This window comes from Psychrobacter sp. 1Y4, assembly GCF_051847555.1.
The window spans coordinates 1-57,671 of the sequence record NZ_JBPYDE010000001.1 but is presented as its reverse complement, the minus strand read 5'-3'; the positions used below and the strand labels follow the sequence as shown (position 1 = coordinate 57,671).

The window sequence follows — 57,671 nt, the reverse complement described above, 5'->3', positions numbered from 1 at the left end:
GAGCTGGCCTTGCAAAAAATCCTCGAGCTACTCGAGCAGTACCATTTTGTCGCAGTCGGTCATCGCGTGGTTCATGGTGGCCGCGAGTACTCAGAGGCCGTTCGCGTAAACGAGCATGTGCTATCAGAAGTAAAACGCCTAAAAGTATTAGCGCCGCTACATAATCCTGCCAATGCGCTTGGCATCGAAGCTGTGCAAGCTATCTATCCTGAAATTCCGCAAGTCGTCGTCTTTGATACTGCTTTTCATCAGACCATGCCGCCAGTTGCTTTTCTTTATCCGCTGCCAAAATCACTGTATGCAGATCACAAAATCCGTCGCTATGGCTTCCACGGCACTTCGCACGCCTACGTCTCAGAACGTGCTAGCCAAATCACAGATGCCAAAGGCCCTCATGGTTGGTTAACCGCGCACTTAGGCAATGGCTGCTCGGCGACCGCCGTCTATGATGGCAAGAGCTTAGATACCAGTATGGGACTCACACCGCTTGAAGGTCTTATGATGGGTACGCGTAGTGGTGATGTCGACCCAAGCTTACATATTCATCTAAAGCGTCAGCTTGGTTTGAGCTTAGAGGAGATCGACAAGATGCTCAATAGCGAAAGCGGTCTGCTTGGCATCTCAGGGTTATCTAACGATCTGCGCACCATCGAAGAAGCGGCCAATGAAGGCCACAAAGATGCGCAGCTCGCCATTGAAATGTTCTGTTATCGCGTTGGCAAGTATCTGGCCAGCTTGAGCTGTGCGCTGCCCGAATTTACTGGTATCGTATTCACTGGTGGTATTGGAGAGAACTCAAAGACGACTCGTGCGCGCATCTTAGATGTCATGCGTCATTTTGGTATTAAGTTTGATGCGGACAAAAATGCCAGCCTAGTCGGCGGTAGCGAAGGCAGCTTCCATAGCGACGATAGCAGTATTGAGCTGTGGGTTGTGCCAACCGATGAAGAGTGCCGTATTGCGCAAGAGACCCGCCAAGCCCTAGGACTCGCTTAAAAAGACGTTTACTTCTATGAGAAGTAAGACCTTTTTATGACTTCCTCGATATGATAACTTTCCTTAGGGATATAATAAATAAACAGTAGGATACGCTATGCAAACCATATTACTTGTTCCTATCAGCCGCGGTATCGGTGTGACGTCAGCGGCATTAGGCCTGATTCGCGCATTAGATTATAACGGTATCAAAGCGGGCTTTATGAAGCCGTTTTTGCAAGATGATACGCTCGACAAACAAAACAGCTTGGACAGCTCAAGCGCATTAACCATGCACGCTTTTGGTCTAACCCCGCCCAAGTCCATCAACCGTCAGCGCGTTGAGCGTATGATTGGAGATGGCAACCTTGATGACTTGATGGAAGAAGTGGTTATTAATTACCACACCATCGAAGGTGATCAAGATGTGATCATTTGCGAAGGCTTGGTTTCGACAACTGAAGCTTCTTATGCAGCCCAGGTCAACCGCGCTATCGCTCACGCACTTGATGCAAGAGTTATCTTTGTCAGTACGGCTGATACCCAAAACCCCGCCCATCTTGCTGATAAGCTCGATATGCATGCGCGTGAGTTTGGCGGCATTGCAAGTGAGCGTACGTTAGGCTGCATCTTGATGCGAGTTGATGTGCCCAATACCTTTGAGAACCAGCCAGTTGCCCCTGGTGAAGCTGTCTTTGAGCTTGACAAGAGCTTCATTCAAGAAGTGCAACGCTTGTCACCGCATTTTGATACTGAGCAATTTCGCTTAATCGGTGTCGTACCTTTTAGCGACTCGTTGTCTGTCCCTCGTACTTGGGATATCGCTGCCGAGCTTGATGCCACTTGGTTAAACGTTGGCGAAGCAAAAACGCGCCGAATCAATCATATCAGTTTAACGGCTCGCTCGATTGCACGTATCGATGAAGTTTTTAATCGTGGTACTTTGATTGTCGTACCAGGTGACCGTGATGATTTATTATTGGCCACAGCTTTGGCTTGTATCAATGGTATTCCTTTGGCAGGCCTAGTATTAACAGGCGGCGTCATGCCAAATGAGACCGTCGCTGAGCTATGGCAATCTGCGATCAAAACTGGCATTCCTGTCATGAGTGTCGAGACTGATAGCTATGAGACCGTGCAAAACCTTATGCACATGAGCGCTGAGATTCCAAGTGATGATACCGAGCGCGCGCTAGATGTTACCCGTTATGTGGCGGCGCATTTAGACTTAAGCTGGATCAAAGAGCAGTTCAGCGGCGATCACAAACCGCGCTTATCGCCAGCCGCTTTTCGTCATCAAGTCGTCGTAAAAGCACAAAATGCCAAAAAGCGTGTGGTGTTGCCAGAAGGCTCTGAACCACGCACGGTAGAAGCTGCTTGTATCTGTCAAAGCCGCGGTATTGCTAACTGTGTGCTGCTCGCTAAGCGCGAAGATGTCGAGCAAGTCGCCAAAAACCGCGATTTAATCTTGCCAGAAGGGCTTGAGATCATTGACCCTGATACGCTTGATATGAATAAATATATCGCGGCAGTCGTTGAGCGCCGTAAAGGTAAAACGACAGAAGAGATGGCGGCTGAATATCTGCAAGATACGGTTTATCTAGGCACTATCATGCTACAAATGGATGAGGTCGATGGTCTGGTGTCAGGTGCAATTCATACCACAGCCAATACTGTACGCCCTGCATTTCAGCTGATTAAGACCGCCCCGCAGTACTCGTTAGTATCGTCAGTCTTTTTTATGTTATTGCCTGAGCAAGTGGTCGTGTATGGCGACTGCGCTATTAACCCCGATCCAACGGCAGAAGAGTTGGCTGAAATTGCTATTCAATCAGCACAATCTGCTGCCGCGTTTGGCATTGAGCCAAAAGTCGCTATGATCAGCTATTCAACAGGTGCTTCAGGTACTGGTGCTGACGTTGAAAAAGTCACACGCGCCACAGAGATCGTTCGCGAGCGCGCACCTGAGCTGGCAGTTGATGGTCCATTACAATATGACGCCGCCTCGGTCATGAGTGTGGGCAAACAAAAAGCGCCGGACTCCAAGGTTGCTGGCCAAGCCAATGTGTTTATTTTCCCTGATCTAAACACGGGTAACACCACTTATAAAGCGGTGCAGCGTAGCGCCAATGTCATCAGTGTCGGCCCGATGCTACAAGGCTTGAATAAACCAGTGAACGATCTATCGCGCGGCGCACTGGTTGATGATATCGTTTATACCATCGCTTTGACCGCCATTCAGGCTTATAGTGATTTGATTTAAGCATTTATTATCTGCTAGAAACCTAGAGCCGACTATCTATATGATAGTCGGCTCTTTTGTGGTTATTAATGACAGCAGCGTCCTTGTCCTCTACAATGAGGCCAACCTGTTTTATTATATTTTATCTATGTATGTCAGTTTCCAACCTTCATAAAGACGATAACTTAATACCGTCTCCCGCTATCCGCGCTTATCTTGGTGGCTCGTTTGACCCTGTGCATAAAGGTCATTTGCAAATGGCCATGTATGTCTATCAGGTTTTATTACCCATCGCTGAGCGACAACAGCGCGAACTGCACGTGTCATTACTACCCAATGCGCGCTCTCCATTTAAAAACGAGAGTACAGACCCTAAGCATCGTCTGGCGATGTTAAAGCTTGTGACAACCAACATACCGCTACAAATTTGCGAGCTTGAGCTGTGGCAGACGCCGCCTGTATATACGATCGATAGTGTGCAGACACTACGTGAACGTCATCCAAACGACAGCTTAATATTTATTATGGGTATGGACAGCGCCCGTAGTTTAAATAAATGGAAAGACGGGCTTCGGCTCACCGATTATGTAAATCTTTGGATTTTTAACCGTACAGATAGCTCCGATTTATCAACACCAAGAGTAGTCGCTCATATAGACGATGACCCATGCTCGCTATCTTTGCAAAATATCGATGCTCTGTATAGCGAACTTCCTAAGCAGCTACAAGCCCAAACCACCAAAACCGTGCAAGACTTAGTGCAGCCGTTCAATGACTCGGTACACAACCGCGCATCCTTGAAAAACACTGACCAAGGACACATTTATATTGACCAACTTCAAGTCAGTGCCATATCGAGTACTGAGATTCGCAAACAGTTAAAAATAAGTGCTGCTAAGGCAGATACTGCACCAAATACTGTGACTCAGCTAATAAATCCTACTGTTTATCAATATATTATCGCCCATCGGCTATATTCTGCGGCGCAATTCCGTTAAAATCATCCTATCTTTGTCATTTTGCATACCTCGCCTTTATTTACAACTGACTATATATGAGCAGTTGGCGGCTGCAAACTGACGACTTACTATTTTATTTTTAATATTTACGTTTCAAGAGATTAAAATTTATGATTAATACTATGAACGACAAACGCTTAAAAGAGTGCTTAACTGTCGTTGAAAACACGTTAGAAGATATGAAAGCCAAGAACATTACCGTGATCAATGTCGAAGATTTGACGGATGTCATGGAGCGAATTGTCATTGCTGAAGGCACCTCTAAGCGCCATGTACGTGCGATGGCAGATAGCGTCGGTGCTGAAGCTAAGCAAGCTGACTTTATGCCTCTTGGCCGTGAAGGCGGTACAGACTCTGATTGGACGTTGATCGATTTGGGCTCTGTCGTTGTGCATATGATGACTCCGCAAGCGCGTGAGTTCTATGACTTAGAAGGTCTATGGTCATCACCTGATCAATTGGCTGAACTGGTAGCTACGCCACGTGAAAAGAAAACAGCCGGTCGCCGCAATAAAAATAAATAAGATTGTTAATTGCGATAATCGTCAAACATTAAAAAAACTACCATTAAAAAGACCAGAATAGATATCTGGTCTTTTTTTTGTTTAAATTTTGAGGTGTTGATAAATTTTAAAATGCTAAGACCGTATAATGATAAATGATTAAGCTAAGATAATATCCATCATTAATACCCAGCATTAATGACAGCAATGATATAGCCAATCGCCTAATAAATCCCTATAAATTAGGAAAATTCATGAGCATACAATCGATAGAATCTTCTACCCAACACAACAAAGCTGACTTTAATCAAACCCTACCTCTACGCATTGCAACCTTGGTTGAAGTACGAGCGGGCAAAGCCATGCCATTCGCACGCGAGCAGATGAGCGCCATCGATAAAGCACCGGTCAAAGCTCCCGTCGCTGTCAACTTTATGGGTCTCACTACTGATGAGCAAGCCGATCGTCGGCATCATGGCGGCCCGCTAAAAGCAGTACATCAACTGCCAACCGCGACTTATGACAAGATTAATGCAGAATTTGACTTAAAGGTACGCATCGGCACATTGGGAGAAAATTTGATTACCACAGCCATAGATGGTTTGTCTGAGATGAATGAAGCTACCGTCTGTATTGGTGACGTTTTTCAGTACGGGGATATCGATACTAATGATAGCGTACAGCTACGCATCGTTCAGCCGCGCCGCCCTTGCTACAAGATTAATGACCAAATCGGACAATTTACCAAAGTGCCTAATATCGCTGCATGGGTGAGCAAACAAGGTATCGCTGGTTGGTACTTTGAGGTCGTGCGTGACGGTATGATTGCTGCTAACTTACCTGTCTATTTAATCGAACGTCCTTACCCATTTGCGACGCTCTCAAGGCTGTGGCAGCTGTCGAACTCAAAAGAAAAATTTGCAATAGACATCATAGAACCTTGGTTAGCCATCGAATGCTTGGAGGAGAGTTGGAAAACCGTTTTGGCTAAGAAGATTCGGAAGGACTAAACAGATTTTCTAAGAAAAAACCTTTAATATCATCTCTTAAATTAATTAAACTTGAAATTTGATTAATTCATCAACGTTTATAATAGTGATTTCAAACAAGTTATAACAATAGTTAAAGGTTTTTTTGCGTAAAACTGACTGCATAGTGAGTATGCTTGCGCATTAAATATTTGGCTCTCAAAGAGGATTGTATGAGCGAAAAAACTGAGAGCATCAGCTACCTGCAAGCGATAGCGATTAGCGTAGGAGCAATTATAGGATGGGGTGCTTATGTGATGCCAGGCGATTTATTTTTACCGCAGTCGCAGCTATTGGGCTCTTCTGTCGCCATCATCATTGGCACTTTAGCTATCTATATGGTCGCCCAAGCCTATATTAATTTACTAACCCAAACGCCAGAAAACGAATCGGGCGGTATCTATTGGATCGAAAAATACATCAGTAGAAAACACGCGTATGTTTATGGTTGGGGCGTGGCGATAGGTTATATCTCTATTGTGGCGCTCAATATATCAGCCGTCGCATTGCTATTAAGGTATTTATTGCCTAGTAGCTTACAAATAGGCTATTTGTACACGATTGCTGGTTGGGAAGTTTACGCCAGTGAAGTATTCTTATGTAGTGCTGCCATCATTTTATTTAGCTATATCAATTTGCGCGGCGTACAAGTCGGCGCCAAGATTCAACTGTATATTGCGCTGTTTATGATTGTATCAGTCACTGCCCTATTTTTTGGTTCACTATGGGCGACGCCAACCACGCAACCTTTTTTGCCCACAGATATGCAAAGCAGCTCCATCACAAGCTTAGCGTGGTTACCTATCCTCGCCGTCATGCCTTGGGCGTATGTTGGTTTTGAGACCACACCGCAAATATCCAAATCTATTAGTGATTCGAAAAATAAGACCAGAAGTATTATCTTAATCTCGCTTATCGCCGGTATTTTATTTTATTCTTTGATCAACTATTTTACCGCTTTAAATATGAACTTTGATTACCAAGCGATTAAAGATAGCAATTGGGCGACTGGTGAGGGAATAGATAACCGTATTGGTAGCATCGGCATTTGGCTATTGTCCATCGCCATGATTGGCTCTATCCTTAGCGGCATCAATGGCTTTATATTATCGTCAGTCAAACTGTTAGAGTCTATGGGCGACTCGTCTTTACTGCCTAGTATATTTACCGATAAAAACCATCACTTTAGTAAGAAAAAAACCGTCATATTAATATGTTTGGTTTGCCTGTTCTCTCCTTGGCTTGGCAGAAACTATCTACTTGATATCGTCAGTATGGCGTCTCTAGGGATTACCGTCGGCTTCGCTTATGTGACGTCCGCAGATCTCATCAACGAGCGCAGAAAAAATCAGGCAGGCTTATTAAATTATCTTGCAGTCTTGGTCAGCCTCATCTTTATATCGCTGCTGCTACTGCCCTTCTCGCCTGCTGCATTATCGTTGAACGCTTATATATTATTGGCAGTATTTATCATTCTAGGTGCGATTGGTTATAAAAGGATAATTCCAATGTCCAGTGCTAGTGTGAGTTACAAATAGTAGCCGTTGTAATTGATTTACTTTAGAAACCATATATTAGAGAGAAGTTTGCAGCATCAATCTGTATAAAACGTAACCAAAAAGTAACGGTAAGCACTAGGTATAATTCAATACTATATGCCTATCTCAAACAGGCTCATAACCTGCCTCAGCACTGTCTATGCAGATTTTGCATATATAGATGTTTGTCCACCGCATCCGCACTCCATCAGGAATAAAGGTTATATCCGTGTTGTCGTCCATTTGAGTGCGAAAAATCACGCCTCTACTTGCCCTCAGCTGCTTTATTAAAGGCTGAGGGCGGCAAACCATTTATCCCTTTATACCTATTATCGGTTTGCCTTCAAGAATGAAATACTATGACCAATCACAACGCTTCAACCAGACACTCATCAGCAAACAAGTCTTCTCTTATTTTAACGGCACTATTTGCGGGCGCACTCGCCACCGTTATCTTTGATTTCTGGGGTCCATCGCTGTCTCCCATTCTCGGTTTTGCTGAGCTTTCGACCATTAAGCTACCTACCACGATGATCGAGGTTTTGTTCGGTTCAGCGCCAACGGGCACGCCTGAGCTGATTCATTACATCACAGGCTTAATCATCTATCCGTTAGGCTGGTTTATCGTCGTACGTCCTCTGTGGAAGGCTATCATGCCATCGCTTCATTGGACGCTCACGGCTGTGGCTTATGGCATCGTGCTCTGGGTATTTGCACTCTATGTCGTCGCATACCTCATTACTGGGTTGCCACCGTTTCTTGGTTTTACAGAAGTGACTTGGATCGCGCTCGTCGGTCACGTTCTTTACGCTTTAGTATTTGCGTGGGGTGCAGAAACACGTCTATTTAGTTAAACATGGCGCTGCCAGCGCTCATCTCTGCTGTTTTGTATTCAAACAAGTCTTAATTGTCTCAATTTTTTCACTAACAAAATAGGCTAATCAATTCAACCTGTGCATTACGATAATATTTGTGATGCGCTAATATTGACTCGTTGTCTCGAATTTGCGGTAACGACTCATTGATATCATTGATATCCTATCCAAAATCAGAAACAATAGTAGGCTTAGTACCACCCCTCTTATGACTCTCCTTTTATACAGAGCATTTCATGGCAAAAAACATCACCTCTTTAGCACTCGCATCAGTATTAACATCGTTCATGACATTGCCACTCATTGGCTGCGTCGCCACCTCAGAACCACGCTACATTATCGACAGTGAAACCTATCAAGCTCAAGGTAAAAGCGAGCGTATCAAAACCATTGTCCTGCACTATACGGTCTCAGATAATGACAGATCTATAAAAACCTTGACCACTGGCAATGTGAGCGCGCACTATCTGATTTTAAATCAGGGCGATGATAAGATTTATAACTTAGTGCCAGAGTCTGAGCGCGCATGGCATGCCGGTGATAGCGGCTTTGCTGGACGCACCATCTTGAATGACACCTCTATCGGCATCGAAATTGTCAATGCTGGCATTAAACCTGAATATCGAGACGCGCTTAGAAATGGCGAGCTGGAATATCGTCCTTATGAGCACTACGTGGCGTTTGATGAATTGCAGATTAAAAAGGTCGCCACGCTGGTGCAAAACATTGCCACGCGCTATGACATCTCACCAAAAAATATCGTTGGTCACTCTGATATAGCGCCGTCACGCAAAATCGACCCTGGTGCCAAGTTCCCTTGGGAGCGACTGTATAAAGAGTACAGCATTGGCGCTTGGTATGATGAATTTGATAAGCAGTTTTTTATGCATCCAGACGCGTTTGCAGCAGCTACGATACATGAAATTAAGCAAGAATTTCGCAATTACGGTTATCAAATTAATAATAGCGATGAATGGGATAAAGCCAGCCGTGATGTGATTTATGCGTTTCAACTGCATTTCAGATTGCAGCAGCCTACGGGTGAGATGGATTTGGAGACTTACGCGATACTACGCGCACTCAATAAGAAGTATGCTGGTCGTGATAACTTTTATTGAGATTGGGTTCTATAACAAACCCTAGTTTTAAAACCTTAGCAAAACGATGTTCTTTAATTGATATTTGCTAATCAAACTTGCTAATCCATGCTTGTTAATCAATGCTTGCTAATGAGGTATCTTATGACGCTACGCATCCATGCTCTATTTCACACTGATTATGAAGACTTTAACTTTATCAAGCAGTGGGCAAACAGTCACAATCATACTCTTAATGTCAGTCGCTCTTACGATAATGATTCATTGCCTGAGCCCGATAGCTTTGATTGGCTGATTGTCATGGGTGGGCCGATGAGCGTCCATGATGAGGAAAAACACCCTTGGCTCATCAAAGAAAAACGCCTGATAAAACAAACGATTGACGCAGGCAAAACGGTCATCGGTATTTGCTTAGGGGCGCAGCTGATTGCTCATTGTTTGGGCGCTAACGTCCAGTCATCTGGGGTAAAAGAGATCGGTTGGTTGCCGATTCGTTTGACGCCCGCAGGTCAGGCGCATCCTTTATTACAAGATTTACCCAAGCAAGACTTTACCGTGTTTCACTGGCACGGTGAGGGCTTTGACTGTCCAACAGGTGCGAGCATCATTGCGGAAACGGACGCTTGGGCGAATCAAGGTTTTGTTTATCAAACCCCGCTGCATAAAGAACTGGGCACTTGGGTACTAGCTTGGCAATGTCATTTTGAAGTGACTAAAGAGAGCCTTGCCAAGATGGTAATCAATGGTAATAATTCCATTCAAAGTGGGCTGAAAGAATATCCAAACACCGTACAATCACCCGCTGAAATAATCGCGCTGGGTGATAAATATATCGAAGCAAATAACGCAAGGCTATCTGCGATGCTAAATCGGATGGCGGCAAGCGTAAATAAATAATATAAGGAGTCAATCATGAGCAATTCACAACAAGATGAACAACAAGCGCTTGAGAAATATTTAGAAGAAAAAGCTGAGCAAGAGCAGGAAAAACAACAAGAGCCTGAGCAACTCTCTGCGTATGATGCTTGTGTACTAAAAGAGAGTGCTAAGATTCATGAGTTGATTGCTGAAGCTAAAAAGAAGACTAATGAACATTTAGAGGATGAATAATTGGATGATTACTATAGAGTAGGTTGATTTTGACAAACCTTTATACAGAATGAAGGCAAGACATAGCCTACTGTTTGGTATGCTAAACAAGTATTTAAAAAACTCAACGATTAAGTACATCTGTGATATTACGATTGATTGATTTAATACAATCAATAGCTCCATCAAGTAAGAAATCTAAAGCTTTACCATACCCATTGCTGACTGTAGATGTATCAAACCCTAGCTTTTCAAGCACCTCTATAGCTTCCTTTACAGATTCACTAGTTTCATGAGACTCGGCGTTTCTTAAATCATTGTTGACGAATAAGGGTGCCATGGCAAGATTATCTTTTTTCCAATTTGTCATATTTGCTGAACCAGCTAACGCACTTTTATCTTCAAATTGCTCATTCAAATGTTCTAGAATATTTAAAATCCCCTGAAGTATTTTTAGTCCTTTCAAACCAGTTAGCTCACCTTTATCTACGCCTAATGTTCGTAGAACTCTTCTTAAAATCCCTACTTTTAATCTAACTATAATCTCGTTTAGAGTTTTACAGCGTGATAAAAAATCCTGCTGATACATATCTAACGGGGCAACCTGAGCCATACGCTTGATAATTGGAAAATTTTCAAATCCTTCATCGTTATAAGATTCCCGGTCAAACTCACTAAACTGACTAGGGAAAATAATTTCACCGTCAACCGCTTTAACAAGCTTTGGTAAGTTTTCACTTAACTCTATTAACTGTAGTAATAATCTATCTACTTTAGAAACAATATGCTCTTCTGCACTATCTCTTGCTAAAAACTCTTTTTCTGACATCGCATATTGATATGCATGACAAACCTCTTGATCAGGTATACTTTTATATAGCTCATAAAAGGGGATTTTTATTATATTTCTTCCTACTCGTTTACAATCTGTAAATGACCACTGACCTTTATAAGAAGGGCAACTGGAGAAATAATTATAACCTTTGAAAGGTACGGTAACGAATACGTTATTTTTCTCATACTTTTCTAAAAACCTATCATCTAAATAGGCATACTCATTGCTACGAATATCTCTAACTCGCTTGCGCGTAATAGGTTGTGAATCACCAGGCCATACCAACGAATAAATATCCTGCTCACTGCATAACACTGGCGAGATTGCTACAACCGACGCCCATAACTGTAACAGTAGCTTTCCATCAACTTCACGTATATCTAATTTACCCCAGCCATTTCCAATAGTTTTATTATAACGACTACTACCATTCAGTAATTGTCGTACTTCAGGACCATCATCTATATATGCTTCATAGAAGAAAATTCGCACACCATAGCAACCTGTCATCCATAAGTATTTTCTTAGATAATCATTTCGCATTGTCCAATAAACATCTCGCTTGAGTTTAAACTCAAACTCGGAAGCGATATCTCCTTCGGTCACCCCTATGATTGGTCGTGATAAATCATCATAAATTATTTTTTGTTCATCGTTACCTACAACCCTTGGTGACAATCCTAAAGTCATCCACACTTTTTCAGCTAAGTTATAGGAATAACGTGCCCCATCGCCCCATGACGCGACAATATAGTCGTATCCTGACACAGTTGTTTTAATTGGATAAATGCCACCTACTTCATCACAGATTGGCGTAGATGATTTGACTGTACCTTCTGCACTTTCTGATAGCACTTTGAGAAATTGAATATCTTTCTCAGGAACACAAGCCATGAGCATATGTAGATGTTCATATCCATTCTTATACTGATTCTTTTCAAATTGAGTAGTTACATTTATTTTACTATCTGGTATATCGACGCTCTCTTGTGAAAGAAGCGACTTTAAATTTAGCGGTACACAGCTCATTGGTAGAGGGAATTCATTTGTGTAGTCGATTATTTTTGTCATCCAAATAGTATCCATAACGTAAATTCAATAAAGTAAAAATCGCGTCTGTACAAGATTAAATTTCTTAGCAACAATAGATAGTAGCAAGAACACGATGTCACCGCTAGCCCCGTCTGTAGCGGTATCCTGCTTGTTTGGGCGAGTTGCGATGGGTAGGTTTTGGGGTGGCGACGCGGAGCAAGCGACGACCCAAACCGTAGCCAGTGCCTCGCCCAGACTGGCAGATACAAGCGGAAGGCGGGAAATGCTCTCACACAAAACCAAACCCTAAACACAAAAAAGGTGAGCCAAAGCCCACCTTTGCTATATGAAAAACAGTTATCTAAAATAATAATCTAAACCAACTTAGCCTATATCTTAACAAACCCACGCCCGCGCATTACGGAACATCCGCATCCACGCGCCGTCCTCAATCCCAACCCACAGCTTGCCCGTCTGTATATGAGCTAAACAACCCTATATAGTTTTGAAGAAATAGCCCTATCCACCAGCTATTTGAGCTAGTTATTGCAATGGGCTAATGATAAAATCACCGCTTACGGAGTTATAGATAGTATCGCTGCTCGTAGCATATTGTTGGCTTCCCACATCGTTGGTTTGATTGAAGCTTAGGATGATGTGCGACTTTAATAATTTGGTTTTATTAGCAGTTTTCATATCTACATTATCAAGTGGGCTCCCATAATATCAAAAAAGGAATCTTTATGTATCAGGCCTTTCAAAAGCATCTACAGCAAGAAATCAGCGATATACGTGCAGCAGGACTATATAAAACTGAGCGCGTCATCACCTCCCCGCAAGATGCGCTAATCAAGATCGCCGATGGTCGTGAGGTGCTGAACTTCTGTGCCAATAATTACCTTGGATTGTCCGACCACCCTGAGATTAAAAAGGCGGCGATCAAAGCCATCGAAGATTCAGGCTATGGTATGTCATCGGTGCGTTTTATTTGTGGTACGCAAGATTTGCATAAGAAATTAGAGGCGTCGATTTCTAAGTTTTTTAATACCGAAGATACGATTCTTTATGCAGCCTGTTTTGATGCCAATGGCGGTGCATTTGAGCCACTATTGACCAGCGAAGATGCCATTATTTCTGATTCGTTAAATCATGCCTCCATCATCGATGGGGTGCGCCTATGTAAAGCAGCGCGTTATCGCTACGCCAATGCAGATATGCAAGATTTAGAAACGCAATTGCAAGCGGCGCAAGCACAGCGTTTTCGTTTGATTGTCACCGACGGTGTGTTTTCGATGGATGGTAACGTGGCACCGATGGATGAGATTTATGCGTTGGCACAAAAATATGACGCCATGGTAATGATTGATGAGTCGCATTCAGCAGGCGTGGTCGGTCGCACTGGTGGCGGCGTGACTGAATTGTTTGATCTACGCGGTGATATTGAGCTTATCACTGGTACTTTAGGTAAGGCGTTTGGCGGTGCTATCGGCGGCTTTACGACCGGTAAAAAAGAAATTATTGAGATGTTACGTCAACGCTCACGCCCGTATCTGTTTTCAAACTCTATTCCTCCTATGGTGGCGGCGGCTGGGGTTAAAGCATTTGATATGCTGTCTCAAGACAATACCCTACAAGATAAATTGCATGAAAATACGGCCTATTTTGTGAAGCAAATGCAAGATGCCGGCTTCGATATCAAGCCTACCGAATCAGCCATTTGTGCAGTGATGCTTTATGACGCCAATGTCTCCCAGCAAATGGCAAATGCGCTACTTGAAGAAGGTATTTATGTAATTGGCTTCTTCTACCCTGTCGTACCCAAAGACGAGGCGCGCATTCGTGTTCAGCTCTCTGCTGCCCATACTACGGAGCAGCTAGACCAGTGTATCGCTGCGTTTATCAAAGTCGCTAAGCAAATGAAAGTGATTGATTAGAGCGTATTCAACACGCCCTACAAGTAGTTCGGTATTTGCCTACTGAATTCAACAATGAAATGTAATGCAATTAAATAAGAGAGAAGTATGAAAGCACTGGTTAAAGCCCATGATAAAAAAGGCATCTGGATGCAAGATGTGCCAGAACCAAAGGTTGGCATCAATGACGTTAAAATAAAAGTTAAAAAAACCGCCATTTGTGGTACAGATTTGCACATTTATAAATGGGATGAGTGGTCACAAAAAACCATCAAGACGCCGATGATTATCGGACATGAATATGTCGGTATTATTAGTGAAGTGGGTGATGGTGTGAAGCATTTTGAAGTGGGTGACCGAGTCACTGGAGAGGGGCATATCGCTTGCGGACATTGCCGTAACTGTCGCCGTGGTAAGCTACACGTGTGCGAAAACACTATCGGCGTAGGCGTTGACCGCGATGGCGCGTTTGCCGAATATCTGGTAATACCTGCCGATAACGCCATCAAACTTGATGAGCGTATCAGCGACGATATGGCAGCCATTATGGACCCCTTTGGCAACGCCACGCATACCGCTTTATCATTTCCTGTACTTGGGGAGGATGTGCTGATTACGGGTGCAGGGCTGATTGGTTCAATGGCAGCGGCAATTTGCCGCTTTGCAGGAGCGCGTAATATCGTGGCAAGTGATATCAGTGATTATCGCTTGGAGCTTGCCAAAAAAATGGGCGCTACTATGACCGTAAACCCAGCCAAAGGTGAGACCATCGAAGGCGCCATCGATGAGTTAAACATGCACGGCTTTGATGTTGGGCTTGAGATGTCAGGCTCGCCTCAGGCTTTTAATTCGATGATTAATAACATGTATAACGGCTCTAAAATCTCTCTTTTAGGCATTTTACCTAATACCACCACGGTGGATTGGAGCAAGATTATTTTCAAGGCATTAACCCTAAAGGGTATTTATGGCCGTGAGATGTGGGAAACGTGGTATCAGATGGAGCAAATGCTGATTAGCGGTATTGATTTGTCGCCAATCATTACCCATCGCATGCACATTGATGACTTTCAAGAAGGCTTTGATATCATGGAAAGTGGGCAATGCGGTAAGGTGATTTTAAGCTGGGATTGATTTTGGTGGGTTTTGAGAGTCACAAATGTAAGTGACTGAGTCGTGGTTTAGCGCTAACTATAGCGGAACTAACATTACAGTATAACTTTTAACGATTCTCAGAAATCAGCTGCCAAAAGAACTTAACCCCAAACACAAAAAAGGTGAGCCGAAGCTCACCTTTTTTATTATCTAAGATTAATTCAAATTAGCCTAACGCAACCAAGCCCGCGCATTACGGAACATACGCATCCACGCGCCGTCTTCATCCCACTCCTCTGGTTTCCAGCTGTGATTGTAGGCACGTAGCGTCCGCTCAGGATGCGGCATCATGAGGGTGACGCGACCATCGGTGCTACATAGACCCGTGACACCGCCGAGCGAACCGTTTGGATTGAGTGGATAGGTCTCGGTTGGATGACCTTGGCTATCGACATAACGCATGGCGAGCTGACCGTGTTTTGCCATACCGTCGATTTCGGTGTTGTCTAATGTGGCATAGCCTTCACCGTGCGCCACCGCGATTGGCAAGATGCTGTCTTGCATGCCTTTGAACAGGATCGACTTGGTGCGCTCGACTTTGACGTTGACCGTACGCGCTTCAAAGCGAGCGGATTTATTAGCGATGAAGCGTGGAAAGTTTTCCGCACCTGGGATTAAATCTTTGAGCTGCGCCATCATCTGACAACCGTTACAGACGCCAAGTGAAAAGGTATCGGGACGGGCAAAGAAGCGCACAAACTGCATGCGCAATTCATCATGGAACAAGATAGAGTTCGCCCAGCCAGAGCCTGCGCCAAGTACATCACCATAACTAAAGCCACCACAAGCGACCAGACCATCGAAGTCACGTAAGTTGATACGACCTTCTAGCAAGTCACTCATGTGCACATCGACCGCTTCAAAGCCCGCTTGGGTAAAGCCTGCTGCCATCTCTGACTGACCATTGACGCCTTGCTCACGCAAGATAGCGACTCTTGGTTTATTGTCGCGGCTGCCCAAGTACGGTTCTTCGACCTTTTGATTGAGATCAAAGTTTGGTGCAGCGATGAGGCCTTTATGGCTGGCATCGCTAATCAAGTCATACTCTTGCTGCACGCATTCTGGATTATCACGGCGACGGGCGATTTGATAGCTGACCTGACTCCACTCTTGCTGCAGCTCAGAACGGCTAAAGCGTAGGGTATCGTCACCCATGTGCAAAGGCGTCTGGATAATGAGGCTATCTTCCTCAGTACTTTGACCGACGAGGCTTAGCATATCGCTGACATTAAATTCTTCTGCCAGTTGCATCAAGGCCGCGACGTTTTCGGGTAATACTTGAATCACTGCGCCCAGCTCTTCACTGAATAATTGACCGAGCAGATTTTCATCAGCCAATGACAGCTTGATACCTTGACGACTGGTGAATTGCATCTCTGCGATCGTTGCCAGCAAACCACCATCACCGATATCGTGATAGGCGCTAATGACGCCTTGTGCGTTGCCCGCTTGGATAAAGCTAAAGAAGTCGATTAAATCGCTAGGCTTATCAAGGTCTGGACACTCATTACCCAATTGGCTTGCTGTTTGTGCAAGGATTGAACCGCCGAGGCGCAATTTACCTTTTGATAAATCAATACGGTAGAACGCGCTATCGCCGTTAATCAATTCTGGCGTTAAGGTTTTTGCCACGTCGACAACAGGAGCAAACGCGGTAATCACAAGGCTCATTGGCGAGACGACTGATTTGTCTTGGCTTTGATTGTCAGCGTCTTCGTCACTCCAGTTGGCACGCATCGATAGCGAATCTTTACCAACTGGGATAGCAATACCGAGTGCTGGGCATAGCTCTTCACCGACAGTATGTACCGCGTCGAATAATGCCGCATCTTCCGCGTCATCACCGCAAGCGGCCATCCAGTTCGCTGACATGGTGATATCAGACAGCTGCGCAATACGCGCACCGGCGATATTAGTAATCGCCTCACCGACCGCTAAGCGCGCAGAGGCTTTAGGGCTAATCAAGGCGACTGGCGTACGCTCGCCAACGCTCATCGCCTCTCCAGTCATAGGTTGATCATCTAACGCAATCAAACCTGATGCCGTCACCGCGCAGTCAGCGACTGGCACCTGATAGCGACCCACATACTGATCACGCACCACCATACCAGTGATAGAACGGTCACCAATGCTGATTAGGAATGATTTACTGGCAACGGTTGGATGACGTAGCACGTCTTTAATGGATTCGGACAAATTAAAGTTATTAAGCTCTAACGCTGGCAACGTACTCTCTTGACGCTCAAAGCTACGCTGCATTTTTGGTGTACCACCGAGCAACACTTGCATCGGCATATCAACTGGCTGCTCAGAGAGCAACTCATCATTAACGACCAGCTGACGTACTTCCGTCGCTTCCCCTAAGATGGCATACGGGCAGCGCTCACGGGCACAGATCGCATTGAACTGATCTTTACTCTCTGGGCGAATCGCTAGTACATAGCGCTCTTGTGCTTCGTTTGACCAAATCGCCATCGGCGACATGCCAGCTTCTAACGACGGGATTTTACGTAGATTGAGCACCGCGCCCATTTCATGATCATTGACCAGCTCTGGCATCGCATTAGACAGACCACCGGCTCCGACGTCGTGGAGAGAAACAATTGGGTTGCCGTCTTGACTGTTGTTACTGACATCGCCATTATTGTCTGACTGTCCATTACCAGCAAGCGCCCAACAGCGATCAAGGACTTCCTGACAGCGACGCTCCATCTCTGCGTTATCACGCTGCACTGAGGCGAAGTCCAATCCTTCATCTAGCTCACCACTATCGACCGACGATGCTGCCCCGCCGCCAAGACCAATCTGCATCGCAGGGCCACCTAGGACGATAAGCAAATCACCTTGTTGAATGGCGTTTTTCTCAATGAGGTTACGTTTGATATTGCCGTAACCACCTGCCAGCATGATCGGTTTATGGTAACCGCGCATCTCACTACCGTCTTTGGCGGCTGACGTATCAAGTTGAAAACTACGGAAGTAACCGCAGAGGTTTGGACGACCAAATTCGTTTGAGAAGTTGGCACTACCTAATGGGGCTTCTGTCATAATCTCAAGGCTGGTCGCCATACGATCCGGCGTACCATAATCCTGCGTGCTTAATTGACCTGATGTCTCCCACTTTTCCGCAAGCTCTGGGATATGCAGATGTGACACATGGAAACCAGTCAGACCAGCTTTTGGCTTACCGCCGCGGCCCGTTGCACCTTCATCACGAATTTCACCGCCTGCGCCCGTCGCTGCGCCTGCATAAGGGGCAATCGCGGTTGGATGGTTATGGGTTTCGACTTTCATTAAGATATCGATTTCTTCTTGATGAAAATTGTAAGGATGGGCAGCATTAGGATCTTGAGCATCAGTAGGAATGGAATAAAAACGCATCCCCTCTGCCCCTGCCATCACCGCAGCGTTGTCTTTATAAGCAGACAAGATACCTTGTGGATTCGACTGATAAGTATTCTTAATCATTTGGAACAAGGATTTTGGCTGTATCTCGCCATCAACTGTCCATTCGGCATTAAAGATTTTATGACGGCAATGCTCTGAGTTGGCCTGTGCAAACATCATCAGCTCAACGTCAGTTGGATTGCGCTTTAGCTCATTGACGTAAGCATTCATCAGATAATCGATATCTTCACTCGATAACGCAAAGCCAAACTCTGTGTTGGCTGACTCTAGTGCTGACTGACCTTGTCCAATCACATCGATATGATTGAGCGAAGCTGGGGCTTCATCGTCAAACAATTTATCTACATCATTTAAGTCATAAACCAAGCTCTGGGTCATACGGTCAAACAACAATTGCTCAGCGGCAGCAGGCAATGTTGTACTTATCTCACCGTCTGTTGTTCCATCAAGGGTTAGCGTATAAACAATCACCCGCTCGACACGATTGATCTTAATGTCACAGTTATTAAAAATATCGGTCGCTTTACTGGCCCACGGTGAAATCGTACCAAAACGTGGACTAACAATCACTTGTAATTGGCTGTCTTGCGGGGTGGTAAGTTGGGCATCCTCTTTAATACCAAACAGGTCCAGCGCTTTTTTCTGCTCATCACCTTCAAGTTTGCGTGATAATACATACACTTGCTGGGTATGAATTTGGCTGACATTTAGCTCGGTTTTTTGCTGAAACTGACTGATGAGTTGCTGCGTCTGAAAATCGGTAAGAAACGGTTGTCCGGCGATGGTCATCATAAAGGCATAATCCGTAAGATCAAGGCATCTCTGCCATGCAAAGTAAATGGTCCGTGTATTATAACAAGAAGGCTAATAATAAGCAGGGGTAAACCATGATAAATTGCCCACCCTACTTATAAATAATTTCTGAGCTGTTGTTACAATATCTATTTCTTTTTATCAGCAAACTTTTGCCTAATCTGACACATTTTTTACTTAACTCTTATACGTTTTACAAACGCTCACATCGTCTTACGGGCAACCTATATAATCAGGCAGGCAACTATCGTTATTCTACAACCAGCTAATAATTAAAACCATTAACACAGTTTTCACAATAATTTCAATTTTAACGTAATAAGGATATCTATTATGAATAAACAAGAACAAATCGATAAAATCCAAGACGTAATTAAAGACGTAAAGTTTGCCATGATGAGCACTATTAATAGTAAAGGTGATGTGCATGCATGGCCGATGACGACGAGTGAAGCCAGTATCGCTGATAAAGAGATTTGGTTTATCGGTGACAAAACCTCAGATGTCGTAAAAGATATTCAAGACAATCAAAAAATAGGCTTGTCTTATGCCACTCAAGACGAAAAAGACTATGTTTCTGTCAGTGCCAATGCAGAGCTGCCAACAGATAAAGATAAGCTAGATGAGCTATGGTCACCTGTCTACAATGCGTTTTTTGAGCACGGTAAAGAAGACCCAAATGTACAACTTATTAAAGTAGTACCACATGGCGTAGAATGCTGGTTGAGTGGTAGCTCTACTGTAAACATGTTTAAGATGGCTACAGCCGCGGTACAAGATGGTAAGACTGCAGAAGATATTGGCGAGCAGTTCTCTGTATCTTTATAATATAAGCGTCTTTTATATTGTAAAAACGAGCAGTTTGATGACTTGAGACGCCAGTAAGCCATTGTTTATTGGCGTTTTTATAGTATGTAAGTTTTATAGCATGTAAACCTCAATATTTTAAATAGTAAAGGACAACTATTATGAGTAAACAAGAAAAGATGGATAAAATCCAAGCGATGGTAAACAATATCAAGTATACGATGATGACCACTCGCAATCATGAAAACCACCTCCATTCGTGCCCAATGAACACCACAGAAACCAGCATCGGTGCTAAAGAGATTTGGTTTATCGGTCACACACCTTCTGACACTGTTGATAATATTAATAAGAACCCAGAAGTAAACTTGGCTTACGTCAGCCAAGATGATAAAAGCTATTTGTCTATCACTGGTAAGGCTGAATTGATCGAAGATCGAGAAAAGCTTGATGAGCTGTGGTCAGTAATGTACAACGCTTATTTTGAACAAGGTAAAGAAGACCCAGGGGTACAGCTAATCAAAGTCGTTCCTCATGGTGCAGAATATTGGGAAAATGGTAACGCCATTACTAGCGCTGTTAAAATGACGGCAGCGGCAGTCACAGATACTGCTATTGAAAAGAGTTTGGGTGAGAATTTTTCAGTAGAACTCTGATGATTTGTTTAGACATCATTAGATGTTATACATAAAAAAAGCCAGTGCGATAAGCGACTGGCTTTTTTATGCAAGATTGTGCACGTAAATGAAATTAAATCAGTATTAACACGCTCTATCTAACCACTTTGTTTTAAATATGGCCATGCTGCTTTTAGATAAATAAACATGGACCACAAAGTTAAAATCACTGCAGCGACCATCAGTACATACCCTATCATCTCAAGCGACTCCCAGTTTAATAGAAGCACAGTGATGGCTATCATCTGAAACGTCGTCTTAAGCTTACCTACATACGAGACCGCCACACTAGTACGATTACCAAGCTCTGCCATCCACTCCCTTAATGCCGATACTGCAATCTCACGAGAGATAATCACAATCGCTGCTATCGCCATAATGATATTAGGATGCCACTGTACCAAAATAATCAGCGCTGCTGCTACCATCAGTTTATCAGCGACTGGATCTAAAAACCGTCCAAAAGCCGACATCACATTAAGCTTACGAGCAAAGTAGCCATCGAGCCAATCTGTAATGGCAGCGACAACAAACACCCCAGTTAACAATAAATGCCGTAGTAAACTGTCACTAAACTCACTCATTCCTACCCGCGCGATGACATTGTCTGAGATGGCAGGCATGCCAATACCCATGGCTGGTGGCCAGTAAGCTATCGCTACAAACAATGGAATCATCAAAATACGCGCAATAGTAAGATTATTGGGTAGATTAAAAATGCTTTTGTCGTTTTGCGGTTGTAGCGGCTCTTTTGTATGCAGTTGTGTGCTTTCGGTCATGGTAAGCCTAGTGTTATATAGACATAAGAATGCCTGCTAGCTTAGCATTTTTCTTGTATTGCGTCATGCCATCTTCTGCGAGTTTATCGATACTATTTTGAGAGAAAACGTTTATTGAACGAAAAGTTCTAACAAATAAAATATTTCAAAATGTGACATTGTATTAAAACTCTCTTAAGAGTAACTTCATGTAATTTAAGTAGCCAATTAAGGAGAACATCAGGTAATATAAATATATTAGAAGAAACAGTTGTACACTGAGTTTTCACTCCAAATTATAACTGTTTATGTTTCTGATAACGCTAGAATCTCTATAAAAATAATAAGTTTTTACTGTAATTGTAGACACACTACATACTCAGTTTTCCTCAGCCCACAGTTTCCTCCTCTGTGGGTCTTTTTTTGTCTTAAATTTCTGAACCCTATTTATCAAAATCTCTAAACTCTATTTATTAAAATTATAGTAACTTAATGATTTTGCCACTACCTATTAAAAACTTATATAAGTATATACTTCGCTTTTAGCGCTGTTCTCCAAAAAAAGAGGACAAAGAAGCGAGCAATGCTTCTTGATTTATACCTTCCCCTATAAATACGATATCTTTGGATGTAAAACTACTTCTGACAGCAGGGAGAATCTCAGGTTGCTGCATGACTTTGCGTACAGATTGTAGCAATAGCGGACCTTCATCCGTGTGCAAAACGCCCTTGACTCGCAGAATCGTATCACCCCGCGCATGCAGCAACGCCGATAGCCAAACGGTAAACTCAACCCAACCGACTTCTTTAGGAATCGGCAGCGAAACCACAGTCGTCGGAGCAACCCCATTGACAAGAGTCGTCTCATAGATTTCGGTCGGCGCTGGTAGTTTAGGTACAGGGCTTTCGACGCCGAATGTGGATAAGGAGATTGGGACAGCTGGATTAATGTTACTAATAGTCGAGACAAGGTTTGATAGGGACTGCTCAGCTACTTCTTTTGATTTTGCAATGACAATGCGATCAGCCGACAGTATCTGCTGACGACACAATGCATCAGTCTTTAGCGCCATATGAAAATGTAGCGCATCAGCCATAATAACCGTTTCTTTGAGCGCAAAATGGTAAATGAGAATCGGATGCTCTTTGATGGCGACTATGATTTCTTTGGGATCAGCCAAACCACTGGTTTCTATAATCAAGGTATCAGAAATAAGAGCATCAGCCAAATCGCTTGTTTGTCCGTTCGTTCTGGATTCGGCAACCGTAAGCAGTGCTGATATGAGCTCCTCTTTGCCTTTTGGGGTACCCGCGGTTCCAGTCAGAACGTTGACACTCATTGCTTCGCCCAACAGCAAATCATCAACAGGCTGCTCGGCCGCTTCTTGGGTGAATACTTGAGCACGGCCAAACCTCTTAGTAAAAAGCGCATGCCGCAGCCACGTGGTCTTACCTGAACCCAGATAGCCGCTTAGTAGAACGATATTGAGACGATTGTCTTGTGAGGTTTGCATTAAAGTCAAGCCATAGAGTGAGGTGCTAACGGATCGATTGCAAAGCCTTGACGACGTTCTACTTCAGCCCACAGCTCAGTTAGATTATCAACCATGACGCGGGCCCCGCCTGGACATATCAGCTGAAGCTGCGGAATTACCCCATCAGCATAAACGGAGAACCCATAAGGTTTTAGCACCCGCTTTAAGACAGACATTCTTTGAAACATTGCTCTCATGCGAATGCTGCCTTTTTGAGCGCCTGCTTCTGTCCAATGCCCTGGGGCAGCTGGGTTTCCACATCCATTACACATGACTCTTCTCCCTATAAGTGACCAGTATTTTAACAATGCCACCAAGATCCATAAATTTATCAATGCAGCGTTCAAATAACTTCCGGACGCTTACCACCTTCAAATGGGAAACGTGTGCGAAAATCAGCAGCGATATCTTCGAATGGCATCCAAACAACCCCTTCATGACCGTTGATATAGTCAATTAGACGCTCAAGCATCATGAGTACATGTGGACGTCCAGAGACATCCGGATGAATCGTGAAGGGAAACACGGCATAGTCCATATTACGGTAGACCCAGTCAAACTGATCACGCCACATTTGCTCGATATCGCGTGGGTTGACAAATCCATGACTGTTAGGGACATTTTTCATAAACAGCATTGGGGGTAAATCATCCACACACCAGTTGGCAGCAATCTCGACCAAATCGATCTCGTCGCCATGGGTCATAGGATGCATCCATTCTTCTGCAGTTTTTGAGTAGTCAATAACGTTCCAATCATCGCCAACTCGAGCATAGAAAGGCTGAAAATCACGGTAACCTTGGCTATGGTCATATTTAAAATTATATTTGGCTAAGATTTCAGGGGTCGCAGCTGACATCTCCCACCACGGTGCCACATAGCCACGCGGGCTTTGACCTGTCAGCTTAGTAATCAGCTCAACCGACTTTTCCATGACTGCCTCTTCTTGAGCGCGGGTCATGGCAATGGGGTTCTCGTGCAAGTAACCATGCGCGCCTACTTCGTGACCATGATCGACAATCATTTTGGCAATGTCTGGAAAAGTTTCGATACTATGACCAGGAATAAAAAACGAGGTGCGTAGATCGTATTTTTTAAATAACCTTAATAGCCGTGGTACACCAACTTCAGATGCCCAGACGCCGCGCTGAATGTCTGAGGGGCTATCCCCACCACCGTACGATCCAATCCATCCTGCTACTGAATCTACATCTGTACCAAAGCCACATATAATGGTTTTTTTACTCATGTCTCACTCCTTTGATGGTATAGGTTACTAGCCTTTGTTTGGGGTCTTATCTTTACTTACTTGATAGTTATTTAACCGCTTCTATGTAGATCTGTCATCGGCTTTGAGTAATACGCTCTCGACACTCAGCGCTGCCGCTAACAAATCACTGTCTCGGCCGCTGGTCATCGATAGCAAAATACTAGTAGGCATCTGGTTTTCATCTATGCCGTTTGGTAAAGCGACGCCGCACCAGTCCAAAAAATTACCTAGAGCCGTATTGCGCAGCATCAGTTTGTTGGTTTGCAAGTACAAGTCATCGTCTTCTTCAAGCGGTTTAAGCTTAGGCGCCGTAATAGGCGTGGTTGGAAACAGTACAATTTGCTTATCTAAAGCTTGACGGTTTTTTTCAATCAATCTTGCACGCTTCCGTTGAATGACAAGCAAATCTCGCGCACTCATCTCTCCTGCATCAAGAATACGGTCAAGGATTCTTGGATCTATCTGCTTTGCCTGTGCCGAATGTACCAGATCCCAATGCACATCTAGTGCTTCTGGGCCAACTAAGTAGCCATGCTTACGGGCAAGCGCCCCTATATCGTCAAACTCATCACATACTCCGCGAGTGATTGTCGCCCCTGCCTGCTCAAGTGCGCGGACAGAAGCTTCAAAATTTTGGATTACCGCCTCTTGCGCGTTTTCAAAGACGACATTACTGGGAATAAAAAATTTGAGTTGGTCAATAGGTGAAGGTTTGGGTATGGCAATCGCCCGCCCATTAAGAATTTGTGCCGCACCAATACAGCTCTTTAGATCAGCTGCAAGCGGACCAAAGGTGTCTAACGTCGGTGAGAGCGGCAACGTACCACCATTTGGAAACGCAACGCTAGAGCCTTTATAGCCGACTATGCCGTTTAGTCCAGCAGGAATGCGTATCGAGCCACCAGTATCACTGCCGATAGCCAATGGCACCAGACCGCGCGCGACAGCTACCCCGCACCCTGAAGACGAGCCGCCAGGAATGCGAGCAGGGCCTGAGCCATGAGGGTTTTTAGGTGTACCAAAATGTGGATTAAGACCAAGGCCGGAATAAGCAAACTCGGTCATATTAAGACAGCCGATTGACACAAGGCCTGCTTGAGAGGCATTGGCCACCATATTGGCATCACAAGGGGCAGGCGCGTTGGATTTAAGAATCACAGAGCCTGCGGTGGTCACTCGATCTTTTATATCAAAAAGGTCTTTCCATGCGATAGGTATACCATCCCACGGGCTTAGTGGCTTACCGTCACGGCGACGTTGCCTAGAAGCATGAGCTTCTTTTAATGCGCGCGCTTCAAACAACTCTGTAAAAATAGCGGGATCGGAAGAGCGGATGTTTGCAAACGTCTCTTCTACCAGCGCAACCGGACAAAGACTACCTTCATCGAGGCGAGCTGCCATATCTAACGCTGACACAGACTCCTTGGTAATTTTGCTCACAACCCGTTCGCTCACAACATACTCCATACTATTGATTTTATTAGAGATTGCATTATCAACCATAGGCTAAAAAAACAGAGGAGTCAATTGGCATCCATGAGTAAAATCTTTCTATTTACCAATAAGAAACAATCATCTAATTTTATGATTTTTATATGAGTCAATGACAAACAAAATGCATGATTGTTTGATTACTATCACTTATTTTTGACTTTAAATGGCTCTGAAAATTGTAGTATTAAAAAACCCACCACAGATAAAATAATCGCTATCTCGTAACGACCATAAGCCACTGAAATACCGATAGCACCTGTGTTCCATAAGCTGGCTGCCGTCGCGGTGCCCTTTGAGCCTTCCTCATTCTTAAAAATAGCGCCACCACCGATAAAGCCCATACCAGTGATAATGGCGTACATAATCCTCGCTTCGCCTTCAGACTCGTAGATATCCATACCGACTAACATAAAGGCACATGAAGCAATAGTCACCAACGGAAACGTTCTAAGTCCTGCACCGTTATCCTTCATTTCACGATTGAGTGCAATCGGTAATGACAATATAAAAGCAATGCTTAATTGAAAAAAATGGTACTGCATTAAGTCTATATCTAGATCGAATCCAAACATAATTTACGACGCTCTCTATCTTTAAGTTAAAACTAAATAAATTTGGCTTATTTTATCCACTCTACTTTACTGATCGCTTGTACTGTGTCTTTTGCCATTTGATAGCAGCTTTCAATATTACCTTGTCCGCACCAGTCGCCACTAACAATCCATTGATGGGTTTGATCGAGCAATACTCCTAACGGATCACAAGCCTGCTTGTTTTTGGTATCCATGACTGTCGCAGCATAGCGCCAACGATGACAGTCTATTTTACTGGGCGCTGTATCAGCGCTCCAATGCAATGCTCGCTGTGCAGCCGCTAGCAATTGCGCTTTAATGATTTCGATATCATCATCGACATGCTCTTCTGACCAGTCGTTGCGCGCATGAATGGTGATACTTGGGAGTAGCTCATCACGAGCAGGCTTTTGATGTTCAACAAATATTCTATCGAGTATTGAATGACTCACATAAGCCACATCCCATACTGGCCCTGCCTGATTGATCAGAGTTTTAGGGAGCATCTCAACATTATCCCAGCCCAGCATAAGCGTATAGCATGCTTGCATTTTTGGTTCGGTAATTTTGGCATGCTCTGTAAAGCCACTGTCTGCCATCAGCTCTACTGCTTGACCGTTAGGTACAGTACAAATGACCCAATCAAACCAGCCAAGACTATTGCCTACCTCATCGAATAACTCAGTTTTGTTAGTATTATCTTGTCGGCTCTCAGTTTGTGTCTGGCTAAGTGGTGCGACGCGAGTTTTAAAGTTAATAGTCGTATGCTGTAACTCATCAGCCAACGCGCGTCCCCAACTGGTCATTTTAGGGGTGCCAACATAACGCGCGTGATTGGTATCCCATTGCTCTTTTTTCTGAATATTAGGTAAGCAAGTATTTTGAGATTGAGCATTTTTATTTTTTTGAACATGGTCGTTAGCTGGCGTCAAATCAACTACTTGAGCGCACCACGGTTGCAGTAATGTTGAGTCTAGCCAAGGCGCAATGAATTGCTGAAAGCTAGAGGTTTTTGCTGTAAAAAACTGTGCACCAAATGCCCATTGCCAGTTTTGCTTGGTCTTATTATCGGTGTGATAGCGCGTAGCTAGGCGGCCAACGCTACGCGACTTCTCAAAAATAGTCACGTGCAGCATTGATGCATTATTCGATGGTTTATTTTGTCGCTTAATAAAAGCGCGTTCCAACAAAGTCGCTGTCAATAAACCCGTCAATCCAGCTCCGATAATGGCTATTTTCGGCGCAGTGCTTTGATCAGTGTTTAGGCCAGTATTAAAGGTAGCCTGATTGTCATGGTTAGTCTGTTTTGCATGGTTGCTAATGGATGGCGAAGAATGGTCAGTCATGAGTGCAGTAGGCCTTGTAAGATTTGGCAACGATTAAAACCTCATTAAAAACGAGTCTTTGTGTTTTTGTGATGCTGTCTATATTAAAAAGTCATGCTATTAAAAACAGCATGACTTTTGTGATATTTGATGTTTGTCTAGTAAAGTTGCGTGCGAACCATACTGATGATCCCTATTTATAACTATGGTTCGCTATTTTATTGCTTACTAACAGTTGCTTACTAACAGTGTTTTGCCTCGCGTTCTGCTTTGACCACATCAATTATCTTGTTGATGACCGAGCTATCAGCAAGGGTAGATAAATCACCAAGCCCAACATACTGCCCTGCAGCGATATTACGTAAGATGCGACGCATAATCTTACCAGATCGGGTTTTGGGTAGAGCCTCAACGACATAGATAGCATCTAAATTGGCAATTGGCCCAATCTCGGTGCGCACATGGCGATTTAACTCAGCTTTTAGCTGATCGCTTGCAACCTCTCCTATACTGAGAATAATAAAGGCGGCAATACCTACGCCGCGAATGTCATGCGGCATACCGACGACAGCGGCTTCAACCGTAGAAGGATGAGCATCTACTGCACTTTCGACTTCTGCAGTGCCCAAGCGGTGCCCTGAGACATTAAGTACATCATCGACGCGGCCGGTAATCCAATAATGCCCGTCTTCATCGCGTTGTACCCCATCACCAGTAAAGTAGTAGCCTGGATACTCAGTAAAGTAGGTCTCTAAAAAGCGTTCATGGTCATGATAAATAGTACGCATTTGTCCCGGCCAGCTATTACTGATGACAAGATTGCCCTCAGCGGGACCTTCAAGAGCCGTATCATCGGTATCGATCACTTGCGGTATGATGCCATATAAAGGATTCATCGCAGCACCCGGTTTGAGCGCTACCGTACCTGGTATCGGAGCCAGCAAAATACCACCTGTTTCGGTCTGCCACCATGTATCTACGATTGGGCAACGACCACCACCAACAACATCATAATACCAATCCCACGCTTCAGGGTTGATAGGTTCACCAACGGTACCAAGCAGACGTAAACTTGAGCGATCAGACTCACGGACAAAGGTATCACCCTCTTTCATCATCGAGCGAATCGCCGTCGGCGCCGTATATAAAACCGTAATTTTATGCTTATCGATAATATGACCAATCCGCGCCCATGTTGGATATTCAGGCACGCCCTCAAACATCACTGTCGTCGTACCATTGGCAAGCGGCCCATAGGTAGAATACGTATGACCGGTCACCCAGCCGACATCTGCCGTACACCAATACACATCATCGTCTTTGATATCGAAGACATCGCGGAAGGTTGATAGCGCGTAGGTGATATAACCACCAGTCGTATGCAGCACACCTTTCGGTTTGCCAGTTGAACCAGAGGTATATAACAAAAATAACGGGTCCTCGCTATTCATGACTTCAGGCTCGCACTGCTCTTGCTCGCCGGCTATTAAAGAATGATACCAAACATCACGGCGACCACTCATCGGAATTGAATTACCTGTACGATGCACGACAATGACCTTTTCAACGCTATCAGTACCCTCCATATCTAGCGCACGATCAACATTGACCTTAAGCGGATTGTGCTTATTACCGCGTAGACCTTCATCAGCCGTAATCACGATTTTGGATTGGCTATCAACGATACGGTTACCTAAGCTCTCAGCAGAGAATCCACCAAACACCACCGAATGCACCGCACCGATACGCGTACATGCTAGCATCCCTACCATCGCTTCAGGTATCATCGGCATATATAGGGTCACACGATCGCCTTTTTTGACCCCAAGCTTACGCATCGCATTACCTAAACGACAAACTTCAGCATGAAGCTCTTTAAAGGAGATAATCTTATGCAAAGAAGGGTGATCCCCTTCCCAAATAATGGCAGGCTTGTAGGGGTTGGTTTTAAGATGTCGATCAAGACAGTTTACCGAAATATTTAGCTCGCCATCCTCGTACCATTTAATACGAAAGTCGTCCAAGTCATAATTGACGTTGCTAATAATAGTTGGCTTTTTCATCCAATCAATCAGCTCAGCACGCTCAGCCCAAAAAGCATCAGTGGCCTCGGGTGATTCGACTGACCGCTCATAGTCTTGGGCATACTGCTCAGCAGTGGTATTGGCAGCGGCGATAAACTCAGCCGTAATAGGAAAAGATTTTTGAGTCATGAGACATTCCTTTTTTAATTATCATTGTCTGCATAAAATATCGAAAATAAGAGATATTGAAAATAAAAGAAAAAACTATCTAATAGACTGACTGAAACTGAAGCAATAATACGACTATCAGACAATGCTAATCGGCAGCTCATCAGTCACAACGGTGGTTGCAGACAACAGGCTATCATCTTCCATAATGAGTGACGCCTCAATTCTAGTTTGACAAATAAGAAGAAGTGATGCAAGACACTAACGACTAATTACAACAATTCCAATGTACAGCTGTTTACTTATGTATTTATACTTTCTATTAGGGCATGGTAAAAACCTGATAAGTATTTAATCCTTGTAACCCTAAGTTAAATATGGACAATAGCCACTCTAGATACACTGTTTGAATGATACTTATATCGGCGTATTTGTATCATTGCTTCTACCTTATTTTTACGTTTGTTTAAAAGCAGCGCTTTATGGACCAAAACCGTCATGGACAATAACACCCATTATGATGTCATCATTGTTGGCGCAGGAGCCTCAGGGCTATACTGCGCACTCACCGCTGGGCGTCGAGGCCGCCGCGTATTGGTGCTCGATCATGCCAATAAAGTCGGCAAAAAGATCCTGATGTCGGGCGGTGGACGCTGTAACTTTACCAACTACTTCGTCGAGCCTGAGCATTTTATCAGTGCCAACCCACATTTTTGTAAGTCAGCACTGAGCCGTTACCCCAGTTGGGAGTTTATCGGCATGGTTGAACAGCATAAAATCCCATACCATGAGCGTGAGCACGGTCAGCTGTTTTGTGATGATTCTGCGCAAGATATCGTCACTATGCTACTTGATGAATGCGCGGCGGTAGGTGTGCAAATACGCATTAATACCCAGATTGATAAGATCGATGTCAATGAGACTGAATATAAAAGATTCAATCTATCGACCTCTAAAAAACTGAGTAAAAAAGATATCGCCAATAGCGTTAAACCTTCGCAACACAAATACAGCTGTGACTCGTTAGTCGTGGCGACTGGTGGCCTATCTATACCAACGATGGGCGCAAGCGGTCTTGGTTATGAGCTGGCGCAGCAGTTTGGGCATCAGCTTATGCCAACCGATGCCAGCCTCGTGCCCTTTACCTTTACCGATAAGACGGGCGAGCTTATCCGCGCCTTGGCTGGTATTAGTTTGCCCGTAATTGCCAGTAACGAGCGCATCTCGTTTAAGCTGCCGTTACTCTTTACCCATCGCGGTCTATCTGGTCCTGCCATGCTCCAGCTGTCCAATTATTGGCAGACGGGCGAGCACATCAATATCAACTTACTGCCTGATATCGATGTCACCACCCTACTACTTGCTCATAAAAAATCGCACCCAAAGCAGCTCATCCGTACTGTACTGGCAGACTATACAGACAATGCATTGCCTAAAAAACTACTGACAGCCCTACAGACAACGCTGTGGGATGATATTAAAGACAAAGAGCTTGCCAATATTAAAGATGAGCGCCTAAGCGAGCTTGGGAATACTATTAATAATTGGCAACTCAAACCCTCTGGTACGGAAGGCTATCGTACCGCTGAGGTGACGCGTGGCGGCGTAAAAACCGATGAGGTGTCGTCAAAAACAATGCAGAGCAATTTTCAGGACGGTCTATACTTTATCGGTGAGGTGCTTGATGTCACGGGCTGGCTTGGCGGCTATAACTTTCAATGGGCCTGGGCAAGCGGTTTTGTCTGCGGTGAAGTCGTTTAACCATTAATACAAGCTCAAAAAAAGCCGCCCTACTATGACAGTAAGGCGGCTTTTTATTATATTAACATGTAAAACTAAGCGTACACTTACGCTTGTTTTTGCTCCAAATACGGATAATCGGTATAACCCTCAGCACCGCCACCATAGAAGGTTTGTGGATGCTGCTCATTGAGCGGCGCATCTTGACGAATACGCTCAGGCAAATCAGGGTTTGCAATGAAATCACGACCAAACGCAACCGCGTCAATATAGCCTTCACGGACATTTCTTTCTGCTTTTTCGGCCGTATAGCCACCCGCTGCAATGATCGTATTGTCAAAGGCATCACGAATACGCTGGCGGAAACCGTCATTATATGGCGTGCCTCCTGCCCAATCAGGCTCAGAGAGATGAAGATACATCAAACCGCGTTTATTGATTTGCTCAATGAGCCAAATGTTATCATCTTCATCATAGCCGGCTTCTACGGCGTTAAACGTGCCTTGTGGCGAGAGTCGAATACCGACGTGATCGTTATCCCATTCATCAACACAAGCATCGATGACATCAAGGGTTAAGCGCGCGCGGTTTTCACGACTGCCGCCGTACTCGTCATCACGCTTGTTGGTTTGCTCAACCCAAAATTGATGCAACAGATAACCATGGGCACCATGAACCTCTACGCCATCAAATCCTGCTTCTCGTGCCGTCTTGGTTGCATAAGCAAAGTCCTTAATCACTTGCTTGATTTCATCAGCGGTGGCTGGACGTGGTGGCGTGGTTTCAACGCGAATCGCTTGATTATCGCTATCACGTAAAGAGGTGCGAGCGCCGACTTCGACGTCCGACGCTGAAATAGGCGCTTTACCATCAGGCTGTACACTTTCATGTGCCACTAGACCAGTATGCCATAGCTGTACGACGATCTTGCCGCCTTTAGCATGGACATTATCGACGATGGCTTTCCACGCGGTCATCTGATCTTTAGTATGGATGCCAGGCGCACCTGCATAACCTTTTGCTTGAAATGATACTTGCGTCGCCTCAGCGATCACAAGGCCCGCTCCCGCTGCACGCTGTGAATAGTATTCACCTGCTAATGCCGTTGGTACATCGCCTGGCTCAACAGCGCGTAGACGAGTTAGTGGTGCCATAATGATGCGGTTTTTTAGGGTTTGAGTGCCCATTTTTACTGTTTCAAATAAATTATCGTAAGCCATAGTATGCCTTGTTTGTGGTTATAAAAAATATGGGTAAAAATGATATTCATAACTATAAAGCAATCTATTTATAATTATGAAAACTTTATGAGTCATTAGGTCAACAAAATGTATGTTTGTTCGATAGATCAGTAAGTACTTTTCGAATCAATACCCATTAGATGATCACCTCTTAAATGGATATCTATCAAATAAGAATCTGTATTCAAGAACATACGTCTGAATACTTATACTTAAGTACCAATACGTACCAATACTTAAGCACCTATATTGAACGACCGTTCTCTTTATAAGGGATGACTATGATTATTCAAGTAAGCTTTACAAACCGAAACACCTTTTCAGCTCTATTTGATAATTGAAAAAGGTTACAGATTGACTATCTCTAAAGAATATAAAAGAGTAGAATGTATACAAGCAAACAATAGTCTTCTAATGATTCGATAAGATTGTCCTAATTTTTTACAATTAAGCCAATTTATTGCATATTGAATAGTCAAAATAATTTTTTAAAAACTAAGATTAATACTCTATTGAGTATTAAAAGGATGCAGTCTGTGCAAATGAACAGAAGAACACTCATCATAGGTGCAAGCTTACTGCTTGGCCTAACTGCTTGCCAGCCGCCTTCGGATAAAACTGATTCATCAGATACGCCCTCAACGTCAGCACAAACCGAAACAGCGCCAAGTACACAGCCTCTTGCAGAAGCGAAAACGCCAAAAGCTCTTACTAAAGCGTTGGTCACACTATCTGAAAAAACATTAAAAGAGCAGCTCATTTGTTCCAAGCTTGATGACACGATAAATACCATCGATAATAAAAGTAAGATCGAAAATATTCATGCAGTTCAGCGTCAAATAGAGGCTTGCTTGCCAGTGGCAGAAAATGCCGAGATACTTCAATGGCTAGAAGCCTACCAAGCGATGTATGGACGTTTTTTGAATACTGATAGCTCTATGGATGATGAAGCGTTTTACAGCGTCATGGATAATATTGACCAAGATGAAAAATTAACGGTAGCGCAATTAAAGCTGGTAAATCCTCGTGTCCGCTATCTTATTAGCTTGGTAAGGAGCAAAGCTGACGTCAGTGTCCGATATATAGGCGAAGGTCACTTTGCCTTTCATCACGATCTTTCGGCCATGGCTGATATGTTCACCCCTTATCTACCAGATGACCAAAGTGAGTTTATCCAGCGAATGGCGCAAGACAATCAAGAGATATTTTGGTTCGATGCTGCAATTGGTATATCTCTTGAAGAGTTGGTTGAACGCGCTGTATTTTGGGAAGATTTTATAGGCCGTTACCCAGATAGTAGATTCTATGATGATGCCAAAGCTTTGCTAGATACCTATCGCTATCTACTCTTTTTTGGCTCAGAAAACACTCAATGGATCGATGATGAGGCCCGCAAATTTTATCTGTTAAAAGACGAGCGCTTGATGACGCAATTGACTGAGCGTACTGATAGTCAACTGGCTGAAGACGTACAAAAGCTTTTGGTATTTATGGCGCAGTCGGATAGCGAACGTCAACAGTTATACCCTGTTCCTGATAAAGATGAAAACGGCCATAAAATAAACGAATGGGAAGTAACTCATTATCAATTGAGTCAAGCGTTAGATATATCTTCGCTACGTGATACAGTTAGAGATAGAAACTGTTTGCATGGTGTCATTTGTGTAGACAAGGACAAGCAATAAAACCCTATTTTATACATACCGATTCCAAAAATATTTAGATAGGCACGCCCACACTATTTGTTACTGTTTTATGAGTACTCGTGTTTTACGACCTTAGCATCTTTTTAAAAGAGATATTTAAAGACAGGTATGTACCAAATAAAATGACTGCTGAGCCAATAATTGCACCCAAATCTAACGCTTCGCCCAGCAATACATAACCAAAGAATATCGCAAAAATTGGAATGACTAAAGTGATACTCGTCGCGCGCATTGGACCGATATTCTTAATCAGCTGATTCATAAAAATCAGCGCGATTGCTGTCGAAAACACTCCGATGCAGATGACAGATACCCATGCTTGTAGACTAATACTCTTGCCATATGGAAACTCATATAAGCCAATAGGTAGCATGACCATGCTGGCAATAATGGTCGAGCCAGCAGTGATAGCAATCGGCGACAAGCCTTGCAAATAGTTTTTGGTGATATTGGCCCCTGTGGCATAACCGACACAGCCTAGTAGCGCATAGCCCATTGGCAATAACCCTTCAAGCAAACTTGTGTCTGACTCACTACCAGCAAATAGACTCTCACTCATCAAAATCACGACACCGACCAGACCGATAAATAAACCAAGAATTTGCTTTTTTGAGAGCTTATCATTAAAAAATGTACTGGCGATAAAGCCACTCATCATCGGCACAGAGGCGTTTAGCACTGCCAATACACCAGCGTTCACTGACTGGGCTGAGAATGAAAATAGCACAAATGGAATGGCCGTAGAAACCAAGCCGACGACGGTCAATAGCTTCCAGTTTTCACGAATACCGCGCCGATTCTCCAAGCTGATCAATACAAAGACCAGCATAGTGAAACCTGCGAACAGCACTCGTAGGCTTGCAAATGCTATCGAACCAAACTCAGGAACCCCAACACGATAGAATATAAAAGACAGCGACCACATAAAAGAGAGGGTAAAAAAGATAATGAGGTCGCGTTTAGTCACTGGTGAATCCTATTAAGCGTTTAGACTGCTTTTGCTAAGTCGTAAAAAGTTATGTCATGAGACGTATTATGTCGTTAAAAACGCCATGATGATAACTTGTTAATCGCTCTTTAGGTGCGGTTTTATGTATTCGTCAGTAATTAATTCGTTATAACTTGACTTTATCCAAAATAAAATCAATATCTTTGTCACCACGCCCGGATAAATTGACCAAAATAGTCTCATCAGGCGACATGTCTTTGGCAACTCTCATCGCATAGGCAATGGCATGGGCAGTTTCTAAAGCGGGAATAATACCTTCTAATCTTGATAACGCCATAAAGGCATCCAAGCACTCTGCGTCGGTTGCCGACTCATAAGTCGCTAAACCCATATCGCGCAAAAGCGAATGCTGTGGCCCAACGCCTGGGTAATCAAGCCCTGAGGCAATCGAATGCACGGGGGCAGGCTCGCCATCTTCATCTAGCAAGACATAACACTTAAAGCCATGCAGCGTGCCTTTTACTCCCAACGTCATGGTAGCGGCGTGATTGGATGTCTCTAAGCCTTCACCTGCAGGTTCCACCCCAACTTTCTCGACCTCTTTGTCGTCCAAAAAACCACTAAAAATGCCGATAGCATTAGAGCCACCGCCGACACAAGCGACCACTTTATTAGGGAGCTTACCAGTTGTCTCTAAGAACTGCGCTCTTGCTTCGCGGCCAACGACCGATTGAAAATAACTGACGATTTCAGGATACGGTGCAGGGCCTAAAGCTGAGCCAATAGCAAATAGACTGGTATCCAGCTCATCAAGATAAGTCTCAAAAGCGCTATCGACCGCCTCTTTTAGTGTCCCTGCCCCGCGCGATACAGGGACGATCTTCGCGCCTAGTATTTTCATCCGGCTGACATTGGGATGCTCTTTTTCGATATCAACGACACCCATATGGATCTCACACTCAAGGCCCATCAACGCCGCTGCGGTTGCCAACGCCACGCCATGTTGCCCTGCGCCCGTCTCCGCAATGACCTTGGTTTTGCCTAGTTTTTTGGCAAGTAATACTTCACCTAAGCAGTGATTAATCTTGTGCGCGCCCGTATGATTGAGATCTTCACGCTTAAAATAAATCTGCGCCCCGCCGCAATGTGCGCTTAAGCGTCTGGCATGAAATATCGGACTTGGGCGACCAACATAAGTCTGACGCAAGCGGCTCATCTCTTTGATAAAGTCATTATCTTTAATAATTTCGCGAAATCCTTGCTCAATGTCATCCATGGCTTTGGCAAGTTCTGGATGTTCAATCTTACCGCCGAACTCACCGTATAGACCATCGTTACTTGGCAAGATAGAGTGATGTAAGCCATAGCTGTCGGTCATATTGTCTGTTGTCATCGTTAAACCCTAGTATCTGAAATTATAATGTTGAAAGTTGTGATATTTGACGACTTATAGTCTGAAAAATTGTCCGAGCACGTTATTTTATAGCGTTATAATAAAACTTTTGTATTAACGTTCTAGTACACTGAAACGTATTTTAAGGTAAGTCTTGTTTAAGGTCAATAACTAGCGTTGATTTGCACGTATTTATATAGTCAATCCACTAAAAATAAGTACTGTGTTACTGAGATGAATGTTTTGCAGCATTGAACAATCGAACAGTGACAAAGACGCATAGTAAGGGCGATTTATATCAAGACGTGTTATGAAAACTTCATTACTTAATTTTCTACAGTCATCATCCACCTGCCCATCTTAATAGAACGTAACTTACAACAATGTCTCTATAAAACTATTCACACTTTGGACTAGAAACGTTTTATATTACTGATTAGGTCTTTTACGATAACTGAAACAGGGATGCTGACGATGTTACAGACAATAGTGAAACAAGCACCAAAACAGACAATAAAAGTCTTAGCTATAGCCATGATGGTTGCAGGTGTAACCGCATGTAATGATGACGATAGCGAGACGATCATTACCCCTGTCATCACATACGGGGAGTATGGTACCGAGACCGCGCTGACCTTAGCGCGTGACTATTCAGGGCGTTATATGGGGTCGAGTACCGAGCTTGCTGCTGCTCAATATATGAAACAGCGCATGACCTTTGGCGCTAATGGCGATGAAGTGATACTAGAGCCTTTTACTTTTGTCGCGTCTCGTGGGCCATTTGCTGAGCAAGCGATTACCAGTCAAAATGTGGTTGTTACTCATGAAGGCACAGAAAACACCGGACGAACCTTATACGTAGGCGCTCACTATGATTCGGCAACGCAGTATCCTAATTATATCGAGCTTGAAGGATTAGATGACAATGCCTCAGGTTCTGGCGTACTAAGCGAGCTAGTCTATCATTTTAACGGAGTCAAGACCGCAGATACGATTAAGTTTATAGCCTTTGGCTCTGAAGAAGGCGGACTGCAAGGTTCTAAGGCGTTTGTCGCAAGCTTAAGCCAAGATGAGATTGACAATGCTATTGGTATGATAAATTTAGACAGCTTGCTCACAGGCGATAATATGTATGCCAATGCTGGGGACAATAGTTATGACGATGATGGCAATGAGATTGCAGCCAATGTCAAATTACGTGAAGCGGCGCTGCGTATTGCAAACGAGCTTAATCTTAGCTTGCAAGTAAACCCCGCTATCATTCCTCCGGGCGAAACCGAGCCTTACAAGCCATTTGGCGTAGGCTGTTGTAGCGATCAAGAATCGTTCGACAGTATTATGCCTGTCGTTGCTTTTGAGGCAACCAACTGGAGCCTGGGACCAGATTTTGACGGCTATACGCAAACGGATAATCCCGACATACCAGGCGGCTACTCATGGCACAATCCAGACGTGGATAATGAAGCGGTATTGACACAAGCGCTCGGCGAAGAGCGGATCAAACAGCGCATGAGTGCCTTTGCTCGGATTGTCACTGAGCTTATCGCAGAACAGGTACAAGCTGAGTCTATTAGATAGATTAGAGCCGTAGGGTGGCGTTAGACTTGTTAAATTCTCGTAGAGAATAAAAACAAGGCGTAACCCATCATTGAAAGCAGAAGATCATTCGGTGGGTTACGCGTTCGCTAACCCACCCTACGCCACACTTAAAAATTAATCGAAAGCAACATATCTAATCCTATTAACCCTTCAAAACCATTCCCTTCTCCCGCACCCCCATTGAATTAAAGTCCCGCGTCGGCAACAATAACTGCTACTAACAATCTCCATAATAAAAAGGACACCCAATGAAACTGCGCATTCTAAAATCTGCCGTTACCAACCCATGGTTTAACCTTGCGACCGAAGATTGGATATTTAACACGCTGAACCCTGACTCGCATACGCTATTCTTATGGCGCAATAGCGAGACCGTGGTCATCGGGCGCTCGCAAAACCCATGGGTAGAGTGCAAAATCGATAAAATGGAAGTAGACGATTTATTTTTGGCGCGGCGTCAGAGCGGCGGCGGCGCGGTGTTTCACGATTTGGGCAATACCAACTTTACCTTTCTATCGCCTAAAAACGACTACAATCAAGAAGCGAACTTTACCATCATTATTAATGCGCTAAAGAAACTGGGCATAGACGCGGAATTGTCTGGTCGTAATGATATGCAAGTCGGTGATAAAAAAATATCAGGCAGCGCCTTTAAACATGCGGCGGATCGTAGCTTTCATCATGGTACGTTACTGGTAAATGCCAACATGCAAAAGCTGGGTGATTATCTCCATCCGCATCCCCTCAAATTAAAAGCCAAAGGTATCAAGTCCGTGCGCGCTCGCGTCGCTAACTTGGTTGAGTTTAATGAAGACATCAATCACGATATCTTATCTAATGCGATTATTGAGGCGTTTTGTGAGTATTATCGTGACATTGGTTATGGCGACACCGCGCTAGTAGAAGAATTGGATGAAGCCAGTCTCGCTAAGCAGCCTAACCTGAATAAATACTATCAACAAATGGCAGATTGGGATTGGCGCTTTGGTAAGACCCCTGAATTTAGCCATCATATCGAGACGCGATTTGATTGGGGTATTATTGATTTGCACCTTGATGTAAAACACGCAGTCATTAGCGAGGTGGTCATCTTCTCTGATGCGCTAAATGTGGAATTGATCGATCGGTTAAAAGAGACATTGACTGATATCAAATATGATAGGCATGAGATTAAAGCTGAGTTTGATGAGTTGAGCAAAGCGTGTTCTGATTTGGCATTGCAGATTGATGACGTGTCTGCGTGGTTAATAAGTGAAATGGAAACTTAGAGTGTGATATGTATTTTGGCATAGCAGACTGGGAGCTTATCTTATGGAACCTATTACTATTCTTTTCTTTGCCTTAAGCTCTTTTTTAAGGCTAGAGCACTCGCCTATTGTTGCCGACAAAACGACAGTAACCATACAACCGCAAGGTCAGCAGATAGAGATAATTCAAGAAGATCTATTTACGATAGTTCATAAAGACGACGATTTAGAGGTAGTCAAGGAGGAGCAAACTGCTCTATTCTCTGAAGCTCAGCAGAATACGGCATGGGCAAAGGAGCTAAATAGCTTTACTGATAAAGCGATTACTTTTTCATCAACAGACAACCAGCTCAATACACATATTACGCTGACTTATCAGGATGAAACAGACTTGCGAGCGTTGGGCGTTTGGTACGATGCGCAGCAAAATCAGTTTTCTATCAATTATATACCCAATGATAATTTGCAAACCGAAGATGGTCAGCGATTAGGTAATTATTGGGTTTTTGATGGTGATAAGACTTTTAGCTTCACGCTTGAGCCTTTTAAAGCGCTCCCTACTGATTATAAAAGCACGGACTATCAGAAATATAGTATTCCAATAACCGTAATTTTAGACGAAAACTAAAAACGTCAAAGCTCTACTTTGGCTTAGACAGTTGACGCTCTTTTATAGTTTACTCTATCGACAACCCATCCAAAATCAATTGCGATAGTTGAGCTGCTAACAAAAATCGTTACCTTTCTTTAGCTTTCATAAAGGTATGTAACACTACAATCTATTATGATTTCCTTATTCGGTAGTGCAAAGTTCTACTCAAATCTCTTTAACTACTTAATAAATACTTATTATGATAATGAGCCTAAAAGGAATTCACTATGTCAAACTTCAACATGAAAAATATCGCTATCAGTTCGCTACTAGCTTTGTCTACTTGCTTCGCTATGGTCGGTCAGGCAAATGCTGCTCCTCACTCAGACACGACGCATCTAACACAAAAACAGAAAAATACCATTGCTGCTAAGCAAAAAGCGAAACAACAAGCCGCATTAAAAGCTAAACAGAAAGCGAAACAACAAGCCGCATTAAAGGCTAAACAGAAGGCTAAGTATCAAGCAGAGATACAAGCTAAGCAAAAAGCCAAACAAAAGCTAAACAACAAGTGGCATTAAAAGCTAAACAGAAGGCTAAGCATCAAGCAGAGATACGAGCTAAGCAAAAAGCCAAACAACAAGTCGCATTAAGAGCGAAGCAGAAAGCAGCTAATCATAGTAGTAAGTTCAAACAAAAAGATTATAGATTTAAAGATGAAAAAAGATGTGGCTAATTAAAGCGTATCGCTAGTGGAAAACAACTATGTTACATATAAAATCCACGACTGAGATTCAGTTGTGGCTTTTGTGCTTTTGTTAGGAGTGGAGACAAAGCTTAATTCATTGTTTGATGTCAAAATCATACGTTTGCACATTAAAATCTAGATAAGCTTCCCTAGCTTTTAACTCTTTTTTTCAAATCCCAAGAATCCAGTTCGCATTCACAGTAGTAAATTTTAATACCTTGATCTTCCCAGTTCTGTATCGTCGATATGTAATCATTTTGAGAGATTGTTGCCGTTTTTGATACATTTTTATAAGTATTTTCACCTAAATATATCTCCTTTATTGAGCTTTTAGGAATAGAAAAACAGTATAAAGGTCTACCTCCTATAGTAATTTTTTTAAAGTCCTGAAAAACTTCTTTACTAGCGTTATTGTCAGCTTTCTGGCTTTTAACTTCTTTGACTACTCTTACTTCTTCTTCATAAGCCCAATCTAATGATTTATATAAGAAGGCTCTTTTAGCAAGATTAAATATATCACTCTCAAAAGAAGCGTTTTTGCCAATACTCATTAATTCATCATCAGTAATTATGTCTAAATCATTCTGTGGTTTAGTTTTTGTATATATTATTTCACCAAACTGATATGGAACGAAATTATCGGAAAGTGAATGAAAGTTAGCTTCATCAACATCAATTCCAATAACAACACCTTTATGCGAATCTCCATAATGAGACCACATTAATGAATTTAGTGGTTGTCTAGTCAAAGACAAAACAACGTACCCTCGAGAGAATCTATTTCTACAGGCATTTTGAGCAATTTGGGGGCTTATCTTTGAATCTAGTCTTTCTTTAAACCCAAAAGAGGTACATTCAAAAGGATCGTTAAAATCATCTAAACGTGTAAAACCAATTGAAGACGTTTCAATAGCTTTTATTGCACCTGATAATGACATGTATTTGTATAAAATCATTGAGTTCATTCCTAGTTAAGCAATAGTAGTCGGTTTCTTAAACTATAGCTACCACAGTAAATAGCATAGACGAAATCGATTAGATAGAACCAAAAAAAAAACGGCAAGATAATCAATCTCGCCGCCTCTTATCTGACCTAAAGTCTTAAACCCTAAATCAATACCGCAACCTCAGCCCCATCACGAATTGCACGTTTGGCATCCAGCTCTGCCGCCAGTTTAGCGCCACCGATGAGATGGTATTGCGCGTCTGGCGCATCACCGACATTTGGCATCAACTCTACCACGGACTCTTGACCAGCACAGACCACCACGCTATCGACACGTAGTAGCTGGCTTTGCCCTTGATTGTTGGTGATCCAAATACCTTCGTTAGTGATTTTTTCGTACTGTGCGCCTGATACTTGGATAACGCCATGCGATTTGACATGAGCGCGGTGTACCCAACCTGTAGTTTTATTGAGGCCGCGACCCAAGCGTCCTTTAGTCCGCTGCATGAGATACACTTGGCGAATAGGCGTGATGCCTTCAGGCTTAATCAAGCCACCCTCAGTTTGATAGTCAGGGTTAGCAGTGACACCCCACTCTTCGCGCCATTCGCTAACTGATTGCGCTTTTGGACGATAGCTTGGATCTTTTAGCGTTTCAGGAGCTAGCTCATCTAATGGCTGACCATGACGTGCAGTGAGATATTCGCTGACGTCGTAGCCAATACCACCAGCGCCAATGACAGCGACCGTATCACCGACTGATTTTTCACCAGATAGCAATTCTGCATAGCTCATCACTTGTGGCAAATCAGCGCCTTCCAGCTTACCTGCTAGGCTTCTTGGTACTACACCAGTAGCAACGATGACATGATGGAACTTGGCTTTCTCTAGCATGGCTTTATCAACTTTGGTATTGAGTTTAATCTCAACGCCTAAATGCTCAAGCTCATTGATATAGTAGCGGATGGTCTCAAAGAACTCTTCTTTACCTGGGATAACTTTGGCATAGTTAAACTGGCCACCTAAGATGTCTTTTGCTTCAAACAGTGTCACTTCATGACCACGTAGCGCGGCAACATGCGCCGCTGACATGCCAGCGACACCGCCACCGATGACGGCAACTTTTTGTGATTTTTTAGTTTTCTTATAGACCAGTTCGGTTTCATGACAAGCTTGTGGGTTGACCAGACAAGTTGAGCGTTTATTCTCAAATGTGTGGTCGAGGCAGGCTTGATTACACGCGATACAAGTATTAATGCGGTCAGCTTCGCCGTTTTTGGCTTTGTTAACCCAGCTTGGATCCGCTAAGAATGGACGCGCCATCTGAATCATATCCGCTTGACCACTGGCGACGATTTCCTCAGCGGTGTCTGGCATATTGATACGGTTGGCCGCCATCATAGGGATACTGATGTGCTTTTTAATTTCAGCGGTAAAGTCGACAAAGGCAGCACGCGGTACGCTCGTTACAATCGTTGGTACACGCGCTTCATGCCAGCCGATACCGGTATTCATGATCGTCACGCCCGCTTCTTCTAGCGCTTTAGCCACAGTGATGACTTCATCCATGACGTTGCCGTCTTTGACTAAGTCAATCACTGACAAACGAAATAGAATAACAAAATCTTCACCAGCCGCCGCGCGCACCGCTTTGACCACATCAACTGCAAACTTCATACGATTCTGAATATCACCGCCGTATTCGTCCTTACGCTTATTCACATGACGCGATAAAAACTGATTAAGCAAATAACCTTCAGAGCCCATGATTTCGACACCATCATAGCCTGCTTGCTTGGCAAGTTTTGCACAGCGTGCATAGTCCTTCACCGTCTGCTCGATGTTTTTAATGCTCATTTTACGCGGTTTAAACGGAGTGATTGGCGACTTAATAGGACTTGATGACACGATAAATGGATGATAACCGTAGCGACCACTGTGCAGGATTTGCATGATAATTTTGCTGTCATATTTATGCGCCGCGCGAGTGACCCGCTGATGATTAATAACGTCAGCTCTCGTATTCATGGTGCCGCCAGCAGGCAACAACCACCCTTCACGATTGGGCGAGATACCACCAGTAATCATCATCGCCACACCGCCCTTTGCGCGCTCCGCAAAATACGCCGCCAGTTTACCGTAGTTATAAAAGCGATCTTCAAGTCCTGTGTGCATTGAGCCCATAACCACACGGTTTTTAAGGGTAGTAAAGCCCAAATCTAACGGCTCAAACAAGTGCGGATAATGCTCAGATGCATTGGCGGTATCCGTCGCCATGTCAGTGCTCGCAATACGATCAGAGGTCTTAGTATTTGAGTCTGCTGGGCTTACGCTATTAGGGCTGGCGCTCATATCATCGTCCTTATGAATTAATGGGTTATATTTTTATCACTTGCTCACAATAATCTGATGTCATCGGTAGTCTAGTTCTCCATACGATGATTCAGCCTACTTTTAACTTGCTCATATTCATATCATTGAGTATGGGGTATATTGGGTTTAAAAATGATCATATTTAATGATTCAGTGTTCATTCTATCGTAACACACCGCTATTATTCACAGCTACGCAGACAAGCGACTGACGAGTGAGCAATATGTTTACATCACTGTGTTCATAACATTATTTACTCTGTCTTTTTAATTAAATAGTTAGGTAAAGGCCACAAAACAAACTCGCTTTCTAAGTACAGTTGTCTATAATAAAAAGAACACGTGTTAATCAAGATGGCTATTAACCTGCAAAATTTAATCTGTAAAAGCCAATATAAAAAACCGTCAAATTCATAATACGATAAAGATAAAGGACTATTTCCATGACCGACTTTCATACGGGTCTTAGCAAAAATGCAGCCAACTATCAACCGCTCACTCCAATTGACTTTATTATCCGTAGTGCGCAGGTCTATCCTGACAAGGCCGCCATTATTTATGACGATCTAGAGCACAATGACCTCATCCAGACGTGGCAGCAAACTTACACTCGTTGCCGTCAGCTAGCAGATGGCCTGCGCAAATTAGGCGTTGATAAGAATGATACGGTCGCGGTCATGATGCCGAACACCCCAGCGATGGTCGAGTGCGCGTTTGGTGTACCGATGTCAGGTGGCGTAGTATGTACGTTAAATACCCGTCTCGATATCAATGCCTTGACCTTTTGTCTACAGCATTCAGAAGCCAAAGTATTAATTTTAGATAGTGAGTTTGCTGAACATGCTGAGATTATCGATGAAACTTTTCCAAACTTGATTGTCATTCATGCAACAGACGCTGCAGTCGATGTAGAGCGTTTTGGACAGATGAGCTATGAAGAATTGGTTGCCAGCTCAGACAGTCTAGATAATTGGGAAAAGCCTGCTGATGAATGGGAAGCAATTGCGCTCAATTATACGTCTGGCACCACAGGCAAACCTAAAGGCGTGGTCTATCATCATCGCGGTGCCACGCTCAATGCTGTCTCCAATATTCTAGATTGGGATATGCCCAAACACCCCATGTACTTATGGACGTTGCCTCTGTTTCACTGTAACGGCTGGTGTTTTCCGTGGACCATCGCTGAGCGTGCTGGTGTCAACGTCTGCTTACGTAAGATTGATGCCGACTTAATCTTACAGCTTATTGCTAAGCATAAAGTGACGCATTATTGTTCAGCACCTATCGTACACAACATGATTGCAGGCGGTAAGCCTGAATACAAAGAAGCGATTAATCATGAAGTCAAGGGCTGGGTCGCTGGTGCGCCGCCGTCTGAAACCATGCTAGCGGCTATGGAGGCGATGGGCTTTCATATCTCGCATGTATATGGCCTTACAGAAGTGTATGGACCAGTGACGGTCTGTGCCGAGCAAGCAGAATGGAATGATCTTGATGTCGCAGCACGCGCGCAAAAGAAGTCGCGCCAAGGTGTGACCTCACATTTGATGACTGGGTTTGAGCTGTTTAAACAAGGCACCACCGAACCGGTTGCCGCTGATGGCAAAGAGATGGGTGAGCTGGCACTGCGCGGTAATATGGTGATGAAAGGCTACCTCAAAAGCCGCAAAGCGACCGAAGAAGCCTTCGCTGATGGTTGGTTCCGTACCGGTGATTTGGGCGTCAAATACCCCGATGGTTATATTAAAATTATGGACAGACTCAAAGACATCATCATCTCAGGCGGTGAGAATATCTCTAGTATCGAAGTCGAAAACGTTTTATATAAATTGCCTTCGATTCAAAGCTGTGCAGTAGTCGCTGCCCCGCATGATAAATGGGGCGAAGTGCCAGTGGCATTTATCGAGATTCATGAAGGCAGCACCTTACAACGTGATACTGTTATGGAACATTGCAAACAGCATTTAGCAGGCTTTAAAGTCCCTAAATATATTATCTTTGCAGAAATTCCAAAAACCAGTACGGGTAAAGTACAAAAATTTGAGCTGCGTCAAGCGGCCGTCTCACTTGCACATGAGACGCCAAAAGTAACGTCTAGTGCAAAATAACTCTTGAACTTGAGTTGTAAGCTATTGCATGCGTAAGCTTAAGACACAAAAGAAAGCTCAGTCTATTTTCTTAGACTGAGCCTTTTTTTATTTTAGGCTTCCTTTTTATTAACCAATCTTTACATCAACCAAGTCCATGTTAATTAAGCCTAGGCTCAAGCCATTGATAAATCAGCATACCTATTATCATCGCTGAAATAAATACATAGGCCTGCCACTGTCCGGTACCAAGCAGCACAATTCCTGGCCCTGGACAAATACCCACCAATCCCCAGCCGATGCCGAATAGCATTGCACCAATTAACAACTTTTTCGTGATGACCGTTTTGCTGGGCATATCAATTACGGTGCCAATCCAGCTAATCTGTTGACGCTTGGCCAATTGTACGCCAACAATAGCAACCGCTAAGCCACCACCCATCACTAGCGCTAAGGAAATATCCCACGCCTCAAAGACATCTAAAAACCCTTGTACTTTAACAGGATCGGTCATACCTGATACCAGCAGCCCAAACCCGAATAATAATCCAGCCAGTAATCCAATTATGTTTTTTAGCATTGTTATATCTCACTATCATCTTTTATTAATAGTATCGAACATCGTCTGTGTAATACGCTACTTATGCCATTTAGCATTTACAGCAGCCCTAGTACATGTCGACCGATATAGACGGTCACGATACCAAAGAACATAAAGGTCACGGTCGCTGCCATAGAGCGTGGTGACATACGTGCATTGCCACAAATACCATGACCGCTCGTACAACCTGAGCCTAGACGCGTACCAAAGCCGACCAGCAAACCTGCGCTGATTAACAATGGTAAAGAAGTACTAATTTCCATATTTGGGAGCGGTCTTACTAGCTTGTATAGTAATGGCGAGACAACGAGACCAAGTATGAATAATACTTGCCATATCTCGACGTGCTTGGGTTTGAGCAGGCTTGAAAAAATACCACTTATACCTGCAATACGTCCAATACCCAGTAGCAGGACGACGGTCGCTACCCCTAGCATTAAACCACCCACTAAGGAGATTGGAGTAAATGCTTGCCAGTCTACTTGTATACTCATAACGCATTACCTACCAGTTTTTATTAAGTATTTACTTGTTTCACGTTCTATAAAAATACATTATATTATAAAACATAATAAAAAGGTAAAAAAATACTGAACCTATATTATATAAGCTCAGTATTTTTAGCCAAAAGTAGCTTAGTAGATACAGGTATTATTTTGCTAATACTTCATCAAGTACTGACTCAAAACGTTGTACCGCACCGTCAATATCCGTTAATTTATCTAAACCGAATAAACCTAAGCGGAAGGTTTTAAAGCTATCAGGCTCACCCACTTTTAATGGTACGCCAGAGGCGATTTGCATGCCAGCTTCAACAAAAGCGCTACCTTTGTGCATATCGTCACGTTCAGTATAAGAAACGACGACACCTGGGGCTTTAAAGCCATCGGCTGCGACGCTCTCAATCCCTTTATCTTCTAGTACTTTACGGACGCGTTTGCCTAATTCCCACTGCGCATCACACAGTTTATCAAAACCAATCTCTTTCGCTTCGTTAATCGTATCGCGGAACTGACGCAAGCTATCTGTTGGCATTGTAGCATGATACGCATGACCGCCATTCTCATAAGCACGCATGATATTTAACCACTGCTTTAAGTCAAGGCTAAAGCTGTTTGATTCGGTGTTATCTACTTGTTTGACAGCAGCATCGCTTAACATAACCAGTCCAGCACAAGGGGTGCTGCTCCAACCTTTTTGCGGTGCGCTGATAAGCACATCAATACCCAAGTCTTTCATATCCAACCAGACACAACCTGAAGCGATACAGTCAATTACTAGTAAGCCGCCAACGCTATGAGTCGCCTCTGCTAGTGCTTTGATATAGTCTTCTGGCAAGATGATACCGGCTGATGTCTCGACATGCGGAGCAAAAACGATCGCTGGTTTTTGTTCTTTAATATTAGCAACGGCAGTTTCGATATCGACGGGTACAAACGGTTTTGGGGCATCGGTATCTTTGGTGCGATCAGCGGTTAAGACCGTAGACGACTTAGCAATATTGCCTTTTTCTAAAATTTGCGTCCAGCGATAGCTAAACCAACCGTTACGGATGATTAGACAGTCTTGATCTTTTGCTAGCTGCACGGCGACTGCTTCCATGCCATAAGTACCAGATCCTGGAACAATGGCGACGGCATCAGCGTTGTAGACTGATTTGAGCTCGCTAGATAGGTCATTCATTACTTGCTGAAAGACTTTTGACATATGATTGAGGGCGCGATCAGTATAGACCACTGAATACTCTAATAAACCTTCTGGGTCGATATCTTGACGTAATGCGGTCATGGGACACTCCTTGTTTGTTGTTAGACTATGTAGGTGTTATTAATTTTTGATTATAAAAAAGCTTGGTTATAGCAAGTTTTTGCTACTAAACTTGGGTACTGATACGATTATCTAGGCAACAGTACCAAACAATGAACACCGAGTAATAATAGAGGGTATGACATAGGATTGACGATATAGCGCTTTATCCTAGCGCTATTGCCGTTGTTGGTTATGTTTTTTATAGCTTAGATTTTATAACTTAGGTTCTGTAACCCTTAGGTGATATCTGCGCCATTGTTGATGCTACGCGGCGGTAGGCGGGTCAAAATGGTCACTGACAATTTAGCATGGCAACATGCAGTAAATTGCAAGAAGCGCAGTAATACTACTGTCGATGATCGCCACATTGTTATCACCTAGTGCATATATGACAGCTTGATAGTAGCACTGATAATGACGGTTGACAACGGTTTGTTGGCGTCATAATAGCGCCTATACAATCGATAACTTATTAACAACCAAAAGACAATTATTAACGCTTACGGTAAGCGTCGTGCAGGCCCGATACGACAAACTCAAGCAATTCACTATCGCCTTCACGAGCCGCTTTACGCATAAGCTTTGATGGTGCATGCGTGAGCGTTTGGGTAAGACGCCGTGATAGCTCAGTGATGACATCTTCAGCGCTCGCTTCTCCTTGCTCAAGTTTTGCAATAGACTCATGCAGAAGTTTGTCGACTTGGGTATGCGTCGACATACGATAGCGCTGAATATCTTTTCCTACTTGCTTGACTTGAAAGCTGCGTTCCATTTCTACGACCAATTGACTCACTAGCAGCTCAGCATCGACGGCGGCTTGCCTGCGCTGCTCGATATTGCCTGCGATTACATGCTGCAAGTCGTCGACAGAATACAAATAAACATCGTCAATACGACTAATCGTTGAGTCGATATCACGCGGTACGGCCAAGTCAATCATTAGTATGGGCCGATAGCGGCGACGTTTTAGCGCTTGCATGGTCATCGGTCTATCAATCAATAAATCCATGCTACCGCTGCAGCTACTTACAACATCGGCCTCTGCCAGTACTTGTGGCAAATCTTGTAAGGATCTAACCTCCACACTGCGGTTAGAATGACGCAGCTCTGCCGCTAGCGCTTCTGCGCGCTCAGGATTGCGATTGCAGATGATAATTCGCCCTACTCCAAGCCCTGCAATATGAGTTGCGACCAAGCGGTTCATCTCACCTGCTGCAACCACTAATAAAGTACGGCTAGGTAAATCGTCAAATATTTGGGTGACCAATTTGGCTGCTGCAAATCCGAGCGAGACAGCCTGAGCGCCAACTTGGGTTTCATTACGCACACGCTTGGCGGCTGCAAAAACTTGATCGACAATCCAGCCTAACTGGTTACTGAGTGCTTTTTCGTCCTGCGCAAGATGCACGGCTCGCTTGATTTGACCTAAGATTTGCGGCTCACCGAGTATCATAGAGTCAAGACCCGCTGCCACTCGCAGCCAATGAGTAAGCGCATGCGTATCGCGATGTACGTAAAGATAAGCATCAATGTCATTCAATGGCACCTGCTTAAAGTTAGCAAGCCATGTTTTGATCTGCAGGATATGAGCGTTAATAGATGACGAAGAAGCGTTGGTGCTGGCAATAGAATCATTACCAAGCGCACTGTTATTGGGAGTTTGAGAGGCTGATAATTGAGGAACTAGCGCATAGATTTCAGTACGGTTACAAGTTGAGACAATCACACTTCCATCAGTAAAGACCTCTAATTGCTCAAGGGCGATGGTCACATCATCACCCACGAACGCCAAGCGCTCACGTAGAGCGACTGGTGCGGTTTTATGATTGACCCCAATGACCACTAATCTCATTATCGATAGACCATAGACATAACGCTCACCGACCTAATCTATCACTATAGTGTGCCCAAGGTATGTTGCAGCATACTACAGTCAATGATTAGCTGGTGCATAGACGTGACGTTATTGATTTGAATAGGTTATATAGCAGATACTATAAATATAAAACCGCTTATTATATCATTGTTACCGATTTTATTTAACACCTGCTCATTTGCGCTAGCTATTCGCTTGTATCTGGGCGCATGACTAACAAATCAACCGCTATATATGCTTTTACTAAATATTATTGCTAGATATGAAGAGTATGACCTTTCACTATCGTCAAACTATAATTAAAAACAAATATGCTATGATTGACACAGTTATTATTAAAATCGTTTATCTGGTTTTTTTACTTTTTGCGCATATTGCTCACTTTAACACATCGATAGTAGTGGTTATTTCTCATCGTATTCTGTTAATCTCTGCTTTGTCTATTAGGTAACACGAGTACTATTGTTTAGTCTCTAGATAGGCCTTTATAATGAAATGTCTTTTTTATTAGTGAATACCCTTATTCTATGATCTTTTTTGGGTGGTTGTTTCAGTCAAAGTTTGCGCTATCGTCTGTGTACGATTGTCAATTTAATTTTCAATATTTATTAAATGACATGCTGAATCGTCTGCGTAAGCGTCGTAAGCTAATTTTGTTATTGGCCACTTTGCTGTGTGTTGACACTTCTGCTCATGCAAATTTCATCGATACCCCAACGCTGATATGTACACCTAAAACAGTCGTCGATGTAGTCAGTGACTCAGCTCGACATGTCATCGATAAAAATAGTACTCAACATATGACGTTTCATAAAGACGATACTGATTTGATGGTGTTTCCACTGACCTCTCACTTAGTCGATACTGATGACCATAATCAACTAAAGGACCAATCCAGAAACCAATCGATAGATAGTACAATCAATACTACAAAGCTGCCCTCAGCGACTGTCTTACAGCCAGAGCTTAGAGAACCCAGTTTGTATGCTTTACTAAATGCAGAATTCGCGGCAGATCGCGGTGATATTGAACGGGCGCTAACCCTTTATAAGCAGCAGTCTTTTAAAGAAGATGCCACAGCAGTGTTTGAGCGTGCGCTGAGCTTGTCGCTGCGTCATGACAATGTCGGGGACTCGTTACAGTTTGCCAAAATGTGGCAAGATCAAAACCCTGATCACGTACCCGCTTGGTTTTATGTGGCGCATTTAGCGCTTAAAGCTCACGACTATACTCTAGCGGGTCAGTCCTTAGACCGTATTTTGCGCTATGATCCACGTACTGATTTGAGCGACATATTGATTGGTATTTACCCAACGACAGACAGCGATCAGCGTGAGCTCTTAGAAGCCTTACAGCCTATTAATAGCGAGCAAAACGCCTCTTTATCAGTGTTAAAAGCAGGCTTGCTGTATCAATTTAATGAGCCTGAGATTGCCATTATTCATATCAATAGAGCTTTGTTACATCAGCCTGATTATGTGCCTTTTATTACCCTAAAAGCCGATATCTTACGCAAAACCGAACCAGCAGAGACGGTGCTTAATTATATCAATCAATCACGCCTGCGTAATCCTGATAGCAAAAGCTTGTACTTATATGAAATCCGCTATTTGCTTGATCTACAGCAGAGCCAAGAAGCCCTAGAGTTACTCCTTGAAGCGCATCAGCGCTTTAATGATGCAGAGATTACTCTATTGGCCGCTTTAGTCAGCTTGGATAATGAAGAATACCGTAGCGCTGACCGCCTCTTAAACGTACTGGCAAAGACTCCTACTTATCTAGATCAAGCATATTATTATTTAGGTATTAGCGCAGAGCGACAACAGCGCTTTGAGCAAGCCAAATCTTATCTAAAGAGCGTCATGCAAGAAGATTTGGTACTGGCAGCACGCAAAAAAGTGGTCGATCTTGAACTGCTAGATGACAATATTGATGCTGCGATCGACACATTGGTTAATCTGCGTAAACAGTTTACCGTCTTTGCTCCCGAAACTTACGTCTTACAAGCCAATATCTTATGGCAGCACGACCAAGCTGAGGAAGCTCTACAGTTATTGACTCGCGTCAGCCGCAAGTACCCTAACGATCAGTCCATACTGTTCGCCCGTGTACAACTGCTCGATGATCGTAGTGACTATATTATTAAACGTACTTTGCTTAATCACTTGCAAGCGCTAGATCCTAACAATCTGTCTTACCAGCTAAGTTATGCTCAATTACTTTTGGCTAATGATCAAAACTCTGAACAAGGGTTAGAGCTTGCCCAAAACATACGCCAGGTTCGTTTCGATGATCCTCGCTACGATAACGAGCTGCATTTGCAAGCACTAAACGTACTGGCTAGCAGCGCTTTGGCCAATGAAAACTATGCACAAGTCATCGAGTACCTAAAAACCCCTTATGATGTGCTGCCAACGCTGCGTTCAGGTGTGCTGTTGCTACGCGCCTATCAAGGACTGGGCGAAAGCGCAAAGGTCAACGCGCTACTGGCGGACTTGCAACAGCGTTTTTCGTTTGGACAACACAACGTCAATGACCGCGTACAGCTTTATTAAAAGGTAATTGAATGAATAATTGTCATTTTTTATCATATACAATCATTACTCATGCAACCAATAAGTCTCTAACAACAGGGCATAACTGAGTAACAAATTGAGCGTAATATTTTTAGCATTAACTATATTAAGTTTGTAAATTTTGAGGAATAACCATGTCTGCACGCTCAACAACACTACGCCATAAACCCAATAAATTAGTCGCATTCAGCGCGATGACCGCTGCATTATTAATAACGTCTGGTTGTCAGTCTTTACAAGGTACAAGTACTAATGCTGGCCCCTCAACTATAGTGCAAGCTCAAAAACTTGATAATTTCAATATTACAGGCAAGATTGGTGTGACCATGCCTGCCAATAGTGCGACTAATACAGGCGCGCAAGGTGGTAGTGCTTTTTACGCTTGGGGACAGCAAAACGAGCGCTTTGCCATTGAATTGATTGGTGCGTTGGGCATTGGCAAAACCAATATCGAATATGATGGCCAAACGGCAACTTTAGTCAGTGAAAAAACAGGTACCTTAACCGCCGACAACCCTGAGACTTTGCTACAAAAAGCCACTGGCTGGCAAGCGCCTATCTCACAAATGCCGTATTGGATATCAGGGCGCTCAGCACCTTCAGACAGCGCCCCACAACTTGATGCGCAAGGTCGACTCATAAGCTCAGTTAATGGTCAATGGACGGCAAGCTTTACTTACAAAGGTACAGATAAACTGCCTGTTAAGATTAGCGCTGTGCAGCCAAAAGGCCACAAAGTCATCATGACCATTAATCACCAAAACAGCTGATAAATATAACCAATGACGACCGATAATTCCTTGACTTCAAAAGCGTCCATAACACGCTTATCTCCTGCCAAGATAAATTTATTTTTGCATATCGTAGGTAAGCGTGCAGATAACTATCATAATTTGCAAACGGTTTTTCGCCTACTTGATTGGGGCGACTATTTGCATTTCTTAGTTGCCGACACGGTAGTTACGATTAAGGGTCAAGATGTAAGTAATATCTGTCGTCAACTGTTGACCTTGTCTGGTGCAGATACTATTACTAGTGTTATAGAAGATAACTTAATTATTAAAGCCGCTCATGCTTTATTGACTGCTGCTTTGGAGTCAAAAAAACTACCCAAGCAGCTACCGCAAGTATATATTGGTTTAGACAAGCGTTTGCCGATGGGCGCAGGTTTAGGCGGCGGCTCTTCTAATGCCGCAACTACCTTATTAACATTAAATGAGATTTGGCGATTTAACTTCACTCAAGATGAGCTGATAAAAATCGGTGCGACGATTGGTGCAGATGTGCCAATATTTATTTTTGGGCAAGACGCTATCGCTATGGGTATTGGCGAAGAATTGACCGCCATTAATTTGCCGAATCAGCACTATCTAATCCTAACACCAAATGCTCACATCAATACGGCAACACTCTTTGCGCATCCTAAATTACAGCGTGATATCACACCACTCTCAATACAAACGATTGAAAATCAGTTTGACAATTATCTGCAACACTTAACTGCACCCTATCACAATGTTTTTACTCCAGTCGTCACCAGCCTTGCGCCCGCGGTTGATGAAGCATTAGATTATTTGAAAAGTTTAGAAAAAGTGGCATCAGGCACAGCACGAATGACTGGCTCTGGTAGCGCAGTGTTTTTACCATTGGATGCGGGTATTGCCAGTGATAAGGCGCTGTTGGCAAAGTGGATTGCAGAGGCGCCTTGTATGGGGTATGTGGTGAGAAGTTTATAGCTATTACTTAAAAAATAGGGTGCGAACAGCCTACCTGAAATACTTAATCAAATAAGAGTTTTAGATGATAAAACCAGCCAAATTAAATAAAGGAGATACTGTCGCTACCGTATCCCTCTCTTGGGGGGGAGCAAGTGAGCTTCCGCATCGTTATCAAGCTGGCAAACAGCAATTTCAAGATACCTTTGGCGTGAATGTCATTGGAATGCACAACACCCTAAAGCCTGCTAAATGGTTACAAGAAAATCCACAGGCGAGAGCAGATGACCTACATGAAGCGCTGACTAATCCCAATGTAAAAGCCATCATTTCTAATATTGGCGGATCAGACAGTATTCGTCTATTACCTTATATTGACTTCGACTTAATTCAGAAAAACCCAAAAATATTTTTAGGTTTCTCAGACTCTACCATAACCCATTTTATGTTTTACAAAGCAGGTGTTACCTCGTTTTATGGCACCAGTCTATTGGTTGGTTTTGCTGAAAATGGCGGTATGCATGACTATGTCATTGAAGATATTAAACGCACTCTATTTTCTAGTAGACCTATTGGACAGATTCAGCCAAGTACCGCCTGGACAAGTGAGTGGCTCGAATGGGAAAACCCTGAACTTGCGACTAAAAAACGCATGATGACCCAAAGCCGAGGATGGCGTTGGTTAAATGGTCAGAGTAAACAACAAGGAAAAGCTGTAGGTAAAGTAACTGGTGAGCTGCTTGGTGGTTGTATAGAAGTACTAGAGTTTATGAAAGATACGGCTCTATGGGTGAGTCCTGCAGATTGGCAGGGCAAAATCTTATTTATTGAAACCTCCGAAGATCAACCTTCGCCTACCTTTTTTAGATATTGGTTACGCAATTATGTAGCATCCGGCATTATGGGACGCATTAGAGGAATTATTCTTGGGCGTCCTGAAGATAACAAATTCTGGCGAGAGTATGATGAAGTGTTACTCGATGTGATCTACAATGAAGCTGGACTGAGTCATTTGCCAATCATAACAGGGATGGATTTTGGACACAGTAGCCCGACTTTTACCCTACCCCTAGGTGTAAAAGCGCAGATTGACTGTGACAATCAAACTTTCTCTATTATAGAAAGTGGCGTTAGTAAATAGATTGAGTCATCAAGCGCAGTAGCAAAGACTTGTATGGTGTGGCCTAGCGTACCATTTATAGTTGTCTTAACTCAATATCAGTGTACTGGGCGCACCCTACACAAACTTGTATAGAATGCGTCTTACACACCGAAAAGATACGGATCATTAAAAATGGTGTGTGCAAGACATACTTATTCAAGCTCAACCTACACGCTAACCTTGCAGTCCTAGCCAAACCTTAGCAGCTGACTCTTCGTCAGGGTTAAAGCCTTTGATGTCCAGATTTGGTATCATCCATCCTTCAATTTCAGCAACCTTTTGTAGCCATTGCTGCTCACTGATAACTGCCATCTTGCCAAAATACTTCATGGTTGCCCATAACTCAGGCATACGTCTCATCTCATCCATTACTGCTGAAAAAGATGGCATGGCAAAGCTATCAATGCGATAGAGTAAAGTGGCGTTTTGTAGTTCAGTATTTGGGTCAGCCTGAACCATAGACACCGTTGCCTGCACCCATTCATCAAGTAGACGATTCATATCATCACTATGTATTTTGCCATTAATGGTTAATTCAATGTGATTGTTACTGTGCTTGGTTAGAAGATAAGTCATATCACTTTCCTTATTTCGTACGTGCTAGTAGTGCTATCTATATTACCTTATTTTCTTTATGGTATTGAGTAAGACATGTGTATGAATGCGGCTTCGTTAAAACAACTATGAACAACTATGAACAACTATGAATAACGACTATGATTGCTTTTCATTACTGAATTGCCAAAACTACCTTAGAGTTTACTTTTTACGAATAAAAGGCAGAAAAGAACATAAATGACTTGCAAAATCTCAAAATTTACTTATAATAGGTCGCCACAATAGGGGTATAGCCAAGTTGGTAAGGCATCAGGTTTTGATCCTGACATCCGTTGGTTCGAGTCCAGCTACCCCTGCCATTTTTTAGTTTGGATTGCTGATTTATAGCAATTGACAACACCTTCCCAGTTTCGGTATAGTTCGCAATGAACACCGCTCGGGAACACCGTCTTAGACGGTTGAATAGGTAACGACGTCAGTCTAGTATTTTATCAATATTTAGCTTTCGTACTACCTAGACATTACAGGGGTATAGCCAAGTTGGTAAGGCATCAGGTTTTGATCCTGACATCCGTTGGTTCGAGTCCAGCTACCCCTGCCAT

General features: G+C 43.5%; 48 protein-coding genes and 2 tRNA genes (1 of these 50 running past the window's edge). 29 read left to right on the top strand and 21 right to left on the bottom strand.

The genetic code is table 11. The annotated features are described in order from the left end of the window. The 10 genes from ACS8FC_RS00250 to ACS8FC_RS00205 form a co-directional block, all read left to right on the top strand. Window positions 1-996, top strand: partial view of an acetate/propionate family kinase gene (locus tag ACS8FC_RS00250; RefSeq protein ID WP_439295511.1) — the 3' portion only. Its footprint begins 237 nt before the window's first position; 996 of the gene's 1,233 nt are visible here — the last part of the coding sequence; the start codon falls outside the window, past its left edge; the stop codon is at window positions 994-996. 97 nt (window positions 997-1,093) lie between these two features. Further along, window positions 1,094-3,238, top strand: coding sequence for a phosphate acetyltransferase (gene pta, locus ACS8FC_RS00245; protein ID WP_439295510.1), 2,145 nt, complete (start codon window positions 1,094-1,096; stop codon window positions 3,236-3,238). Window positions 3,239-3,369: 131 nt separating this feature from the next. Continuing rightward, window positions 3,370-4,215, top strand: coding sequence for a nicotinate-nicotinamide nucleotide adenylyltransferase (locus ACS8FC_RS00240; RefSeq protein WP_439262234.1), 846 nt, complete (start codon window positions 3,370-3,372; stop codon window positions 4,213-4,215). Between the two features lie 131 nt (window positions 4,216-4,346). Beyond that, window positions 4,347-4,760 (top strand): ribosome silencing factor, encoded by a 414-nt coding sequence (gene rsfS, locus ACS8FC_RS00235; RefSeq protein ID WP_439262236.1) that lies wholly within the window; start codon window positions 4,347-4,349, stop codon window positions 4,758-4,760. Window positions 4,761-4,993: 233 nt separating this feature from the next. Further along, a complete protein-coding gene (locus tag ACS8FC_RS00230) occupies window positions 4,994-5,749 on the top strand; it encodes an MOSC domain-containing protein (protein ID WP_439295509.1) in 756 nt (251 codons plus the stop codon). A 191-nt stretch (window positions 5,750-5,940) separates the two neighbouring features. Further along, complete coding sequence (locus ACS8FC_RS00225) at window positions 5,941-7,305, top strand: APC family permease (protein ID WP_439295508.1); 1,365 nt, start codon at window positions 5,941-5,943, stop codon at window positions 7,303-7,305. Window positions 7,306-7,664: 359 nt separating this feature from the next. After that, window positions 7,665-8,159, top strand: a complete 495-nt coding sequence (locus tag ACS8FC_RS00220) for a hypothetical protein (protein WP_439295507.1) — start codon at window positions 7,665-7,667, stop codon at window positions 8,157-8,159. Window positions 8,160-8,416: 257 nt separating this feature from the next. Beyond that, window positions 8,417-9,298 (top strand): N-acetylmuramoyl-L-alanine amidase, encoded by an 882-nt coding sequence (locus ACS8FC_RS00215; RefSeq protein WP_439295506.1) that lies wholly within the window; start codon window positions 8,417-8,419, stop codon window positions 9,296-9,298. 123 nt (window positions 9,299-9,421) lie between these two features. Continuing rightward, entirely contained in the window at window positions 9,422-10,174 is a 753-nt protein-coding gene (locus ACS8FC_RS00210; RefSeq protein ID WP_439295505.1) for a type 1 glutamine amidotransferase, read from the top strand. A gap of 15 nt (window positions 10,175-10,189) precedes the next feature. Continuing rightward, window positions 10,190-10,387 carry a hypothetical protein gene (locus tag ACS8FC_RS00205; protein WP_439295504.1) on the top strand — a complete coding sequence of 66 codons (198 nt, stop codon included), beginning with the start codon at window positions 10,190-10,192 and terminating at the stop codon, window positions 10,385-10,387. A gap of 103 nt (window positions 10,388-10,490) precedes the next feature. On the opposite strand, the gene ACS8FC_RS00200 is transcribed toward ACS8FC_RS00205, so the two are convergent. Further along, on the bottom strand, window positions 10,491-12,272 hold the full coding sequence (locus ACS8FC_RS00200; protein ID WP_439295503.1) for a hypothetical protein: 1,782 nt from the start codon (window positions 12,270-12,272) through the stop codon (window positions 10,491-10,493). Between the two features lie 94 nt (window positions 12,273-12,366). Here ACS8FC_RS00200 and ACS8FC_RS00195 point away from each other — a divergent pair, with 94 nt between their 5' ends. The 3 genes from ACS8FC_RS00195 (at window position 12,367) to tdh (ending at window position 15,280) form a co-directional block, all read left to right on the top strand. Further along, window positions 12,367-12,543: a hypothetical protein gene (locus tag ACS8FC_RS00195; RefSeq protein ID WP_439295502.1), complete on the top strand. Its 177-nt coding sequence runs from the start codon at window positions 12,367-12,369 to the stop codon at window positions 12,541-12,543. A 433-nt stretch (window positions 12,544-12,976) separates the two neighbouring features. Further along, on the top strand, window positions 12,977-14,167 hold the full coding sequence (gene kbl, locus ACS8FC_RS00190; protein WP_439295501.1) for a glycine C-acetyltransferase: 1,191 nt from the start codon (window positions 12,977-12,979) through the stop codon (window positions 14,165-14,167). A gap of 87 nt (window positions 14,168-14,254) precedes the next feature. Continuing rightward, window positions 14,255-15,280 carry an L-threonine 3-dehydrogenase gene (gene tdh / locus ACS8FC_RS00185; protein ID WP_299218441.1) on the top strand — a complete coding sequence of 342 codons (1,026 nt, stop codon included), beginning with the start codon at window positions 14,255-14,257 and terminating at the stop codon, window positions 15,278-15,280. Between the two features lie 192 nt (window positions 15,281-15,472). Here the strand turns inward: tdh and purL are convergent, their stop codons facing one another. Further along, on the bottom strand, window positions 15,473-19,501 hold the full coding sequence (purL, locus tag ACS8FC_RS00180) for a phosphoribosylformylglycinamidine synthase (RefSeq protein WP_439295500.1): 4,029 nt from the start codon (window positions 19,499-19,501) through the stop codon (window positions 15,473-15,475). Between the two features lie 354 nt (window positions 19,502-19,855). On the opposite strand from purL, the gene ACS8FC_RS00175 reads away from it, so the two are divergent. Both ACS8FC_RS00175 and ACS8FC_RS00170 read left to right on the top strand, forming a co-directional pair. After that, on the top strand, window positions 19,856-20,350 hold the full coding sequence (locus tag ACS8FC_RS00175; protein ID WP_299218447.1) for a pyridoxamine 5'-phosphate oxidase family protein: 495 nt from the start codon (window positions 19,856-19,858) through the stop codon (window positions 20,348-20,350). Between the two features lie 140 nt (window positions 20,351-20,490). Beyond that, a complete protein-coding gene (locus ACS8FC_RS00170) occupies window positions 20,491-20,985 on the top strand; it encodes a pyridoxamine 5'-phosphate oxidase family protein (protein ID WP_299218449.1) in 495 nt (164 codons plus the stop codon). A gap of 119 nt (window positions 20,986-21,104) precedes the next feature. On the opposite strand, the gene pgsA is transcribed toward ACS8FC_RS00170, so the two are convergent. The 8 genes from pgsA to acs form a co-directional block, all read right to left on the bottom strand. Next, complete coding sequence (gene pgsA / locus ACS8FC_RS00165; protein WP_299218451.1) at window positions 21,105-21,785, bottom strand: CDP-diacylglycerol--glycerol-3-phosphate 3-phosphatidyltransferase; 681 nt, start codon at window positions 21,783-21,785, stop codon at window positions 21,105-21,107. Between the two features lie 521 nt (window positions 21,786-22,306). Next, window positions 22,307-23,278, bottom strand: coding sequence for a GTP-binding protein (locus tag ACS8FC_RS00160; RefSeq protein WP_439295499.1), 972 nt, complete (start codon window positions 23,276-23,278; stop codon window positions 22,307-22,309). A gap of 5 nt (window positions 23,279-23,283) precedes the next feature. Further along, entirely contained in the window at window positions 23,284-23,571 is a 288-nt protein-coding gene (locus ACS8FC_RS00155) for a hypothetical protein (RefSeq protein ID WP_439262254.1), read from the bottom strand. A 71-nt stretch (window positions 23,572-23,642) separates the two neighbouring features. After that, entirely contained in the window at window positions 23,643-24,548 is a 906-nt protein-coding gene (locus tag ACS8FC_RS00150; RefSeq protein ID WP_299218457.1) for a polysaccharide deacetylase family protein, read from the bottom strand. Between the two features lie 81 nt (window positions 24,549-24,629). Then, window positions 24,630-26,024, bottom strand: coding sequence for an amidase family protein (locus ACS8FC_RS00145; RefSeq protein WP_439295498.1), 1,395 nt, complete (start codon window positions 26,022-26,024; stop codon window positions 24,630-24,632). A 182-nt stretch (window positions 26,025-26,206) separates the two neighbouring features. After that, on the bottom strand, window positions 26,207-26,635 hold the full coding sequence (locus ACS8FC_RS00140; protein ID WP_439262258.1) for an MgtC/SapB family protein: 429 nt from the start codon (window positions 26,633-26,635) through the stop codon (window positions 26,207-26,209). A gap of 47 nt (window positions 26,636-26,682) precedes the next feature. Further along, window positions 26,683-27,981, bottom strand: a complete 1,299-nt coding sequence (locus ACS8FC_RS00135; RefSeq protein ID WP_439295497.1) for an NAD(P)/FAD-dependent oxidoreductase — start codon at window positions 27,979-27,981, stop codon at window positions 26,683-26,685. A 221-nt stretch (window positions 27,982-28,202) separates the two neighbouring features. After that, the gene (gene acs / locus ACS8FC_RS00130) at window positions 28,203-30,173 is read right to left on the bottom strand and encodes an acetate--CoA ligase (protein WP_439295496.1); all 1,971 of its coding nucleotides are present in this window, start codon (window positions 30,171-30,173) and stop codon (window positions 28,203-28,205) included. A gap of 477 nt (window positions 30,174-30,650) precedes the next feature. Between acs and ACS8FC_RS00125 the strand changes: the two genes are divergently transcribed. Next, a complete protein-coding gene (locus tag ACS8FC_RS00125) occupies window positions 30,651-31,913 on the top strand; it encodes a BaiN/RdsA family NAD(P)/FAD-dependent oxidoreductase (RefSeq protein ID WP_439262263.1) in 1,263 nt (420 codons plus the stop codon). A gap of 86 nt (window positions 31,914-31,999) precedes the next feature. On the opposite strand, the gene nemA is transcribed toward ACS8FC_RS00125, so the two are convergent. Then, window positions 32,000-33,112 carry an alkene reductase gene (gene nemA, locus ACS8FC_RS00120; RefSeq protein WP_439295495.1) on the bottom strand — a complete coding sequence of 371 codons (1,113 nt, stop codon included), beginning with the start codon at window positions 33,110-33,112 and terminating at the stop codon, window positions 32,000-32,002. 557 nt (window positions 33,113-33,669) lie between these two features. Here nemA and ACS8FC_RS00115 point away from each other — a divergent pair. Further along, a complete protein-coding gene (locus tag ACS8FC_RS00115) occupies window positions 33,670-34,818 on the top strand; it encodes a hypothetical protein (RefSeq protein ID WP_439295494.1) in 1,149 nt (382 codons plus the stop codon). Window positions 34,819-34,903: 85 nt separating this feature from the next. On the opposite strand, the gene ACS8FC_RS00110 is transcribed toward ACS8FC_RS00115, so the two are convergent. Both ACS8FC_RS00110 and trpB read right to left on the bottom strand, forming a co-directional pair. Continuing rightward, window positions 34,904-35,806 carry a DMT family transporter gene (locus tag ACS8FC_RS00110; RefSeq protein ID WP_299218474.1) on the bottom strand — a complete coding sequence of 301 codons (903 nt, stop codon included), beginning with the start codon at window positions 35,804-35,806 and terminating at the stop codon, window positions 34,904-34,906. 148 nt (window positions 35,807-35,954) lie between these two features. Then, window positions 35,955-37,181, bottom strand: a complete 1,227-nt coding sequence (trpB, locus tag ACS8FC_RS00105) for a tryptophan synthase subunit beta (protein ID WP_439295493.1) — start codon at window positions 37,179-37,181, stop codon at window positions 35,955-35,957. Between the two features lie 474 nt (window positions 37,182-37,655). On the opposite strand from trpB, the gene ACS8FC_RS00100 reads away from it, so the two are divergent. The 5 genes from ACS8FC_RS00100 to ACS8FC_RS00080 all read left to right on the top strand — a co-directional run bounded on the left by ACS8FC_RS00100 (window position 37,656) and on the right by ACS8FC_RS00080 (window position 41,355). After that, window positions 37,656-38,759 (top strand): M28 family peptidase, encoded by a 1,104-nt coding sequence (locus ACS8FC_RS00100; protein WP_439295492.1) that lies wholly within the window; start codon window positions 37,656-37,658, stop codon window positions 38,757-38,759. Between the two features lie 269 nt (window positions 38,760-39,028). Beyond that, the gene (locus tag ACS8FC_RS00095; RefSeq protein WP_439295491.1) at window positions 39,029-40,048 is read left to right on the top strand and encodes a lipoate--protein ligase; all 1,020 of its coding nucleotides are present in this window, start codon (window positions 39,029-39,031) and stop codon (window positions 40,046-40,048) included. A gap of 43 nt (window positions 40,049-40,091) precedes the next feature. Continuing rightward, entirely contained in the window at window positions 40,092-40,655 is a 564-nt protein-coding gene (locus ACS8FC_RS00090) for a hypothetical protein (protein ID WP_439295490.1), read from the top strand. Window positions 40,656-40,906: 251 nt separating this feature from the next. Beyond that, complete coding sequence (locus ACS8FC_RS00085; RefSeq protein ID WP_439295489.1) at window positions 40,907-41,200, top strand: hypothetical protein; 294 nt, start codon at window positions 40,907-40,909, stop codon at window positions 41,198-41,200. After that, entirely contained in the window at window positions 41,191-41,355 is a 165-nt protein-coding gene (locus tag ACS8FC_RS00080; protein ID WP_439295488.1) for a hypothetical protein, read from the top strand. Before ACS8FC_RS00085 ends, ACS8FC_RS00080 begins: the two co-directional genes overlap by 10 nt. Window positions 41,356-41,516: 161 nt before the next feature. Here ACS8FC_RS00080 and ACS8FC_RS00075 read toward each other — a convergent pair whose 3' ends face one another. Both ACS8FC_RS00075 and ACS8FC_RS00070 read right to left on the bottom strand, forming a co-directional pair. Further along, window positions 41,517-42,323, bottom strand: a complete 807-nt coding sequence (locus ACS8FC_RS00075) for a DUF2971 domain-containing protein (RefSeq protein WP_439295487.1) — start codon at window positions 42,321-42,323, stop codon at window positions 41,517-41,519. A gap of 152 nt (window positions 42,324-42,475) precedes the next feature. Next, entirely contained in the window at window positions 42,476-44,590 is a 2,115-nt protein-coding gene (locus ACS8FC_RS00070) for a 2,4-dienoyl-CoA reductase FMN-binding domain-containing protein (RefSeq protein WP_439295653.1), read from the bottom strand. 538 nt (window positions 44,591-45,128) lie between these two features. Between ACS8FC_RS00070 and ACS8FC_RS00065 the strand changes: the two genes are divergently transcribed. Further along, window positions 45,129-46,793 (top strand): AMP-binding protein, encoded by a 1,665-nt coding sequence (locus ACS8FC_RS00065; RefSeq protein WP_439295486.1) that lies wholly within the window; start codon window positions 45,129-45,131, stop codon window positions 46,791-46,793. Window positions 46,794-46,932: 139 nt separating this feature from the next. Here the strand turns inward: ACS8FC_RS00065 and ACS8FC_RS00060 are convergent, their stop codons facing one another. The 5 genes from ACS8FC_RS00060 to hemA all read right to left on the bottom strand — a co-directional run bounded on the left by ACS8FC_RS00060 (window position 46,933) and on the right by hemA (window position 51,034). Further along, a complete protein-coding gene (locus ACS8FC_RS00060) occupies window positions 46,933-47,352 on the bottom strand; it encodes a DUF6691 family protein (RefSeq protein WP_439295485.1) in 420 nt (139 codons plus the stop codon). 77 nt (window positions 47,353-47,429) lie between these two features. Beyond that, a complete protein-coding gene (locus ACS8FC_RS00055; protein ID WP_439295484.1) occupies window positions 47,430-47,867 on the bottom strand; it encodes a YeeE/YedE family protein in 438 nt (145 codons plus the stop codon). 157 nt (window positions 47,868-48,024) lie between these two features. Further along, the gene (locus ACS8FC_RS00050) at window positions 48,025-49,161 is read right to left on the bottom strand and encodes an aminotransferase class V-fold PLP-dependent enzyme (RefSeq protein WP_439295483.1); all 1,137 of its coding nucleotides are present in this window, start codon (window positions 49,159-49,161) and stop codon (window positions 48,025-48,027) included. 257 nt (window positions 49,162-49,418) lie between these two features. After that, window positions 49,419-49,550 carry a hypothetical protein gene (locus tag ACS8FC_RS00045; RefSeq protein ID WP_439262287.1) on the bottom strand — a complete coding sequence of 44 codons (132 nt, stop codon included), beginning with the start codon at window positions 49,548-49,550 and terminating at the stop codon, window positions 49,419-49,421. Between the two features lie 125 nt (window positions 49,551-49,675). Then, window positions 49,676-51,034 (bottom strand): glutamyl-tRNA reductase, encoded by a 1,359-nt coding sequence (gene hemA, locus ACS8FC_RS00040; protein ID WP_439295482.1) that lies wholly within the window; start codon window positions 51,032-51,034, stop codon window positions 49,676-49,678. Window positions 51,035-51,675: 641 nt separating this feature from the next. On the opposite strand from hemA, the gene ACS8FC_RS00035 reads away from it, so the two are divergent. The 4 genes from ACS8FC_RS00035 to ACS8FC_RS00020 all read left to right on the top strand — a co-directional run bounded on the left by ACS8FC_RS00035 (window position 51,676) and on the right by ACS8FC_RS00020 (window position 56,490). Further along, window positions 51,676-53,613, top strand: coding sequence for a tetratricopeptide repeat protein (locus ACS8FC_RS00035; protein ID WP_439295481.1), 1,938 nt, complete (start codon window positions 51,676-51,678; stop codon window positions 53,611-53,613). Window positions 53,614-53,768: 155 nt separating this feature from the next. Further along, window positions 53,769-54,404: a lipoprotein insertase outer membrane protein LolB gene (lolB, locus tag ACS8FC_RS00030; protein ID WP_439295480.1), complete on the top strand. Its 636-nt coding sequence runs from the start codon at window positions 53,769-53,771 to the stop codon at window positions 54,402-54,404. A gap of 12 nt (window positions 54,405-54,416) precedes the next feature. Continuing rightward, on the top strand, window positions 54,417-55,370 hold the full coding sequence (ispE, locus tag ACS8FC_RS00025; RefSeq protein ID WP_439295479.1) for a 4-(cytidine 5'-diphospho)-2-C-methyl-D-erythritol kinase: 954 nt from the start codon (window positions 54,417-54,419) through the stop codon (window positions 55,368-55,370). Window positions 55,371-55,434: 64 nt separating this feature from the next. Further along, a complete protein-coding gene (locus ACS8FC_RS00020; protein ID WP_439295478.1) occupies window positions 55,435-56,490 on the top strand; it encodes a S66 family peptidase in 1,056 nt (351 codons plus the stop codon). 195 nt (window positions 56,491-56,685) lie between these two features. Here the strand turns inward: ACS8FC_RS00020 and ACS8FC_RS00015 are convergent, their stop codons facing one another. Further along, complete coding sequence (locus tag ACS8FC_RS00015) at window positions 56,686-57,087, bottom strand: SpoIIAA family protein (protein WP_439295477.1); 402 nt, start codon at window positions 57,085-57,087, stop codon at window positions 56,686-56,688. Window positions 57,088-57,352: 265 nt separating this feature from the next. On the opposite strand from ACS8FC_RS00015, the gene ACS8FC_RS00010 reads away from it, so the two are divergent. Further along, window positions 57,353-57,428, top strand: a tRNA-Gln gene (locus ACS8FC_RS00010). A gap of 166 nt (window positions 57,429-57,594) precedes the next feature. Further along, window positions 57,595-57,670: transfer RNA gene (locus ACS8FC_RS00005), tRNA-Gln, on the top strand. Window position 57,671 lies beyond the last annotated feature (1 nt).

Coding starts and splice junctions, on each gene's coding strand:
- ACS8FC_RS00090 (WP_439295490.1), top strand. CDS start 40,092: ATGGAACCTATTACTATTCTTTTCTTTGCCTTAAGCTCTTTTTTAAGG.
- ACS8FC_RS00150 (WP_299218457.1), bottom strand. CDS start 24,548: ATGAGTAAAAAAACCATTATATGTGGCTTTGGTACAGATGTAGATTCA.
- ACS8FC_RS00020 (WP_439295478.1), top strand. CDS start 55,435: ATGATAAAACCAGCCAAATTAAATAAAGGAGATACTGTCGCTACCGTA.
- ACS8FC_RS00055 (WP_439295484.1), bottom strand. CDS start 47,867: ATGAGTATACAAGTAGACTGGCAAGCATTTACTCCAATCTCCTTAGTG.
- trpB (WP_439295493.1), bottom strand. CDS start 37,181: ATGACAACAGACAATATGACCGACAGCTATGGCTTACATCACTCTATC.
- ACS8FC_RS00175 (WP_299218447.1), top strand. CDS start 19,856: ATGAATAAACAAGAACAAATCGATAAAATCCAAGACGTAATTAAAGAC.
- ACS8FC_RS00060 (WP_439295485.1), bottom strand. CDS start 47,352: ATGCTAAAAAACATAATTGGATTACTGGCTGGATTATTATTCGGGTTT.
- acs (WP_439295496.1), bottom strand. CDS start 30,173: ATGACTCAAAAATCTTTTCCTATTACGGCTGAGTTTATCGCCGCTGCC.
- ACS8FC_RS00015 (WP_439295477.1), bottom strand. CDS start 57,087: ATGACTTATCTTCTAACCAAGCACAGTAACAATCACATTGAATTAACC.
- ACS8FC_RS00140 (WP_439262258.1), bottom strand. CDS start 26,635: ATGTTTGGATTCGATCTAGATATAGACTTAATGCAGTACCATTTTTTT.
- ACS8FC_RS00100 (WP_439295492.1), top strand. CDS start 37,656: ATGTTACAGACAATAGTGAAACAAGCACCAAAACAGACAATAAAAGTC.
- ACS8FC_RS00050 (WP_439295483.1), bottom strand. CDS start 49,161: ATGACCGCATTACGTCAAGATATCGACCCAGAAGGTTTATTAGAGTAT.
- ACS8FC_RS00240 (WP_439262234.1), top strand. CDS start 3,370: ATGTCAGTTTCCAACCTTCATAAAGACGATAACTTAATACCGTCTCCC.
- ACS8FC_RS00205 (WP_439295504.1), top strand. CDS start 10,190: ATGAGCAATTCACAACAAGATGAACAACAAGCGCTTGAGAAATATTTA.
- ACS8FC_RS00045 (WP_439262287.1), bottom strand. CDS start 49,550: ATGTGGCGATCATCGACAGTAGTATTACTGCGCTTCTTGCAATTTACT.
- ACS8FC_RS00220 (WP_439295507.1), top strand. CDS start 7,665: ATGACCAATCACAACGCTTCAACCAGACACTCATCAGCAAACAAGTCT.
- ACS8FC_RS00195 (WP_439295502.1), top strand. CDS start 12,367: ATGTCACCGCTAGCCCCGTCTGTAGCGGTATCCTGCTTGTTTGGGCGA.
- hemA (WP_439295482.1), bottom strand. CDS start 51,034: ATGAGATTAGTGGTCATTGGGGTCAATCATAAAACCGCACCAGTCGCT.
- purL (WP_439295500.1), bottom strand. CDS start 19,501: ATGATGACCATCGCCGGACAACCGTTTCTTACCGATTTTCAGACGCAG.
- ACS8FC_RS00095 (WP_439295491.1), top strand. CDS start 39,029: ATGAAACTGCGCATTCTAAAATCTGCCGTTACCAACCCATGGTTTAAC.
- nemA (WP_439295495.1), bottom strand. CDS start 33,112: ATGGCTTACGATAATTTATTTGAAACAGTAAAAATGGGCACTCAAACC.
- ACS8FC_RS00125 (WP_439262263.1), top strand. CDS start 30,651: ATGGACAATAACACCCATTATGATGTCATCATTGTTGGCGCAGGAGCC.
- ACS8FC_RS00210 (WP_439295505.1), top strand. CDS start 9,422: ATGACGCTACGCATCCATGCTCTATTTCACACTGATTATGAAGACTTT.
- ACS8FC_RS00065 (WP_439295486.1), top strand. CDS start 45,129: ATGACCGACTTTCATACGGGTCTTAGCAAAAATGCAGCCAACTATCAA.
- ispE (WP_439295479.1), top strand. CDS start 54,417: ATGACGACCGATAATTCCTTGACTTCAAAAGCGTCCATAACACGCTTA.
- pta (WP_439295510.1), top strand. CDS start 1,094: ATGCAAACCATATTACTTGTTCCTATCAGCCGCGGTATCGGTGTGACG.
- ACS8FC_RS00135 (WP_439295497.1), bottom strand. CDS start 27,981: ATGACTGACCATTCTTCGCCATCCATTAGCAACCATGCAAAACAGACT.
- tdh (WP_299218441.1), top strand. CDS start 14,255: ATGAAAGCACTGGTTAAAGCCCATGATAAAAAAGGCATCTGGATGCAA.
- ACS8FC_RS00075 (WP_439295487.1), bottom strand. CDS start 42,323: ATGATTTTATACAAATACATGTCATTATCAGGTGCAATAAAAGCTATT.
- ACS8FC_RS00035 (WP_439295481.1), top strand. CDS start 51,676: ATGCTGAATCGTCTGCGTAAGCGTCGTAAGCTAATTTTGTTATTGGCC.
- pgsA (WP_299218451.1), bottom strand. CDS start 21,785: ATGACCGAAAGCACACAACTGCATACAAAAGAGCCGCTACAACCGCAA.
- ACS8FC_RS00160 (WP_439295499.1), bottom strand. CDS start 23,278: ATGCAAACCTCACAAGACAATCGTCTCAATATCGTTCTACTAAGCGGC.
- rsfS (WP_439262236.1), top strand. CDS start 4,347: ATGATTAATACTATGAACGACAAACGCTTAAAAGAGTGCTTAACTGTC.
- ACS8FC_RS00170 (WP_299218449.1), top strand. CDS start 20,491: ATGAGTAAACAAGAAAAGATGGATAAAATCCAAGCGATGGTAAACAAT.
- ACS8FC_RS00085 (WP_439295489.1), top strand. CDS start 40,907: ATGTCAAACTTCAACATGAAAAATATCGCTATCAGTTCGCTACTAGCT.
- ACS8FC_RS00155 (WP_439262254.1), bottom strand. CDS start 23,571: ATGTGTAATGGATGTGGAAACCCAGCTGCCCCAGGGCATTGGACAGAA.
- ACS8FC_RS00215 (WP_439295506.1), top strand. CDS start 8,417: ATGGCAAAAAACATCACCTCTTTAGCACTCGCATCAGTATTAACATCG.
- lolB (WP_439295480.1), top strand. CDS start 53,769: ATGTCTGCACGCTCAACAACACTACGCCATAAACCCAATAAATTAGTC.
- ACS8FC_RS00230 (WP_439295509.1), top strand. CDS start 4,994: ATGAGCATACAATCGATAGAATCTTCTACCCAACACAACAAAGCTGAC.
- ACS8FC_RS00070 (WP_439295653.1), bottom strand. CDS start 44,590: ATGGCGACGGATACCGCCAATGCATCTGAGCATTATCCGCACTTGTTT.
- ACS8FC_RS00225 (WP_439295508.1), top strand. CDS start 5,941: ATGAGCGAAAAAACTGAGAGCATCAGCTACCTGCAAGCGATAGCGATT.
- kbl (WP_439295501.1), top strand. CDS start 12,977: ATGTATCAGGCCTTTCAAAAGCATCTACAGCAAGAAATCAGCGATATA.
- ACS8FC_RS00200 (WP_439295503.1), bottom strand. CDS start 12,272: ATGACAAAAATAATCGACTACACAAATGAATTCCCTCTACCAATGAGC.